Here is a 55861-nt window from a genome sequence, read left to right as displayed (position 1 = left end):
CACAACATGCAAGCCCTGAACGTCACGCTGGAAGAGGCAGCGTCATGGATTCAGCCGTATTCACGGGTGTTTCTTTCTGGCAATGCCGCCACCCCGATCCCCTTTCTGGAAGCCCTTGAGACCCGCACAGACCGCCTGAAGGGGGTGGAATTCTGCGGACTGTTGCAAATGGGCACCGCCCTCAAACCTGAGGCAGGTGCGCCTTTTCACTACCGCAGTTTCTTTCTGGGTCCCCATGACCGCATGGGGCTTGCCAATGGCGTGGTGGATTACGTCCCGATCTTTTTGAGTGAGATTCCCCGGGTGCTGCGCTCCGGTCACCTGCCCCTGGACTGGGCCGTGGTGATGGTCAGTCCACCCGATGCCCATGGGTACATGAGCCTGGGCACAGAAGTGATTGCCAGCAAAGCTGCTGTGGAAAATGCGGCCCGCACCATCGCCCTGGTCAACCCTCACATGCCCCGGGTCCATGGAGACTGCTTCATCCACACCTCCCAGGTCTTTGCACAGGTCGAGGTGGACTGTCCTTTGCAAACCCTGGACGAGATCCCCTTCACAGAAGTGGAAGCCCAGCTTGGAGCCCACATTGCACAGCTCATTGAGGATGGAGACACCCTGCAACTGGGCATTGGCAACATTCCCAACGCTGTCCTGCATGCCCTGAAAGGCAAGAAGGACCTGGGCCTGCACACCGAGATGGTCTCCACAGGCATCCTGAGGGCGGTGCAGGAAGGCATCATCACCGGGGCCCGCAAAACCCTGCACCCAGAAAAGATCATCGGGACCCTGATGCTTGGCACACAGGAACTTTACGATTTTGCCCACGACAACCCACTGCTGGAAATGCACCCGAGCGATTACGTGAACAACCCGATGGTGATTGCCCAGAACCGCCACATGGTCGCCATCAACACCGCCCTGGAGGTGGACCTGACCGGGCAGGTGTGTGCAGATTCCATCGGAACCCGCATGTACTCGGGCTTCGGAGGACAGCTGGATTTCATGCGTGGAGCCAGCATGTCCGAAGGGGGCAAGCCGATCATTGCGGTGACCTCCACGGCCAATGTGAAAAGCACCCCCTGCTCTCGCATCACCCCTCTGCTGAAACCCGGATCGGGCGTGGTGACCACCCGGGGTGATGTGCGCTATGTGGTGACCGAGTACGGCATTGCCGACCTGTACGGACGCACCCTTTCCGAGCGGGCAGAAGCCCTGATCGGGATTGCCCACCCGGCCTTCAGGGAGGAGTTGCATCAGGGGGCCTGGAACCGGGGGCTTTTCCCCAGAGCGATCAACCTTGGGCTGCAGACCCAGCATTGACCTCAGAGGGCAGAGAGCCAGGCCAGGTATTCCTTCAGGCGCACAATGCGGCGGTCCGGACGGCCTGAGCGTGAGAGCTCATGGTTTTCCTCCGGGAACCGCACAAACCGGGTTTCGATGCCCAGGGTTTTCAGGGCTGCGTACCATTGCTGTCCCTGTTCCAGAGGGCACCTGAGGTCCTGTTCGCTGTGCACCACCAGGGTCGGCGTCTTCACCTGGGACACGTATTTGAGGGGGCTGAGGTTCCACAGGTTCCCAGCATCTTCAGTGAAGGGATTGGACCCCAGTTCGTGCTGCCCAAAAAACGCCCCGATGTCCGAGGTTCCAGCAAAGGACACCAGATTGCTCACACAACGGTCCGTGATGGCCCGTTTGAACCGGGAGGTGTGTGAGGTGATCCAGTTGACCATGTATCCACCATAACTCCCTCCGACCACCGCCATGCGGGCCGGGTCCAGTGCGCTGTACTGGGCGAGGGCAGCATCCAGGAAAGCGAGCAGGTCATCCTGGTCCACACTGCCCCAGCATCCCCGGATGGCTCCAGAGTGGCCCTGACCATACCCGACACTGCCTCTGGGATTGCAGTACAGCACCGCATAACCCTGCTGCACAAACACCTGAAACTCGTGCATGAAAGCGTGTCCATAGGCCATGTGCGGCCCGCCGTGAATGCTCAGGACCACAGGAATGCGACCTTCAGTTTGCGTGGGCAGGAGAACCCAGCCTTCCACATTGCCAACACGCAGAGAAATGGGCTCCACAATGGGCCAGTCCACAATCAGGGCACCCTGCTGTGAAACTGGAGTGACCACCCCATCTTCCCAGAGGTACACCTCAGGAAGCTCTGTGGAACACTCCTCAATGAAAGCCACCTTGCCCTGACAGACATGCACAGCACTGATCACGCGGGCATGGTGGTGCAGCAGAGGGGTCACATCTCCCGAGAGCTTCACCGTGAAGAGGCCAGAAGAACCCCCCAGCGTATAGACCGCCAGCAGGGTCTGGGCATCAAGCCACTGGGCACGGGTGGGGTAGGCACCGTGCTGCATGTCTCCCAGCACATAATTCCCCAGGGGATAATCAAAACCCTCATCCAGACGCTTGTGTGTGCCATCCCAGTGGTAATAGTACAGGTGGGCATCGCACCAGCTCTGCTCTTTGCGCGACACCACAAAACCGGAACCATCTGGCTGCACACTCAACTGACCGAGGTCTGCCGTGGCATCCATCACCTGTTCAGGGACGCCATTCAGCTTCTGGCGGTACACGCAGAACCGGGCCTGTGCCGCTTCATCAGCAGAGGGAGAAGAAATGTAGGCGACCCCAGAACTGTCGGGCAACCACTGGTGCTCCATGATGTACACCTCTGAGTGCGTCAGGGCTGACACCTGACCGTCAGAGATGCGCAGCAGGTGAATCTGGTCTGGACGTGCAGAGAAAAGCCCCTCCCCATTGGCGTGGTACTCCCGCAGGGTGGTGGTGTACACGACCTCATGGTCGGTTTTTTCAGGTGCGGTCATGAAAGAGAGGCATTGCCCATCTGGACTCCACTGCACGTTCCAGGGATCGGTCTCCAGGTGGGTGATCTGTCTGGCCTCCCCACCACGCAGGCGCAGAAGATAAATCTGATTCGTACCCGAACGGTTGCTGATGAAGGCCAGCGACTGACCATCCGGTGAAAAACGGGGAGAGGTGTTCTGGTGCTCCCCCTGGGTGAGTTGAGAGAGTTCACCTTCCTCCCAGAGGTAAATCTGGGTGATGTACTTTTTTTGCTGTGGTGTGGCCCGCACAAAGGCCACTTTTGAGCCCCACACCTGTGGATCAGAGACAAAATGCAGATCAAGCAGGGTATCCGGTTTCAACATTCCCTGATTCTCTCATGACATGTGTTTCAGAATGTCAACTTTCTGTCAAACTCGTGTGCCGCCTGTCAGATCAGGTGTCAATCAGATCCTGGGTGTCCTGTACAGTGTTCACATTCTTGAAGTGATGCTGTGGGACCCCCGTAAGGGTGCGGTACAGCAAATGGTGCTCGATCACCTGACGGATGCCATAGCGCTTTTCCTGCAATGCAGCTTTCAGATGGGGCAGTGCACTCACATGGTAGGCCGCAGCCAGCGTTTCCATCTTCCCGTGCTCATTGAGGGGCACAATCACCTGCACATCGGGATTCAGGTGGTGATGCAGGTGGGACCAGTAATGGGCATCCAGGTTGGGCATGTCCACCCCCGTGAAGAACACCCAGCCATTCTTTGCATGCTCCAGCGCAGAAACCAGACCTGAAATGGGACCGATTCCCGGAAAGGGATCAGGATAGGTCTGCCAGCCCTTCAAGGCGTAAGGACCAATGATCAATTTCTGGTTGCAGGCATGGAGGTTGTGTGCTGCAATGTCCAGCAGGGTGTACTGTCCAACCCGATACAGTGCTTTGTCCGAACCAAATCGCCTGGACTTCCCCCCGGCGGTGATTGCTGCAGTGATGTGCATTTTTTCATTCTAGACTGTTTTTTGAAATTGGAGCAAAGGGCACAGAGCGTTCAGCCGTCAGCCGTCAGCCAGAAATCTCAGCAAGTCCATGCTTTGTTCCAACAAAAACCCAACATGGTTGGTGGAAATCCACTTTATTGTTCCAGGCCCAACCTCATCGTCGCTGTTAAAAGCTGACCGCTGATGGCTGATGGCTGACAGCTCTGCTACCATTGACCATTATGTCGAACCTCAGAATCCTCGGGGGAAGTGCCAAGGGCCGCAGCCTGACTGTGCCTGCCACTGCTGTTCCCACCGGAGCCAAAGTCCGCAAAAGCCTTTTTGACATCCTCGCACAGCATTACGAAGAAGGGAGTGCCTTTCTGGACCTGTATGCCGGGAGTGGGGCAGTGGGTCTGGAAGCGGCCAGCAGAGGCTTTCAGGTGACCCTGGTGGACAACAGCAAGGGGGCGGTCTCGGTGATGGACAAAAACGCCCGTGCCCTCAACCTGCGGGTCAAGATCCATCTGGGAGACGCGAAGTATTACCTGAACAGGGTGGGACCCCAGGATGTGGTTTTTGTTGATCCTCCGTATCCGCTGGACATTCCCCAGATTGCACAGGATGTGCTTGAACATGTTCCCCTGAACGACGATGGGGTGGTCATCGTGCAGCATCCAGACAAAACCCGTCTTCCAGAACGTGAGGGGTTCACCCTGGACCGCAGGGAGTACGGCAGCAACGCGCTGTCGTTGTACTGGAAAGAGAATTGAAAGTTGCTACACCATTTCCAGAGGTGTTTATGATGGGGGCAAGATGATCCAGCCTATCAAAGCAGTGTTCCCGGGGTCGTTTGATCCCATCACCAACGGGCACATGGATGTGCTCTCCAGGGCATGCAAGCTCTTTCCAGAAGTGACCCTGGCCGTGTTGCAAAACCCCCGCAAGGTCTCAAAACACCTCTTCACCATTGAGGAGCGTCTGGAGATCCTGCGCAAAGCCACCGAACACCTGCCCAACGTGCGGGTGGAAGCGTTCGGAGGTCTGCTGGTGGATTACATGCGTGAAACAAAAGCCACCGTGATTCTGCGTGGCCTCCGGGCCGTGTCCGATTACGAGTACGAGTTGCAGATTGCCCACCTGAACCGCCAGATGAACCCGGATGTCGAGACCGTCTTCATCATGGCCGCCACCCGCTGGTCTTATGTCAGTTCCAGCATGGTCAAGGAAATCGCTTCTTACGGCTCAAAAGAAATCACCAAGATGGTCCCTCCTGCAAGTGCAGAGGCCCTGTTCAGGAAGTTTGCCGATCTCCAGTGAACCTGACCCCCCGGAAGGCTGCATCCAGAACACCTGCTGTTGTGTGGGTGGCTTTTGTGCTGTTGATGCTGGGGGGATTTTATGCACTGTGGGTCCCTCAACCGGGCAACAAAGACCGCGCTGAAGCTGCCCAGCTGGAAAGTTTTGGCATGAAGGTGTATCAGGCCATCGCTGTTGCTGAGAGCCAGAAGGTGTCCCTCACAGGACTCTCCTCCTGCTTCGATGCCCGTCTGATCAAAGCCGGGGCACCCCCTGCCCTGCCAGATCAGATGAAAAGTTGCACCCTGACGCCCAGAGCTTCTGGTTTTCATCTGGTCGTGACCTCAGGGTCAGGCAGGACATTTGAAGCAGAGTACTGAAGGAAAGCACTGAAACAAAATCAAAAAGAGAGCCCGTTTTGCAGGCTCTCTTTTTTGAGTTGCTTTACCGCCTGGAAAGCTGTTTCTCAATTTCCTGCAACTGTTCCTGGTAGGTCATCTCCCCTTCCAGATGCACCACAGGCACTGTGAACCGGGTGAGCCACTGGCGGTGCAGTCTCAGGCTGCGCATGGTCTCATCTGCAGTGTCGTACTGGCTGGCCCAGATCATGAATTTCTCGTGCGCCTCATGGGCGTGGCCACCAGGTAGCAGGGCTTCTTCCCCATAGCGCTGAATTTCGCGGGCTTTCAGGCGCTGCATCCGCACAGGTCCGGGGAGGGTCACGAAGATCACCAGATCGAACTCGGGGATCAAAACATCGCCCCAGCCCACCAGCGAACCGGAAAGAATCCATTTCTCATGGCTCTGGAATTTGTGTCGGAGCTGCACGAGCCGTTCTGGAACAGGTCGGATGGTGGTGAAGGGCGGGTCGGTCTTTTCCCAGAAGTAATCATCGGTGTCCAGATGGAAGTGCCCGAAGTCTTCTGAGAGGTGGCGTCCCAGGGTGGTGGTGCCCGATCCGGACCCGCCCAGAATGTGAATGTGTTTGAACCGTTCCAGCATGGGCTCAGAATAGCCCGGACCCTTTGGGAATGTCTACCACCAGATCATGCTGCTTCAGGGCGTCTTTGAGGGTCTGGTAATTGAACAGGGCGTGCCCCTTGGTGGTGTTCTGGAAAAACAGGTAAACCGTGTCCACATCTTTGATGGCCGCAATCTGGTCTGCGATGTCCTGGATTTCCTCTTCGTTGTACCTGTAATCATGGCGGTCAGAGGCGCTCTGGCCTTCCCACCAGGTTTCCTTGTTGCGGCCATGCAGACGGATGTACACGGTTTTTGAGCTGGCCTGCACCTGATATGGGGGCAGGCCCTCCATCGGGGGATAATCGGCACTGACCCAGATGAGGCCCAGTTCCTTGAAGGCCTCCAGCACCTCCTCTTTCAGCCAGGAGGCGTGACGGAATTCCACGGCCAGAGGGTGCCCTTCAAAAGCCATCACCAGATGCTGCAGGTACTTGCGGTGCTCGGGGGTGCGCTTGAAGGAATAAGGAAACTGGGCCAGAAAAGGCCCCAGCATTTCTGCTTCGCGGATGGGCTTGGGAGAGAGGATCATCCGCTGCACGTCATCTTCGGTGTAACTGCGCTCATGGGTGAACACCTTGTTCAGTTTCACCGTGAACATGGTCTTGCCGTCGGTCTTGCGCAGCATGCCAGCGAAGGCTTTTTCACCTGGAATGGCGTAAAAAGAGCTGTTGACCTCCACAGCATTGAAGTAACGGCTGTAAATGCCCAGGTAATCCCCCTGTTTGGTGCCCTCAGGGTAAATCAGGCCCAGCCAGTCATCGTTGGTGTACCCGCCCGTGCCAATCAAGAGTTTCAATTCAGTCCTCCTGCCAGACTCCTGTCGGGATGGAATAAATGCCTGCCTGCTGAAGCCTGGACTGTCTGATGTAAATGTATACGATGCAGTCCAGAAGGCTTCCGTCTTCTAAATGAACGGTTAACACATCCCGGCGGTACCCCGGAGGGTCCAGGTGCAGCTCTTCGAGCTCATCCAGAATGGGAAGGGCGGTGTCCATGTCGTGGTACTTCAGAACCACGCCTTCAATCACCCCATCTCCTTCGGTGATGCCAGGGTAAAACTCGGGACTCAGACCGAACATGGTGAACCCCTTCAAGGTGGCCCGACCCACCACATCATGAGGTCCAGCTTTCAGGGCCACAGGGTAGTTGCGGTAACCGGGTTTCAGGGTGCCGTAGACAAAAACATACGCAGGAAGGTCCATCATCAGGGACAGGATAACATGATGGACTTTCCTGCTTTTGGTGGTTTGAGAGAACTGGGGGATTAAGGATTCAGGCCAGCGTCCAGCACGTTGAGCAGGCTTCCATCGTCCTGGCTGAGTTCCCAGAACATGGCGCCTCCAAGCCCCAGTTTACGGATGTATTTCACCTTGTCTTTGATGGTGTCCGGGTCGTCGTAGGCCACGAAGATGCCGTCTTTTTTGCTGTACAGCCAGGTGGTGCGGGTCTGGCGGTCGCGGAACTTGCGGTAGTTGGGGTTCATCTCCAGCTTGAGGACATCGGCGTATTTCAGGACGCCTGCTTCACCCAGGGTGCCCGGCCCGCCTCCAGTGGTTTTCTGGTACAGACCATTGTTTCCAGATTCCACTTCTTTGTAGCTGCGGCCATAGAAGGGGATGCCCACCACGATCTGTCTGGGGTCCACACCCAGATCCAGCACCGTCTGAACGGTGTTGTCCACACTGTTGATGTCGCCAGAGGGCTCTCTGTCCGAAGCATACAGGGAGCTGTGGTGGTTGGTGGTGGCGTCCCAGGACCCGTGATAGTCGTAAGTCATCAGGTTGATGAAGTCCAGCACGTTGGCGAGGTTGGCGGTTTCCATGTGCTCACGCAAAATGGTGGGGCTGGCACTTGCAGCAATGGTGAGCTGGTATTCCTGTCCGGTCTGCAGGGAGGCCCGGTTGAGGGCTTCACGGAAGTCCTCCATCAGAAGGGTGTAGTTCTGTTTGTCGCTGGGGTCCACGATGTTTCCAGCGTTGCCCATCACCACAGGATATTCCCAGTCGATGTCGATGCCATCAAAAACACCCTGCCCATACTGTGGGTCCACCCCGTCGTATTGCCCGTGGATGAACATGTTCACGCAGGAGTCCACGAAGGCTTTGCGGCTTTCCGGGGTGCGGGCGGCGACCGAGAAGTATTTGCTGAAGGTCCATCCACCCACCGAGATCAACACTTTGAGGCTGGGGTGTTTTGCTTTCAGTTGTTTGATTGCAGCAAAGTTGCCCTTGAGGGCTTTGTCTCCTTCGCCCACCACACCAAGGTTGCCGTTCTGCACATCGGCCCAGGGGTCACCCAGCACGCACTTGCCTTCTGCATTCACATTGGCAAAGGCGTAGTTGATGTGGGTGATCTTGTCTGCTGGGATGTCCTGCACAAAGTAATTCTTGCCATACACCCCCCATGAAGGGTAATAGGCCACCACGATGTGTTCGGGTGCCGGAATTTCAGGGGTTTCGGCCTGCTGGGCCTGGGCGAGAGAAACCGTGAGGGCAAGCATGCCAGTGAGCAGCTTTCTTTTCATGAAAATCCTTTCTGCGCGGGTGAAGAGCAGAGACATGGGCGCATTCAGTTGTGATGAAAACATAATACCAATTGAATACCAAAGATGCAAAGTTTAGGACAGGTATAATACCAATTTTCAGGTTACGCCAGAGATGCCAGGGCAACCCCGGGAGCCTTTTTTTCAGGGTTCAACATGATCGGACCGATCTTTACAGGAAAAGCCCTGCATCTCGATCTGTACACCCAAAGACTGCTTTATGGAATCTTGCCCAAAGGACTCGACAGTCCTTTGGGCTGAGGGAAGCGGCTCATGCTTCTTGCCTCCTGCTACGGGCTTATCAGACGGCCTTCTTGCTCTGACTACGCGCTCACGGGGCGGCCCGTTTCGCGCTGAGCGCCGCTTCGTGCTGGTCGCTCGGCTCCTGGCTCTCGGCTTTTTCCGCGTCCCGTCCTCTGGGCAGGTCCCGCACCCCTCTGCGTCCAAAGGCATGGGCGATGTCCCGCTCTGGAAGCCTCAGGGTGGTGGGTCTGCCGTGGGGACACACCCAGGGGTTCTGGCAGCTTTTCAGGCCGTTGATGAGTTCCTGACCGTGGTCTGCACGGATCTGGCCTGCTTTGAGGGAAGGCAGACATGCCAGCCTTGCCAGCACATCCCGCTCTGGATCACTGCCAGAGATGGCAGAATCGATCACCAATTGCACTGCATTCTGGATCGGCAGTTTGCTGAGGGTCTGGGGAATGGAACGGACCCTCACCAGATTCGCTCCAAAAGGCTCCAGATGAAAACCCCACTGCATCAACATGGGGGCCCTTTCCAGCAGGATGCCCAGGGCTTCTGCACCAAGTTGCACCATCTCAGGACTTGGCAATTCCAGCGGTTCGGCTTTGCGGAAGGCCACCTGCAGTTTCTCGTACCAGATGCGCTCGAAGGCGGCGTGGGCATCAATCACCCACAGGTCCCCTTCTGATTCTGCGAGGAAGTACAGTTCCCGGTACACCCCGATCATGCGGAAGTCTGGAAGGCTGTTTTTGTCCTGCAGAGGCTCAGTGACCACTTTTGGCAGAGGCGCAGACTGGGCCAGAGGGTGCTGCAGAAGCGAATCCCTGACGGCTGTTTTCAGGGCCTCCAGGACTTCCGAAAGGTTCTGGAACGCCACCTGGGTTTTGGTGGGGTGGATGTTCACATCCAGCGTTTCCGGAGGGAGGGTCAGGTTGAGGATGCAGGTGGGGGCCTGGTTCGCAGGTAGGAATTCCCCGTAGCCCGAGATAATGGCATTCTCCAGTTCATTTGTTGCCTGAATCGGTCTACCATTCACAGAGAGGTGCATGCGGTCGCGCCTCGGGCGGGTGAGTTCCGGTCTGGAAATCACCCCCTGAACCATGGGGGTTTGAACGTTCATCATGCGGTTGGCACTGAGGGGGCCAAACACAGTGCCAACCGCATGGATGAGATCGCTGCTGACATGCTGAAATTTCAGCTCCCCGTCCAGCACCAATTTGAAACTGACCTGCGGGTGGTGCAGAATGTACCGCCCAACCAGCATGATGATGTCCCGGTATTCACTGGACGGTTGCATCTGGATGCGCAGGCGGGCTGGAAGCTCTTCAAAGAGTTTCATCACGGTGACACGGGTACCTGCCGGGCAGGCCGTTGGAGCCACCCTCACCCGGTCCTGAAAAGCAAACAGTTCTGTCCCTCCCAGCTGGTGTTGCGGGCGGGTGGTGATCTGCAGGTATCCAGCGTAGGCAATGCTCCACAGGGCCTCTCCACGAAAACCCAGCGTGCGGATGGCATGCACGTCCTGCATGTTCTGGATCTTGCTGGTGGCGTGCCTGAGGGGTGCTTTTGCCAGTTCCTCTGCAGGAATGCCTGAACCGTTGTCCTTCACCGAAATGGCGGTGAGGCCCCCTCCAGAGAGTTCAATGTCAATGCGGGTGGCGGAGGCATCCAGGGCATTGTCAATGAGTTCACGCACCACATCGAGGGGTCGGGTGATGACCTCTCCGGCGGCAATGAGGCGCTGGATGTCTACGGGAAGGATCTGAATCATGACAGCTCTCCTGCGTGCAGCATCATCTGGAGGTCATGCAGGGCTTTCAGGGCTTCCAGGGGGGTGAGTCTGCTCACTTCCATTGTACTCAGTCGCCTGAGCACCTCGTGGTATTGCTCTCTTTCTCTGGCCCGGAAGGACCTCAGAAGGCGGTCTGCCCGGTCAGTGACCCCAGCAGGCAACCCGGCGAGTTTTGCCACGCTGACCCCGTAGGATTCGCTGGCTGCACCTTCCATCACCTGGTGGTAGAAAACCAGACCTCCGGCCTCTTCCTGCGCGGCCACATGCAAATTCACCACACCAGGGAGCTTGCTTTCCAGATGGGTCAGCTCGAAATAATGGGTGGCATAGAGGGTGTATGCTCCCAGAGACTGCAGGTGTTCCAGGCTGGACCAGGCAATGGCAAGTCCATCCAGGGTGGAGGTTCCGCGTCCCACCTCATCCAGAATGATCAGGCTTCTGGAGGTGGCCGTGTGCAGGATGCCTGCAAGTTCGGTCATTTCCACCATGAAAGTGCTGCGCCCGCCTGCAAGGTCATCGCTGGCCCCAATGCGGGTGTGAATCGCATCAAAGAGGGGCAGAGAAGCAGACTCTGCAGGCACAAAAGAGCCGATCTGGTGCAGCAGGGCACACAGGGCAACCATGCGGAGGTAGGTGCTTTTCCCTGCCATGTTGGGACCTGTGATCACCAGCAGGTGCCGGGAGGGGTTCATCGCTGCGTCGTTGGGAATGAATTTCTCTCCGAGGTTCTTTTCCACCACAGGATGTCGGGCCTGCACAAGTTGCAGGTCCCGGGAAAGCCTGGGGCGAACCCAGTGGTTTAGCGAGGCCACTTCTGCCAGAGCACAGAGCACATCCAGGTCCGAGAAGGCCGAAGCCAGCAGGGAAAGATGGTCCGCATGGGCTTTCAGTTCGTCCCGCAGGTTCTGGAAGACTTCTGCTTCGAGGGCAATGGCTGCGCTTTCTGCACGGGCAATCTGGCGCTCCCGGTCCCGGATGTCCGGGCGCACAAAACGGGCACGGTCCTTGAGTGTGGCAATCTGGTGGTAGTCGTCAGGAATCTTGCTGAAGTGGGCACTGGTGACTTCCAGGTAGTAGCCAAACACCTGGTTGTAACTGACCTTCAGGTTGCCAATCCCTGTGCGAACCCGTTCGGTCTGCTCCAGGTCTGCCATCCAGGTGCGGCCTGAGAGGGCCTCCTGCCTGAGGTTGTCGAGGTCTGCATTGAAACCGTCCCGGATCAGGCCCCCTTCGGAAAGCTTGATCGGTGGGTCCTCCACCAGTGCAGCACGGATGAGGGACACCGCATCTGGCAGGTCACTGAGCCTGCTTCTGAGATCCTGCAGCAGGCCTGAAAAACCTTTGAGGGCATCGTGCAGTTCGGGCAGAAGTTCCAGGGTGCGGGCCAGTGCAGCGACTTCTCTGGGGGTGGCCCTTCCGGTGCTCACCCGTGCAGAGAGGCGCTCCAGGTCATGGGCACGGTAAAGCTGGCTGCGGATCTTGTTGCGGGCCAGCGGCTGTTTGACCAGATCCTCAACAGCCTGCAAGCGGTCTGAAATCAGCACCTCGTCCAGCAGGGGTTGCCTGAGCCATGCCCTCAGCCTGCGCTTGCCTCCCGAGGTGCGGGTTTCTGAGAGCACATCCAGCAAGGTCAGGCTGCCTGCACTGTTGGGTTTGAAGACCTCCAGCGCATTCAGGGTGCTTTCTGGCAGGTGCATGTGTGCCCCCGGATCAAACCGGGTGAGCCGCGTGACCATGGTCAGGTGCCCTTGCTGGGCAAAAGTGGCGTACTTCAGGGCCGCCCCACATGCCCGCCTGAGGGCCACCACATCCAGATGATCGGGAATGCGGCCAAACTGACCGCTGAGAGCCTGCTCGCACTCTGCGATTTCAAAGCTGGTCTCGCTGAACATGATCGGAAAACGGGTCTGGAACTCTGCGTAAAGGGCAGGATTGTCTTTCAGTTCAGGGGCAAGCAGCAGTTCTTTGGGCCGATGCTTGGAGAGTTCATCGTACAGGGCTCCCCGCGAGGTCAGCAGGGCACACTTGAATTCTCCGGTGGAGACATCCAGCAGGGCCAGGGCGTACCCGTCTCCTGTGGCCACCGCCCCGAGGTAGTTCTCGTCGATGCTGAGAAGCCTCTCCTCGGTGAGGGTGCCAGGGGTCAAAAGCTGGGTCACATTGCGGTGAACCAGACCACTGCCTGGCTCCTCAAGCTGATCTGCAATGGCCACTTTGACCCCCAGATGCAGCAGTTTCTCCACATGGGGATCAAGGGCCCGGATGGGAATGCCTGCCATGGGGGTCACGAAATCCTTGCTGGTCTTGTGGGTGAGCGTGATCCCCAGCAAGCGGGACAGGCGCTCTGCGTCTTCTCCAAACGCCTCATAGAAGTCTCCGACCTGAAACAGCAGCAGGTACTCCGCGTACAGGTCCCGCAGTTGCACGTACTGTTCCAGCATGGGGGGCAGTGCCCCGTCACCTGTGCCTTTTAAAACCAGTCTTCCCGTCAGGGACATAGATTCACAGTATATCAGGATTTATCATGCTCGCAACAGAATCAGGGAGACCATCTACTTCATGAACAGAACAACCGGAGGCTGTAGCGCCCCTGCATCAGGAACAAGGCTGACCCCATTCACGCACTCTTTTTGCCCTCGGCTCTGGGCTCCTGGCCCTCGGCTTTCCGAAGGTACGAAACCCAACGGAAACCCTTTGCAGCACAGGAGAGAATGCAGGGAAAGACCCTCAAGGAGGAGAAGCATGTCAAGAGTCACCGCCGTGTTCAGAGACAGCACCCAGGCCCAGGCTGCTGTTCAGGAACTGAAAAATCTGGGAATTGGTGAGCAGCACATCCTGCTCAGCCACCACAGCGACAGTGCGGCCCAGACCGAATCCTCACAGGACGTGCAGGCCGCAGGTCCCACTGAGGACGGTACGGTCAACACCGACACCCTCAATGATGTTGCCGTGCAAAGTGCCAACCGGGACCTGTTCTACATCCCTCCCAACAACACCATGGCTCCGGCAGGCATGGGCACCCTGGGCACCCCGATGATCGTTCCGGTGAATGACGCTGCCGACAACCTGATTGCCACCCAGCACATGAACACCGGAAATGCTGTCACACATGACCCCGCACGTGAAACCCGCTTTTACGACGATGCCCTGCGTGACGGCAAGATCCTGATCTCGGTGAACACAGAAGACAGTGTGCAGGAAGAGCATGCCAGAGACGTGCTGGCAAGGCACGATGGTGAGTTCTACACCCGCTGAAACCCAGGCACCGAGAAGAGGGAAGACCTGAGCTTCCCTCTTTATCCTGGAGCCATGAACAGCTCTATTTTTCATGCAAAAGACATCCACAGAACCGTATTGTTTCAGGTCAAAGTGCGCCTGCCCACAGCAGAGGTCTTCACCCATGATCCTGCCCGGCCTCCCACCCCGACCACCTGTCTGGAAGTCCAGCCAGATCTGGAATTTGAGATGCACAAGATGCAGCACCTGCTGCTGTACGTGCTGGGAGGCACCAACAGCTGATCAGCGGTTCTGGTTCAGGCGCTGTTCCAGAATGCTCTTGAGGGTCAGCATCTCGGTGTGCTGCAGGTGGTTCATGTCGTTCAGGATCTCCTGCAGCAGGCCGCTTCCTTTCAGGCCCACCTCCGAGGACTGGATGATCACGGTGCCCTGACCGGTGAAGTTGATCTGTTTCTCTTCCCCACTGGTGCTGAGGCCCATCATGCTGGCACCGAGGCTCAGGGCATTGCGCACGTAGGCGTAATCGTGGTGAAAAGAGGGGGTGGGGCAATCTGCCCAGCCCAGCAGGGCGTCCGGGTCCACACGCACGGGAGGTTCCATGAAGTGGACCATGCCATTGCTGGAGGCCAGCATTTTCCCGGTTCCCAGCAAGGTCACGTACCCTGGCGTCACGCATTCCTCGCAGGTCAAGGTGGGTTCATAGGCGAGCAGGTTGGCGGCCTTGATGGTCATGTTGGCATTTTCCAGATCGTAGCTGTTGATGTGGTTGCCATTGTCGCCCACGACCAGTTTCCCTCTGCCAGTCACCACGATGTAGTCTCCACCATAAGCCGGGGCGTTGAAGGAGTTGGCCACAATCATGTCAATGATGTTTGATCCGAGGGCCTCGAAACGCAGATTGCCGTAGTAGGCGATCATTTTTCCCTTGCGAACGATGTAATCTTTGACCACATCCACGCTGAAGGCGTAGGGGTTGATGTTGTCATTCACGGGCAGGGTGTTCACATTCAGGATGGTCATGCTTTCCCTTTACCTTTCATCTGCCTGCACGTAAACAGTGCCCTGGCCGGTGAATTTAAACTGGAAACTCTCTCCGGAGCTCTGGCCCACAAAGGTCTTCCAGCTGACATCGGTGTGAATCTGGGTGGTCAGGTGCCCTTTGTGCCCCACGTAAGCCTGAGGGTCCACGAAGACAGGGCGGCTGGCGTCCACCTGCAGTTCGATCAGGTCTCCCGAAGACAGGATCACCACGTCTCCGTACCCATCAAGGGTGGTGGTGAAAAGACCCTGTCCGGCCATGGCACCTCTCACCATGCCACCCACGCCGCCCTGGTTGCCCAGAAATTCGGTTCCTGCACGGATCTGGTGGTCAAAGGCCAGCACGTAGTCGCTCTCGACGTACAGACGTTCACCTCCCAGAGGAATGATGTTCACCAGCAGGCCGTGATATCCGTACAGCACAGAGCCTCTGCCGTGGGCTTTCATCAGTTGCAATCCCTCGTTTGTGACCTGCCGCATGGCTGCGGTCTGGATGCTCCCTCCGGCCAGAAAGGCCCCCTGGAACTGCACGTCTCCGGTGTAGGCCAGCATCGAGCCCTTCTTGGCATACAGTTCTTCTGATCCGTTCAGGTCTGCCTGAACCAGTGTTTCGTTGATGCGGGTGTACCTCGTCATGCTCACCTCTCTGCGGGCTGAATGTACACCACGCCCTGCCCTGAGAATTTCAACTGGAAGGTCTCCCCGGAGTCCTGACCGACAAAAGTTTTCCAGTTCACGTCGAAAATGAAGTCCTGCTGCAGGTTGCCCTTGTAGGCAATAAAGGCGTCAGGGTCCACACAGAGGGGCATCTGGGGGGTGACCTCCAGTGCAATGATGGGACCTTCTGAAAGCAGGGTCACGGTGCCCTGTCCTTCCACGGTGGTGGTGAAAAGGCCCTGCCCCGAAGTCATGCCCCGGAGCCCTCTGAAAACCACATCGGTGCGCACACTCTGGTCGTAGGCCAGCAAACTGCTGCTTTCCACAAAGAGTTTTTCACCCATCAGGGGAATGACGTTCACCTCTTTGGCTTCACGTGCAAAGTAAACCGTCCCACTCCCCTGGCAGACCATCAGGGGGATGCCCTCTCCGGTGGCGGCACGCTTCAGGGCTTTGAAGATGCCCCCTCCACCCAGGGAGGATTTCTCAAACTTGAAGTTCCCCTCGTAGGCCACCATCGATCCCGCCAGGGCAAAAATCTTTTCGTTGGACATCTGGACCTGCAGCATCCGTTTGTTCTTGTTCTCGAATCTTGGCACACCTTCTCCTTGTCCTGTGGTTTACAGCTCTCTGAGGATTGCCCGTGCAGGGGCACCGTCGGCGTCCACCAGATTGAGGGGCAGACAGATCAGCTCATACTTTTTGAATTCCACACCATTCAGGTTGACCCCCTCCAGGATCACGATGTTGTTGCGCAGGCAGGCCTGGTGGGCAGGCAGGTCTTTGGAGGTCAGGGGGTCCACACTCGGTGCATCTGTGATGAGCATCTTCACTCCATGATGCCCCAGGTGGTCAATGAGTTCCGGACTGAAAGCACTGAAATCTGTGGGAAAAGTGCTCCACTCCTCTGGCTCGCCTGTGAAGAAGGCCACCCGTTCAGGCAACTGCCCGATGCCCTCAAGCAGGGTCACAGGAAGAAGCCTGTGGCCTCTGGCATCGATCACCAGGCATTCACCGATCAGGGTGGTGAGGGGGATTTCTCCGAGTTTCAGGCCCTGATCGCTGTAATGGTAAGGGGCATCCAGATGGGTCCCGAGGTGGGTGGTGGTGGAGAACATGCCCACGTTCACCGTGTCTCCATGCTGGATCTGCATGGTGGGTTGAAAGGCAAAAGGGGTGTCTCCCGGCCAGGTCGGGAAACCGTGCACGAGTTTGCGGGTCAGGTCAATCATTCGTTCTCATCATAAGGGCTGGCCTTCAGGCGGGTCATGTCCACCGAGGTGATCTTCCAGTTCTGGTCTTTTTGCAGGGTCAGGGTCATGCCATAACGCTTGCCAAAAACCCCGTAATCTCCAGCATCCTCAGGGATGGTGCCGTAATCCAGGGTCACATAGATCTGGGCTTCCTGGGGGGTGTCCCTGAGGAATTGCAGGGTGTACCAGTCGAATTCTCCGACCTGCTCTGGCTCGATCCCCAGCAGAGGGGTCCAGGCTTTGCCCTGCTGGCGCATCAGGTTTGCCCGGTCCATCAGGGCTGCGAGTTGCGCGGGGGTGCGTTTGGTGGTCTTGTCGAAGATCTTCTCATTGACCTCACTGAGGTTGTGCAGGTCCTGAATGGCTTTCAGGGCGGTGTCCAGTGCGTCATTCTTCACAGGCACCAGGGTGTTTTTGCTCATCCGGTAGGCCTGCAGTTTCTGCGAGCCGCTGCGGCTGTTGCGGACCACCACATCAAACAGGCCGTTGCTGCGCTTCACGGCCACATCCAGGTTGAAACCCTCGTCGTAGAGGTCTTTTGCCACCCTGGGCAGGGTGAGGCCCGTGGGGGTCACCTTGAAGCCAGAGGATGTTTTGTCAATCAGCACCACCCCGAGCTGTCCTGCTTTCACGTAAGGGTTTTTTGCGCTTCCTTGCAGAACCGAAAGCACCTGCTTGCTGCCAGGGGTGGTGAAACTGCCCACAGCGGTGATGTAGGTGTTGTCTTCAGGGCGCACTCCGGCCATCACGGGATAGTCGTTGTAACCCAGTGTGCTCAGGTATTCGCGGATGTCTGGCAGATAACCTGTGATCCAGTTGCGCAAGTCTGCTGGGGCATTCCTGAGGGTGCTGTCGATCTGGCTGTCCTTGCCAAGCAACAACAGTTCAGAGACTTTTGCCAGTGCAGAGTAGGAATCCTCCACCTTCTTGACATCCGAAAACCAGCTGCTGATCAGGGCCGGGAATGCCCGGGTGTTAACCACGTAATGGCCATTCACGTAAGAGTAGACCTCTGGGAGGGCCACACTCTCTGCGAAACTCATCCCAAAGCCATAGGCAAAACGCCAGTCTGCAGTGACCAGCTCAAAAGGACCTTTGCCATCCAGCTGTCTGGGGTCCAGTGCATCGGTGTGCGCAGTGTCTGCCTGCAGCAGCAATCTGGGAGGGGTGGTCAGGGAATACACCTTGTGGCTGAAGCAGCAGTGGGCTCCCCCAGAGAACAGCAAGAGGTCCACTTCTGGAATCCCGTCACCGGTGACATCCTTGCACCATTTGGTTTCCACCATCCAGTCCTCGGTGGAATACACCACCCCTTTCGGGCCTTTGAGGGTGATTCTTTCCTGCTGGTATTCTGCACTGGTGACAGGTTCGGTGGTGACCGTGTAATTTCCGCATTTCTGGGTGGTGGGCTTCTTGTCCGTCTGGGCCTGTCCCGTGCCCATCAGGCCCACAGTGAGCAGGGCTGCAGTGAGGGTCAAAATTCCTTGATTCATTTTTCCTCCGGTGGATCGGAAACCACAGCTCAGAAACACGACAGCACGTGTCCTGGCATCTGGGTGTGTTCCGGGTGTCCTCAACCTATCACTCTCTGTCATACGGCCCATGTGATCAAGTCGTTCCAGGGCCAGAAACCAAGGATTCATGAAGATTGACATTTGCATCCAACAAAAAAGAGCGGTTTTCACCGCTCTTGCAAAGGAAACAAAGATCAGGATTTTGAGCTGTGCCCATCGAGAGCATTCAGGGCCACCACACCTGCCACAATCAACAGGATGGCACCCAGTTTTGCTGCGCTGAGGGGCTCTTTCATGAAAAGCACCCCCAGCAGCACAATCAGGGCCGTTCCCAGACCGGAAGCCACAGCGTATGCGGTCCCAACTGGAATGACCTTCAGGCTCAGGGAAAGAAAATAAAAACCCAGTCCATACCCGAGCAGCACAATCAGGGTGGGGACCAGTCTGGTGAATCCTTCAGATGATTTCAGGGCTGCGGTGGCAATCACATCTGCAAGGATCGATAACATCAAAAATGGCATGGTTTCACCCGGGGCATTGCCCCTTTTGTCTGCGCCTTCTGCCTTTCAACTGGAAACTGAATTTCAAAGCAATAAAACATCACTGTCAGGACCAGGGTCCTCACATGGATAAAAAGGCAGTCAAGCGCAAGGAGATCTTCAAGTCAATGGCTTCATGACAGAAGCCGATCTGACACGCCTTGTGACCTGGATTTGTCTGTCTTGTTTTGTTTGCGACTGCCCCTGCATTCAAGGTCTGGCAGCCATTGTTTGCCCGTCTCACCTTCCTCTGTTGACCTCACAGAATCCATGAGAGGTCGCTAGAGTCGAGTACACCCCTGGGCGGGGAATTGGGTACCTGCCCTGATTCAGATTATACACGCTCCTCTTCAGAGGAAAATGAGCAAAAAAACCCAAATTGGTCCTAAAATACGAAGGAAACCCCATGACTGATTCACACAAACCCCTGCTGAAAGTGATGACCGATTACCACTGCTGGCCCCTGTGGATTTCAACCCCACAGGATTATTTCAATGTAGAGCCGCAAGACTTGAACCTTCCCCCAGAGCTCTCTCAGGCCCTCATCGACTGGGCCACAGATTTCGATGACATCCTGAACATGGATGATCCTGCATCTTCGGCTTTTCCCAGCCCAGAAGCAGAAGAAGCTTTTGTGGTCCTGGGAATGGAACTTGCCAGGCAGGTCAAAGCCCTGCTCTCAGAGCGCTATGAGGTGATGTACTTTGACCTCCTCAAACGGCGTCTGGTGGAGGTCCCATAAAAGACCCCCACCAGACGTTTCTGTTCATGAATTTCAGTCCAGCTGAACAATTTCTTCGTGGTAAAGGCCAAGTTCCTGCAGTTTCTGAATCACCTTGCGCCTGTTTTTCAGGGTGAGGGCCTCCACAAAATCGGGATTGCGGGTCATGGTGACCAGATACCAGAAGTCTCCCCACACCTCCAGACCCATCTCGCGTTTCATGAGCAGGCTGAACCTGTTCCACGCGGGCAGGGAGAGGTCTTCGAGGGGAGCGATGTAGTGGGAGTACCCATCGAACACCTCAGCTGAACGAACGGTGCGCTGGTACTGCCGGAGTTCTGAAGAGGACAGTTTGCTCAGGGCTCCTGCACCGCAAAAATGGGCAGGCATGCCAGAGTAAGTGTCCCGACAGCGGATGGGACGGTCTCCGTACAGGGTGCATCCGCCACTGGTTTTGTCCAGCAGCGGACAGAAGCCCACAAACTTGCGGTGGTTTTCTGCGTACTCGTCGCTGTTTTTGCTCTTGTGGGCATTCACCCAGACCTTGTTGGCATGCCGCTGGATTTTTGTGAACTGCTCATCGGTCAGGCTTTCAGAGATGGTGAGGGCCTCGGCCCAGCTGATGCGGATCGGCATGTCGCAGCACTTGAAGCAGCCTGCCTGACAGTAGATGCGCCCGCCTTCTGCGGTGTACTGCTCAATCCAGTTGCTGGCCTGCTCGTCGTATTTGCGGTAGGCTTTGCGAACTTCTTTGGTGATGGTTTTGTGGTTCACAGCGTCCTCGTCAAGCGCACAGCAGACAGGCATGCAAGTCCTGTCTGCTGGTGCTTTTCTCCATTTAACCAGATCTGTTCTCTTCTGACCCTTACAGACCAGGACAGAGCACTCAGAATTTGAAGATCAGGGTGCTCTGCACGATCTGCAGAATTTCCGTGTGGATTTCCTCGGGCGTGCGGGTGGCGTCCACAACATAAAAACGTTCAGGTTCAGCAGCAGCAAGGTTCAGAAACCCCTCTCTGACCCGCTCATGAAACTGCAGGTCCGCCTGCTCCAGACGGTCAAACTGCCCTCTGGCTGCAGCCCTTTCCAGACCCACTTTGGGAGGCAGGTCCATCAGGAACGTCAGGTGGGGCCTCAGTCCTCCGGTGGCTTCCCAGGTGACATCCTGCAGGAAACGCAGGTCCAGACCTCTTCCATACCCCTGATAGGCCAGGCTGGAGTCAAAATACCGGTCACACAGGACCACATGGCCTTCTTGCAGGGCAGGCCGGATCACTTCCCGGACCAGCTGGGAACGGCTGGCACTGTACAGCAGAAATTCCGTCAGGGGCTCGATCTGCAGGCTCACATCTTCCAGAACAATCTGGCGGATCTTGTTCCCGGTGGTGGTCCCACCCGGTTCACGGGTCAGGACCAGGCTGTGCCCGGCACTTTCGAGGACAGCCGAGAGCATGCGAATCTGGGTGCTTTTCCCTCCCCCCTCGGGACCTTCAAACGTGATGAACATTCAGAGCCCTGTGGGCAGGTGAATGAACTGCCAGGGAAGCCCGAAGGTGTCTTCCAGTTTGGCTGCCAGGGCACGCACCCCGAAGGTTTCGGTTTCATAATGCCCCGCGTAGATGACATTCACTCCGTACTCGAAGGCATCATGGAAATTCTGGTGTTTGGGCTCCCCTGTCACAAAAGTGTCCAGACCCATTTCAGCAGCCAGATGAATGCTGTCTGAAGCAGAACCCGAAATGACCCCCACCTTCTTGACGATGCCACTTCCTCCACCGTGCACCAGGCAGATTTCACCGGTGGTCTTCTGGATGCGGTCAGAGAAGTCCTGCAGTTCCAGCTCAAAAGGGAGTTCCCCCCAGAAACCAATGCTTTTGCCCGCCCAGTCCCCAAAAGGCTGCAGGTCTCGCAGGTTGAGGGCCCGGGCCAGCATCACGTTGTTGCCGACCTCAGGGTGGGCATCCAGTGGAATGTGCATGGCGTAAATGCTGAGTTCGCCCTCCAGAGCCTTCTGGATGCGCTTTTTCATGGGGCCGGTCACCATCACGGGTTTTCCCCAGAACAGACCATGGTGGGTGATCAGGATGTCCGCACCCGCGTCCACTGCTTCTTCGATGGTCCTCAGGGAGGCGTCCACGGCGACAGCGACGCGGGTCACTTCGTCTTTGCCTTCAACCTGAAGGCCATTGTTGCTGACATCCCGGTAATCGGAAATGCGCAGGTAATTGTTGAGCCATTTGACAAGTTCGTCTCGGTGCATAGCACGATCAGTTTACAGCCTGAGCCCGGGGCAATGGGGAAAAAGGTCATGTTCTGGTCCAGATCCCCCTGCCCACCCCAAAACTCACTTCTTGTTCTGCACCGCCAGAGCAATGTACCCTTCAACGAGTTTCACGATCACCGGGTTGTGGGTGTGCACGCCGTGGGGCTCACGGTCTCCGCCGAAGTGGGCCACAATTGCGGCTTCACCATCACGGGCGACCAGGAAGGCACGCTGTCCGTTCTTGGCGATGCTGGGGAGTTCGCTGACTTCTGCACGGACCACCTGCACCCCTCTCGAGGTCTGGTTTTCCAGGGCGTCCAGCAGGGGTTCATTTCCAGCCAGGTGGACGCTCTTCTTGGCATTTTCAACAAGGTTCTCGGCGAGGGATTTGATGGCGACTTCACCAATGAGGGGGTACACGGCTTCTGGAGCAGGATCAGGGGCAAGGCGGGCAAGGGAACGTTCAAGGTTTTCAATGCGCTCATTGAAGGAGCGCCTCGAGCGGTCCATGAATTCTCTGGCACTCAGGGGACTGTATTCCAGAGGGTTCTGCTGAACACGGGTGGCAAGTCCACGGGCCTCCAGTCGCTCTAAAGTTTCGTAAATCTTGGGTCGGGGAATCTGGGCCTGTCTGGCAATGCGGGCAGGGGCGGCGCGACCGAGTGCAAGAAGGGCAGTGTAGGCTTTGGATTCATATTCGGTGAGACCCAGAGCTTGCAGGTGGATGGAGGCATTCATATGGCTCCAGTGTACTACTCAGCAAGTAACATGGCTAGCTCTTGACAGGCTGAACTTCTGGTTGAACACGAACCAAAAAGGAGGAGGGGAATCCCCTCCTCCTTCATCCGTTTGCTGTTTTACTGCTGGTTGAGAACTTCCAGACCCTTCTTGAGGATGGTGTCTCCAGTCAGGTCCACCCGGCTTCCAGCAGGAGGCTGGCGGCGCTCCCCCACCTGAGTGTAGGTGAATTTGCCCTCTTTGTCGGCAGTCAGTTCCACTTCTTTGCCGCCAATGGTCATTTTGATCTTCTCACCAGGGGCGGCTCCAGTGCCTTCCAGGGTCACAACTTTGGGGAAACGGGAGTCTTCCACGGTGATGTCAGGGGTGATCCCCACCTTGTGGATGCTGCGGCCATCGGGGGTCAGCCACTCATTGGCCACCAGGGCCAGCTTGCCACCATCGGGCAGGTTGTTGATGACATCCTGGGCCACACCCTTACCAAAAGTCTTCTCTCCAATGACCCTGGCGCGGTCATTGTCCTGCAAGGCACCCGCCACAATCTCAGAAGCAGAGGCGCTGTTGCGGTTCACCAGCACCACCATCTTGCCGGTGTAGTCGGTCTTGGCGGCCTTGGCGACCCCATAGCAGGTGCTGTCAAAAGCACTGCCAGGAATGCTCTCCTTGCCTGTACGGTCTTTGAGGGACACAATGTTGCCCTTGTTCAGGAAGGCATCTGCAACGTAAATCCCACCACACAGCAGCCCTCCACCGTTGTCCCGCAGGTCAAGAATGAGTTTGTCCACCTTTTTGTCACTCATGGTCTTGAGGGCCTGGTCCACCTGGGAAAAAATCTGCTTGTTGTAGAAGGTGCGAACCTGCACGTAACCCACATTTCCAGGCAGAATCTCTGTATAGACGGCATAATCGGTGATCTTCTTGCGAGCAATGTCAAAGTTGAGGGTTGCACCCGCACGCTCGATTTCCAGCTTGACGCTGGTGTTTTCCTCACCACGAATTTTTTGCACCACTTTGGTGAGGGTCAGTTTGGTGACATCCTCTCCATTCACCTTGAGGACCCTGTCACCAATCTGCAATCCTGCCTGCTGGGCGGGCATACCCTGCATCAGTTCAGAGATGGTGGCTCCACTGCCATCAGGATTGGAGGGGGTCAGGGTTGCACCAATGCCAAAGAATTGGCCTTCAAGTTCCTGCTGGTCGTACACATTGTCTTCTGGGGGAGTGTAATAGGTGAACTGGTCTTCCAGTGATCCAATCAGGCCCGAAATGGCCCCTTCCCACAGTTTTTTCTCTTCAACAGGGGTCAGGTACTCGCTCTTGATGGCATTGTAGATGTCCCGGAAAGTCTGTTCCTGGACCGTGGCATTCGAAGAAGAAGAAGTGGTCTGGTAGGACCGCAGTTGAGCATAGCCGATGGCCAGCGTGGAGGTCAGTCCCAGCAGAACCAGGGCAACTTTGCCGTTGAGTTTCATGGACCGAGTTTACCTCAGGCAGGTGAAAAAGAAGTGTGGACTTTTCCCTTTTGGCATAGCAAATTTAAACCCTGAATGGGCCCTCACAAAGGTCATCTGGAGGGCCAGAAATGTAGACCCTTTCATGAGATCTCACGCCCCCATGTGCAGGTTTCCAGTATGCTTACTATGAATGTCTACTTTGGTACAAAGAGCCCACGCTCTGTCAAATCCGTCTTGCTCTGTTCTTGACATTTTTGCTGCCCGGGACAGGGTTCTTGGTAGGTCCGCATGATTCAACTCAACCACGTCAGTCTGGAATATCCGGTCACCCGCACCCTGGCCCTCGACGACATCAACCTGCACATCCGCAAGGGAGAGTTTGTTTACCTGATCGGGCGCAGTGGAGCGGGCAAAAGCAGCGTCATGAACCTGATCCTCAAGCGCATCAGTCCCACCCGAGGGCAGGTCCTGATCAATGATGAACCCCTCTCCAAATACCGGGGAGGCAAAGCTTCGATTCACCGCAGACGCATCGGAATGATCTTTCAGGACAACATGCTGCTTCCCCATTTCACGGTCGAAGACAACATTGCTCTGGCTTTGCGTGTGACAGGGGTGCCCCAGAAAGACTGGCACCAGCGCATCACCAACGCCCTGAAGATGGTCAGCATGGAACACAAGCGCAGTGCGCTCCCCCTGCAGCTCTCTCTGGGAGAACAGCAACGTGCAGCCATTGCCCGGGCCATCGTGACCAGTCCACCGATCATCCTGGCGGATGAGCCCACTGGAAACCTCGACCCTGAAATCAGTGTGGAGATCATGAAACTGCTGCAACAGATCTGTGTGCGCGGGGCCACCGTGGTGGTCGCCACCCACGCCAAGGAACTTGTGGAAAACTTCCGTCACCGCACCATCACACTGCGCAAAGGAAAAATCGTGCGGGATGACCCCTACGGAGGTTACGCCCTATGATGTACCACCTGCGGCAGATGTGGGTGGCTGTGCGGGGCACCCTGACCGCCACCTTTGCCACCCTGAGCACCATGACCATCACCCTGGCTGTGCTGGGATCGGTGATTCTGCTCACCCTCAACCTGGAACGCAACCTGGTCAAACTGGAATCCGAGGTGGAAATTGGGGTGTTCATTCAGGAGGGCTCCACCCTGGAATCCGTGGCCCTGGCCATCCAGACCCAGTACGGCTCACTGATCAAAGACGCCAAACTGGTCACCAAGGACCAGGCCATGCAGGAAATGACCGAACTGTACCCCTCCTTCGATGAGGCCGAAGACCTGGTGGAAAACCCTCTCCCTGACACCCTCAGGCTGAAACTGAAAGACCCCCAGGACACCAAGCGTGTGGCCGAAGCCATCAAAACCCTGAATGGGGTCGAGTCGGTGGAGTACGGTCAGGGCACCATCGACCAGAGCATCAACCTGATCCGCACCCTCAGAACCGGGGGATGGACCCTGGTGGGGGTGCTGGTGCTCAGTTCCTTCTTCAACATCCTGAATGCGGTCAGGGTGGCCATGTATGCCAGACGTGAAGAAATCAACGTGATGCGACTGCTGGGGGCCACCCGCAGGTTCATTCGGGCCCCTTACCTGATGGAAGGCATCCTGCTGGGGCTGCTCTCCAGCGCAGTGGCTTGCATGATTCTGGTGCCCAGTTACGTTTCCCTGGTGGGCAACCTGCAGAACTCGGTGCCTTTCCTGTCCCTGGTGACCGAGCCCCTGGTGGTGCTGCAATCCCTGGCGGGCCTGTTTTTGTTCGGACTGGTGATCGGGTCTGCAGGAAGCTGGTTTGCCTCCAATCACTACCTGAGAGAACTGGAATGAAGAAAAGAGCGATTCTCTTGACTGCCTTGCTGGTGACTGCGGCCTCTGCCCAGACCACCCGGCAGTTGCAGAGTCTGGAAGAACAGCTGAAACAGGCCCGCATTGTGCGGGAACAGCAACAGAAACGCCTGGATGACCTGCGCATCAACCTGCAAGCCCTGAGCATTCAGGAACAGGCTGCACTCGGCACGCTGGGTGAAGTGAACAGCCGGCTGCAGCAACTGGAAAAAGAACGGCTTGCTGTAGAGCGCGACATCGATTTCAAAAAAGCCCAGATTGCCAACCTGGACAGCCAGATCGACATCACCGATGCCCGCAACAACCGCCTGACCACCCAGGTGCAGAACCTGATGCGCACGCTGTACCGCGAAAAAAGCAACCTGTACATTGAACTGCTGGGCCGCGAAAAAAATTTTTACGATGTGCTGATCCGCAGGCACTATCTGGACATCCTCAGCAAGCAGGACCTGACGGTCATTGAGGAGTTGCGCAACACCAAGAAGCAGCTTGCCACCCAGAAGGCTGAGCTGGCCAAACTGACCACGGACCTGAACAGCCTGCAACGCCAGTTGCTCGACAAGCTGGAAGCGGTCAAAGACGAGAAGTCCAGACAGCAGCAGGCCATCAATTCACTGAAAAAAACCAAAGCCGGGCAGCAGGCCCTGGTGTACCAGACCAGTCAGGCTGCGGTACAAACCCAGCAGGACATCGCCAACATCTTCAACAACATCCTGGCCGAGCGTGCCCGCATTGAAGCCGAGCGTAAACGCCGAGAGGAAGAAGAACGCAAACGCCGAGAGGCCGAGCAACGCAGGCTCGCCGAACAGAAGGCCAGACTGGAACAGCAACGCAGGCTCGCCGAGGAAAAGGCCAGACTGGAGCAGCAGAAAAAACTCGCTGAGCAGAAAGCCAGGCTGGAGCAGCAGAAAAAACTCGCTGACTTCAAAGCCGAGCAGGAACGCATCAAGAAAGAACAGGCGGCCATCAAAGCCAGGGAAGACCAGTTGAAACAACAGGCTGCCGTCAGTGCCAGAAACAATGCACCTTTGCCCAGCAGTGTGGGAACCCTCTCCTTCCCCATCAAGGGAGGCCGTGTGGTGGTCCCTTACGGCAATGGCCAACTGTCCACCAGCATCGCGGGCAACCAGGCCAATGCTCCAGTCACTGCTGCTGCCGAGGGCCGGGTCATCAGCATCACCGTGAACCCCAACCTGGGCACCATGATCATGCTTGCCCACAACGACGCAAACACCATGTACACCATCTATACCGGTCTGCAAAGCCCAACGGTGGGCCTGGACCAGCGCGTCTCCCGGGGGCAGGTCATCGGGTACACCGGAGGAAGCCCTGTTCTGGACCCGAACACCTTTGACTTCTGGGTGGCAGTGCGCAGTGGCGGTCAGACCTCTTACATTTCTCCAGGCTTCTGAGGAAGAATGCAGGAGGTTGCTCCTTCATTGTTGAGGCCACAGAAGAGACTGCCTTTGGGTTTCCTATTGTCACAACCCGCCCTCTTTGCTACACTTGTACGTGCTGCGTTTGCTAAGGTTGGCTGCTGGAGCAAACGCTACAAAAAGCCCAACCCTCACCCGCGTCCAAAAGAGGAAAAGAACATGGTTAAAATTCGTCTGTCTCGCTATGGTTCCAAGCACAACCCCCACTACCGCATCGTCGTTGCCGACGCCCGTCGTCCCCGTGATGGTGGTTACATTGAGAACCTGGGTCACTATGACCCCCGCAAAACCAGCGAGAACTTCCTCGTTGTGAACGTCGAAAGCGCCCGCGAGTGGCTCAAGAAGGGTGCTCAACCCACCCTGACCGCAAAGCGCCTGCTGAAAGCTTCTGGCGTCTACAACCAGTAAGAGAAACCAAAAGAGAAGACCCGGGCATGCCCGGGTCTTCTCTTTTGGTGCAGGTTTCCTGATAGAATTGCATATCATGCGAGACCTTGCAGAAGTCGTGAAATACCTCGCGCAGAGCGTTGTGGACCACCCTGAAAGTGTGGTCGTGAAAACCAAGCGCGGACCCGAAACCACCTACTACATTCACGTTCATGACGGCGAAGAAGGCCGCATCATCGGCAAGAATGGACGGGTCATTCAGGCCATCCGCACCATTGCACGCGGGCTGAACACCAACCGCAACCGCGTGCAGGTGGACCTCAGCAGCAAAAAGTAAAACACACAATCCTCTTTAGGATTCAGATTCCCCTTTGTATCAAGGGGAATTTCTTTTGCCAATGATCTATGCAGACAGCAGCCCTGAAAGGACCTTTCAAATAGACTCCAGAAGAACCCCAATTCGTCTTTTCACCAAAGGAGCACATCATGGACCGCAACCTGCTCGGCAACAACGTGATCACCCAGATCGGCATCCTGGTGCATGACATTGAAACGGTGTCTCAGACATACGCTGACTTTTTCGGTGTGGAGAAGCCCGCCTGGTTCTGGACCGACACCGTGGAAAAAGCCCAGACCGAGTACCGGGGCAACCGTTCTGAAGCCCGTGCAAAACTGGCTTTCTTTGACATGGGCTCCCTGCAACTGGAACTGATTGAACCGGACGAGCATCCCAGCACCTGGAGGGAATCGCTCGACCAGAACGGTGAAGGGGTGCATCACCTTGCCTTTGTGATTGAAGGCATGAAAGAGAAAGTGGCCCTGCTGGAGCAAAACGGCATGCCTCTGTTGCAGAAGGGGGAGTATACGGGTGGACGTTACGCTTACATCGACACCCTGAAACCCCTGAAGGTGATTCTGGAGCTGCTGGAGAACGACAAAAAATAACCCTTGAACTTCCCGGAGCCTGAAGTTCAGGCTCCTTTTCGTTTATGCAACCTGCCATGAAACGAGACCTTGCTGTCTACAATCAGGCATGTCTTTGATCATCCGACCCATTGAAGAAAAGGAATTGCCCCTCTATTCTGCTTTGCTGCTTGATGCTGTTCTGTGGTTGCAGAACAGAGGCACGCCCCTGTGGAGCCCAGAACAGATCACACCGGATGCCCTCTTGAAGATGTACCGGTTGGAGGAGTTTTATCTGGCTTTCATGAAAGACCAGCCTGTCGCCGGAATGGTGCTTCAGGAATCTGATTTTCTGTGGCACGGTGTGGCAGAGGGTGACGCCCTGTACCTGCACAAGCTTGCAGTCAGCAGAACCCGTGCAGGCCAGAGGCTGGGACGGACCATGATCGACTTTGCCCGGGAGGAGGCAGCCCGCAGAGGAAAACCACTGCTCAGGCTGGACACTTCTGCGAAACATCCTCGACTCTGCAAGTACTACGAGGATTATGGGTTCGAGTTTGTGGCCTACCGCCACCTCGAAGAGTACGGTTTCCACATCCATTACTACCAGTTGCCCGTGGACCTCACAGTCGAGCAATGCTGACTGCGGAAATCCTCTTTCTGAATGTATAATTTATTCGCATGGAATTGACCCGCATTGCCACAGTTCAGGACGCCTTCGGGATTCAGGGTGCAGTGAAGCTGTACACCATTGGAGACACCGGGCGTTACCTGAAACTGAACCGTCTGCACGTCGAGGGTGTTGGCACCCTGAAAATCAAGAAACTGGATGTCTTTGATGTTGGCATGGTGGTGGAACTGGTGGGCATCAACAGCCGTTCCCTGGCCGAACGCCTGAAAGGCAAACAGGTGTTTGCCTTTGATGAGGACCTTCCCCCGCTTGAGGAAGGGGTGTACTACTACCATGACCTGATTGGCCTTCCGGTGCGTTCTCCGGAAGGCGCAGACCTGGGCAAGGTGATTCAGGTGCTTGATCACGGCCACCAGGACACCCTGGAGGTCCGCAAGGGCCTGAAAAAGTACCTGGTGCCTCTGCAGGCCCCTTACGTGGAGGTCAAAATTGGAGAGTGCATCGTGCTGGATGCGCCGGAGGGCCTCCTTGAAATTTAGTGTGGTGACCCTCTTCCCTGAACTTGTTCTGCCTTTCACCCGGGAGGCCATTCTGGGCAAAGCCCAGGAGAAGGGCCTCTTGCAGTTTGATGTGGTGAACCTGCGGGAGCACGCCCAGAACAAACACAACAAGGTGGATGACACCCCTTATGGGGGCGGAGCAGGCATGGTGATCCGGGTGGATGTGGTGGACCGCTGCCTGCAGAACCTCTCCCCTGCCAGTGAGGTCATCATGCTTACCCCTGCAGGTCAACCTTTCAACCAGAAGATGGCCGAGGAACTGGCACAAAAAGAGCATCTGGTGGTGCTCTGTGGCCGTTATGAGGGCTTTGATGCCCGGGTGGAAACCCTGGTGACCCGTGAAATCTCACTGGGCGATTTTGTGATGATGGGGGGCGAAGCTGCCGCTGCATGCCTGATGGAGGCCATTGGCAGACTGGTCCCGGGCGTGATCGGAGACCAGGAGTCCCACGAGCAGGATTCTTTTTCGAGTGGCCTGCTGGATTATCCCGAGTACACCCGCCCTGAAAGCTGGCAAGGGCTGGAGGTTCCAGAAGTTCTGCGTTCTGGAAACCATGCAAAATTGCTTCGCTGGCGTAGGGACCAGGCCCTCGAGCGCACCCTCAAACGAAGACCGGACCTTCTGGGACAGCAGGTTCTGGATGTGGATGACACCATCGCCCTGTGGCGTCTTGGGGTGCCTCTGGAACAGCTCGAAAAATGGGGTGCTCCTGCTGCGCAGGCCCAGAAAAAAATCAGACGCAAGGGACTGGTGCAGAACAGACCTCTGGAAGCTGCAGAAAGTAGCCGTCTTCACACCTGATGTTTTCCCTCTGTAACGGGCAATAAAGTCTTCTCTTTCCTTCTTGCGTAGTTTGGAGTCATATGCAGATCGGGCTGTTTCCTCTTCCAAACCTTGTTCTGCTGCCTGGCACTGTGGTGCCACTGTATGTCTTTGAACCCCGTTACAGGGAACTCCTCAAAAGGGTCCTGAAGCGCAAGGAGCCTTTTGGCATGGTGCGCATCAAAACAGAGGTGGAGTCTTACCACCCCGACCTGAGGGTGAGCCGGATCGGTACCCTGGCCCACATCCTGAAAGTGGAGCACCACCCGGATGGAACATCTTCCGTCCTGATCACAGGTGGAGAACGTTTTGAGGTGGACCACTTTGACACCTCAAAACACAATTACCTCAGTGCAGATGTTCACCTGAAGCCTCTCACACCTTCCTGTGATGACGTGGTTCAGGAACTGTCCAATCTTGCCTGGAGTGCCTTTCTGCGGTCCATGCCTGCAGACATCCACCGGATTCTGGAACACAGTGCCCCCCTTGATCCCACGGAGCGGGTGTCTTTCATGGCCACCAACCTGAAGCTTTCGGTGTTGAACATGCAGGCCTTACTGGAAGCTGAAACACTGGTTCACAGGCTGGAGTTGCTGCTTGAGCAGGTGGCTGCCGTGGAACACATTCTGAATTGAGATGAAAGGCTGAATTCCCGGTAACATAAAAACACATGGAATGGTTTTACGCACTCACAGCAAATCTCTGGCCCATCATCAGCGTGTTGCAAATTGCCTTTATCGTGCATGCCCTGATCACCCGCAGGCAGATCTTCTGGTTTTTTCTGCTGCTTTTTGTTCCAGTGATCAGCGTGATTTTGTACCTCTTCATGGAAGTCCTGCCCGATGCCAGACGTTCCAGGGTCAGCATCAAACCCGTTCTGGACAGTTTCAAGAGTGCAGATGCCAGAATCAGGGAAAGACAGGAAGCCCTGGATGAGATCAACACCCCTGAAAACCGCCGTGCGCTGGCCCAGGCGTACCTGCAGGCAGGGCGCATGGCGGAGGCCGAGCAGACGCTGGAACCGTTGCTGACCGGAATCTACAGGGATGATCCTCTGTTTCAGTATGAGGTGGCCCAGATCAAGTTCCTGAATGGCAAGCCTGATGAAGCCAGAGGCATCCTGCAGAAACTCCTTTTGCAGGCACCCCATGAACTCAAAGGCAAAGCCCGCATCCTGATGGCCCTGACCCTGGAAAAACTTGGTGATGCAGAGGGTGCGAGACAGCAGCATCTGGAAGCCATTCAGGTGTTCTCGGGCGAGGAAGCCCGCTACCGTTATGCGGAATTTCTGGTGACCCAGGGCGAGAAGGAAGAGGCGGGCAGGCAACTGGACCTGCTTTTGAAGTCTGTGCGCAAGGCTTCTCCCACCTACCGCAGGCAGGAACGGGAATGGGAAACCCAGGCCCAGAAATTGAAACAAACTCTTCAGGCCTGATTACGTTTTTAGCGTAATTTACAGGCCACAGATTCTGTCACACGCTTACAGACACTGCCCCGAGCAAAAGAGATATAAATCTGTCTGATATGGCCCAGTACGGGTCACCAGCTCAGAGACAGCCACCCCACAGGCGTCCCTCCGACGTTTATGTTTTTTGCGTAAATTGCTCTGGTTTGTGTTATAATTGAAAGACATTTGGAGTGGCCACGGACCCCATGCGCTGTCAGAAGTCCGTGGTTTTGCTGACTCCTGTTTGTGTGTGGAAAGTTCGCTGTCCAGGCACCTGCCTGCTCCGAACATTTCCCAGAAAGGGTCCCAGGGTGTCTCAAGTCCAACCCATTGATATCACCAAAGAAGTCAAGAGCAACTTCATCAACTACGCCATGTCCGTGATTGTGGACCGTGCGCTTCCCGATGTGCGTGACGGTCTGAAACCCGTGCAGCGCCGCATCCTGTACGCCATGATCCAGATGGGCCTCACCAGCACCCACAAACCCTCCAAGAGTGCAGGGGTGGTCGGTGAAGTGATGGGGAAATACCACCCCCACGGCGACAGTGCCATTTACGATGCCATGGTGCGTCTGGCCCAGAACTGGAACCTGCGCTACCCCCTGATCCAGGGACAGGGAAACTTCGGTTCGCTGGACGGCGACCCACCTGCCGCCATGCGTTACACCGAGGCACGCCTCACCAAAATTGCTGAGGAAGTGCTGCAGGACCTCGAAAAAAACACCATCGACTACCGTCCCAACTACGATGAGACCACCGAGGAACCCACCGTTCTCCCCTCCGCAGTGCCCAACCTGCTGATCAACGGGGCCACCGGCATTGCTGTGGGCATGGCCACCAACATTCCTCCACACAACCTCACCGAGATCTGCAACGGCCTGCTGGAGCTCATCGACAATCCAGAAATGACCCTGGATGACCTGATGAAGATCATTCCCGGACCCGACTTCCCCACCGGAGGTCGCATCGGGCGCAGTGGCATCCGTGAAGCCTACGCCAGCGGACACGCCTCCCTGCGCGTGCGCGGCAAGGTGCGTTTCGAGGAGAAGAACGGACGAAACAGCATCATCATCACCGAGATTCCCTATCAGGTGAACAAGTCCAATCTGGTGTCCACCATCTCTGCGATGTACCGTCAGGGCAAAATCCCCGACATCTCTGCCCTGCGTGACGAGTCCGACCGCCGTGAACCTGTGCGAATCGTGATCGACCTGAAGCGCGGGACCATCCCCGAGTTGGTCCTCAACCAGCTTTACAAGTACACCCAGCTTCAGACCACCTTCACCGTGATCAACCTGGCGATTGTGAACAAGGAACCCAAGGTGCTCCCTTTAAAAGACACCATGCAACTGTTCCTCAACCACCGCCGCGAAGTGGTCACCCGCCGCACCCAGTACGAACTGGAAAAAGCCCAGGCCCGTGCCCACATCCTGGAAGGCCTGCTGATTGCCCTCGATCACCTCGATGAAGTGATCAAGCTGATCCGTGGAAGCCAGACCGGCGCAGAGGCCAAAGACGGCCTGATGACCCGTTTCGGCCTGTCCGAGCCCCAGGCCCAGGCCATTCTGGACATGCGTCTGCAGCGTCTGGTCGGACTGGAACGTGCCCGCCTGCAAGCCGAATATGACGAACTGATGCAAGAAATTGCTCGCCTGCAGGCCATCCTGGGGAACGAAACCCTGCTCTGGAAGGTCATCAAACAGGAAATCAAGGACATTCGCGACCGCTATGGTGACGAGCGCCGCAGCCAGATCACCATTCTGGACGACGACATCTCCAAAGAAGACCTGATTGCCGTCGAGGACATGGTGATCACCATGACCCGAGCAGGCTACATCAAGCGCACCACCCTGGAAGCCTACCGCGCCCAGGCCCGTGGAGGCCGTGGACTCAGTGGTGGCAAACTCCGCGAGGAGGACGTCAACACCCAGATCTTCGTGGGCTCCACCCACGATTACCTGTTGTTCTTCACCGACCAGGGCCGCGTGTTCAGAGAGAAGATTTACGATCTCCCTGAAACCGGACGGGATGCCAAGGGTGTTCACACCCGCAACATCATGCCCCTGAAAGACGGCGAGAACGTACAGAGTGTGCTTGCCATAAAGGATCTGGAACAGGACGGGTACTTCGTCTTCGCCACCTCCAAGGGCATGATCAAGAAAACCGCCATCCGGGAGTACAGCAACATCAACGCTGCCGGTCTGATCGCCATCAACCTGATGGACGGGGACAACCTCGTCGAGGTGGGTGTGGTTCAGGACAAGAGCCAGATCGTGCTCGCCACCAAAGAAGGCCAGAGCATCCGCTTCACCGAAGGGGACGTGCGCGACACCGGTCGTGCCACCCAGGGCGTGATTGGCATCCGCCTGCGTGAAGACGACCAGGTGGTCAGCATGGCCCTGGTGTCCGACGAAGAGCAGGAACTGCTGGCCGTCAGCGAACTGGGTCTGGCCAAGCGCACCCCCATCAGCGACTACCCCCTGCAGAACCGTGGCGGTCAGGGCGTCATCACCCTGAAAGTCACCGACAAGACCGGAGCCCTCGTGACCCTCACCTGCGTCTCTGGTGACGAGGAACTGATGGTCCTCAGTGAAAACGGCATCGTGATCCGCACCCGCGTGGAAGAGATCAGCGTGTTCGGGCGCAACTCCCAGGGCGTGAAGGTCATGCGCATCGGAGATGGGGACAAAGTGATCAGTGCCCACCCGATCCGCAACGAAGAAACAGTCTAATTCCACCACCCAGGGCGCAGCGTACTGCGCTCCTGCAGAATCCCTTCCACCAATGGAAGGGATTTTTTGATGGCTTTCTCATTCATGAGAACCCTGAAAAGACGATCAGGAACCAAAAGGGCATTTCTTCAGGAAACCCAGCCGCAAATGCCAGATAATACCTTATGACCCTTGAGGAATACCTGAAAAAGCACAATTACACCATCGAAATCATTGAAGCTGGACGCGACCAGGGTTACCTTGTGCATTTCAGAGAGAAACGGGAGGACCGCCCGGACCTCATTCACAACGATGTCCCCACCCAGCCGCAGCCCACCCCTGAACTGGCCCTCCAGCAACTCCGGGAGCACATTGAAGGCCTGCATGGAGATTCACGGTCCCTCAGTGCCCCTCCCATGGTGTGGACCTATGCACACGGGAAGAAAGCTGTCGGATGGGCACTGGAATCTGGTCATTACGAGTACTTCGCTCGCAATCAGGAGGAAGCCGAGCTGTATTCGGACCTGATTGCCCGCGCAGCACGGGACCTCTCCTTGCTGGTCAAAATCCAGTTCAACGCTGAAAAGTCCCGCATTGAGATGGAACTTCGCGGCATTGGCAAAATGAGTGCCTCCACCGTGGTGGTGGACTTTGAGCCTGGAAGTGTTGAGGCCGTTTACACGGTAGACTGAAATCCAACCCATTCATTTTCCTGGAGGCCCATGCCCATCTTCATTCTCACTGGTACCCCTGGCACTGGAAAAAGCTCGGTCGCAAAATCCCTGATGCAGCACTATGCCACCGGGCTGCATCTGCCTGTGGACGACTTCCGGGAATTTGTGGTCTCCGGGGCTGCCCATCCTGTGCCAGAGTGGACTGCTGAAACAGGCAGACAATTCATGCTGGCAAGACAGGCCGTGGGCAAGGTGGCCACCATTTATCATCTGGTCGGGTTTGCTGTGGCCATTGACGATGTCCTTTCTCCAACCGAGGCTTCGGTTTTTGACCTGCACGTCCCACCCTACAAAGTCCTGTTGAGGGCAGATCTGGACGTGGTGCTGGAGAGGAACCGCACCCGCAGCAACAAGCACTTCGACACCCAGATTCTGGAACAGGTGATCACCAGTCTCCACCAGTCTCAGGATGTGGAGGCCTACCGTCATTATGGCTGGCATGTCATCGACACCACCCACATGAGTGTCTACGACACGGTGAACGCCATCCGTGAAGTGACCCACGCGTGAAGTACACTGGGACCAGCATGGATGAGGCCTTCAAAAAAGCAGTGGTTCAGGTGGTCCTGGGCATCCCTTACGGCCAGACCATGAGTTACGGTGGGGTGGCCCTGGAAGCAGGCTATCCTGGTTATGCCAGACATGTGGGGAACCTGCTGGCAGGCCTTTCTGAAGACGACGCCTTTGAAGTGCCCTGGCACCGCGTCATCAACAGGTCCAGGGGCATCAGCACCTACAGGCGTGGCATCGGAGACCTGCAGCGCAAACTGCTGGTTGCTGAAGGGGTCACGTTCAAAGGGGAGAAAATCGCAAAAGAGCACTTTCTGGGCTGAACATTTGAGCCACAAAAAACTGAGCCCTGCTTCTTGAGCGGCAGCAAAGGGTTTCTGTGAACTGTTCACTGTAGACTCTAACCTTTGCAATCATCGCTTCATGGCAACCAGAAAGCGTTCCTGCCCGGTGAGGTCCTGATAGACCTCTGAAACCGCCCAGGATTTTCTGTCCAGCTCAGCTTCCAGGATTCTGACGTTGCGTGGATCGAGTTCCAGTGCCAGAATGCCACCAGACTTGAGGTGCAAAACCGATTCCCGCACAATGCGTCGGGCCAGACCCAGACCATCACTGCCCGAGTACAGCGCAATGTTGGATTCATACTTCAGTTCTGGCATCTCGCTCGCTTCATCTTCTTCCGGAAGGTAAGGGGGGTTGGAGACGACGATCTCAAAGAAACCATCCAGACCTGCAAAAAGATCGCCCTGCGCCACCTGAAGCTGGAGGTCCAGTGCTTTTGCATTCTCACGGGCGAGTTGAACACAGACCGGGTTGATGTCTGTGGCGGTCACATCTGCAAAGGGGATTTCATGCAGGAGGGCCAGAGCGATGGCCCCTGTCCCGGTCCCGATGTCCAGGACGCGGGGACGCATTTTCATGTTGCGCTCAAGCACCAGGGAGACCAGGGTTTCGGTTTCAGGTCTGGGAATCAGGACCCCTTCGCGGACTTTCAGGCGCAGGCCATAAAAATAGGTGTAGCCGAGGAGCAGTTGCAGGGGTTCACGGTTGGCCCTGCGCTGCATGTAGTCCTGCAGGCGGTTCCACTCCTCATGCTCCAGGAACACATGGCGGTCCATGAGCTGACGCACCCGGGAGAGGCCCGTGACGTGCTCCAGAAGAAATTCGGCGTCCACGTGCGGAGAGGGAATCCCCGCCACCGTGAACACCTCGACCATGTGTTTGAGGGCCTGACCCACCGTGAAAGACATTTATGGATGACAATCCTTGGAGGTCAGGCAGGTTTGACGATGATGTGGCGGTCCTTGCCCTCACCCACAGATTCGGTGGTGACGCCGCTCATCTCCTTGAGGGTCATGTGAATGATGCGGCGGTCCGAGGCAGGAATGGGGTCCATCTCGAAAGGCTCACCAGTCTTCATGACCTGCTGGGCGATGCGCTCTGCGAGCTGCACCAGCTTGTCTTCGTGCCTGCGCCTGAAGCCTGCAGCATCGAGGTGCAACCTCAGGTCGTTGCGGCCTGCCTCTTTGGCAAGCAGGGTGTAGCACATCACTTCGAGGGCGGCCAGAACGCGTCCATCCCGTCCGATCATCTTGGCGGCGTGTACCCCGGTGATGTCGGCGTAAATCACGTTTTCCTGCATGCGGACTTTCACGGTGAGACCAGGATCGACGCGCTCACACAGGCCCTTCAGGAAATGTTCCACCACTTCCTGCGGGTTGACGTTGTATTCGATCGGAGAGCTGGGGCTCTGGTAGGCTGTGTCCAGGTCAATCGGGCTTTCATCTGCGCTGTCGCTGATCCCGAGACCGGCCAGGTAGTCGTCAAGGTTGGTCTTCTTTTCCATCTGGTCCTTAGTTTACTGCAGTTTGGCCTGTAGGTGCAGCAGAAAGCCGTCAGCCATCAACAACAACACAGGGAGGCTTTCACCTCAGCCAGAAAAAACAGGGTGTTGCCGTCCAGTTCGGCTGTAGCCTCTGGAATGCTTCTGAGACAAAAACAAAACCCCGGCAAGCCGGGGCTGGAAACCTTTGTTGTTTTAAGATTTGTTTTAAGCTTTGGAGACTTTCTTCATCTCCATGTGGCGCTCCACCTGCCTGTTGATCAGGATCTGCTGTCCCAGACCGAGCAGGGTGAACAGGGTGTAGTACAGGGTCACACCGGAGGGGAACTGCAGGGCCAGGAAGATGAAGATCGCGAACATGAAGAGCTGCTGGCGGAACATCTCGGGGTTCTTGCGGGTGGACACCCAGGTCTGCAGGAACATGGCTCCGATGTACAGGATCACCATGATGTAGTAAGGGTCGGGCAGGGCGAGGTCAGGGAGCCACAGGAATCCGGTGGTGAATTCGAAACGGCTGAACACCTGCCACAGCACGATCAGGATGGGCATGGGGAGGAACATCGGGAGGCATCCTCCGAAGGGGTTCACCCCGTGCTCCTGGTAGAGCTGCATGGTGGCCTGACCACGTTTCTGGGCGTCATCGGCGTACTTTTTGTTGATCTCGGTGACCAGGGGCTGGATGGCCTGCATTTCGGCCATGCTCTTGTACTGGGCCTGCATCAGGGGCCACATGGCCAGTCGGATGATGATGGTCAAGAGAATGATCGCCAGACCCCAGTTGCCCACCAGGTTGTACATCCAGGTCAGGAAGTTCGAGGTGTAGATCCCCAGGTTCCCCAGCACGAACGAAGGATCAAACAGACCAGGCAAACCCAGGTAGCCCTCAAGGTGCAAACGGATGGCTTCGTTGAAACCGCCATACACCCTGAGGTTGGTTTCACCATTCAGGTTGGTGAGGGCCACTTTGGTGGGGTTCAGCAGTCCGTCTGCTGTGGTTTCTCCGGTGGGCACCACCACCAGCGCAGGCTGTGTGGAGGCCTTGCCACCTTGCAGACTGACATAATTGACATTCTTGACTTCACCAGTGGAAACCAGGGTGGCATCGTTCTTGCCAATGCCTTTGATGTTGGGCTGGGCGATGTTCTGCAGACCTTCGAAGCTCAGTTGATAATTGCTGGCACCTTCCACATTGATTTTGGCATCAATGGTGTACTTGCGGGCATGAATGGTGAAGGTCTTGGTGACAGTCGCGTCGCCCTGGGTGTACTTGAAGACGGCGGTCAGGGTGTCGGTGGATTCACCCTTGACCTCAACGCCCGGCCTGGGGTTCAGAACGGCGTCTTCAGCAGTGACGGTTCCTTCGAGGGGAATGGCGAAAGCCTTGCCCCAGATCTTGTCTTTGCCGTTCTGGTTGCGCACCTGCAGCAGGTTGGGGGCATTGTTCAGGCGGCTGGCGTTCACCACCCCATTTTTCTCAGTGATGGTGCTGGTTCCCTTGACGGGCTTCACGAACCAGCCAACCACTTCACCTTGCTGGTTGAAAGCAATGTCAAAGAGGTTGGTGGTGGCAATGACATCGGGAGATTTATCTCCGTTGACGTCCACATTGCGAATCCAGTGCGGATTGATGTTCGCGAATGCGGACCCTGCAAACATCAGGATGGGCAACAGTACTGCGAGTTTCTTCATTCTTGTTTCCTTTTTGACACTTTCGGCATTGGCACGGGGTCATGCCCTCCAGGGTGGAAGGGATGACACCTCAGGATACGTCTGAGCCCGAGCCAGCTTCCCTTCATGACCCCGTGAAGCTCGATGGCTTCCAGGGTGTACTGGGAACAGGTCGGGTGAAAACGGCAGCTCGGAGCCCCTTTCAAGGGGGACAGCTTCCGCTGGTAGAACCGGATCATGGACACTGCTGTTTGCACAGCTTTACTTGGCAAAAGCCACCTCCAGCGCACGTTTGAGGGTCTCAAAGTCGACCGTCAGGACCTCGGGATTCACCATCACGATGGCCTTGCAGGGGGGAATCGAGCCCAGACGCAACGCTTCTCTGATACGACGTCTCGCCCGGTTTCGTTCCACGGCCTTGCCGAGTGCTTTCTTGGACGTGACAATCCCCACCACCGGACGGGGGTCGTACTTCTGTCCGTGGCGGGGTTTGTAGGGCACTTTGCGCAACGTAAAATAGGGGGTGCGGATGGCAGGTCCTTTTCGGACCTTGCGAAACTCCGCATCCCCCTTCAGGGCGACAAAGCGCTTTATTGATTTTGGGCTCTGCCCTGCATCCACAACGCCAATTCTACGCCTGATTCCTTAGAAATCAGACAGTAAGACGGTGACGGCCTTTGGCGCGACGGCGGGACAGCACACGACGACCGGAAGTGGTTTTCATACGTGCACGGAAGCCGTGGGTTTTGGCACGTTTGCTGCGGTTGGGTTGGTAGGTACGCTTCATGAGTCCTCCTTGACATCCCTGATTTCTCAGGGAAGACGGTTTTGATAACCTGTGACGTTGCCTTTAAAAAGCAACAAGCTTTACAAGTGTATCATGACACCTTGAATGGGTCTAGCCCTGTTTGAAGCCATCAGCGGTCAGCAGTCGGCCAGCAGGAAAAGACCCTCTGGCAGGCGAGATCCTCATCCTGCCGAGTGCTGATCTGCGCACAGAAGTGCCTTCCCCTCTTCAGCATGGCTGGCCTGGCAGTGGGTTGAAGGCCTTGCTGGCCTGTCTGATGGGTGGGCCCTGCCAGAAATCCGAAAGCGCTTTCAAAGTTCTGGCATAGATCAGCCTCTCAACAAATCCGTCAAAAGCATTTACACTGTAATCATGTCGTTTCAAGCAGAAGCCATCATCCGCAAAGCCCTGCGCAGCAAAGCAGACCGCCAGATGTTCGAGGCGAGGTACCAGCGCTACGCCCCTGACCTTCTGGCCTCCATCGAAAGCGTTTACGGTCATCAGGCCCTGCGTCTGTTGCAGGAACTGCTGCCCATCATGCTGGATTTTTACAAGGAGCGCCCTGAGGACCTGAAGCAGCTCGATCTGGAACGCATGCTCAAACCGGACTGGTTTCAGGAAGAGAACATGCTTGCCTACGTATGTTACACCGAACGTTTCGCCGAAAACCTGAAGGGAATTCACAGCAAGCTGGATTATCTGGGCGAACTGGGCGTCAGTTACCTGCACCTGATGCCCATGCTGCAACCCAGACCTGCCCCCAACGACGGCGGTTATGCCGTTCAGGACTACCTGAAGATCCGGGAGGATCTGGGGACAGAAACCGATCTGGAACAGCTCACCACCGCCCTCAGGCAGCGAAAAATCAGCCTGTGCATGGATCTGGTGCTCAACCACGTTGCAGAAGAACACGACTGGGCCGTCAAAGCCAGAGAAGGCAACGAGATCCACCGCAACTATTTCCTCACCTATGAGGACCGCACCCTGCCCGACCAGTACGAGCGTACACTGCTGGAAATCTTTCCGGATTTCGCACCTGGGAACTTCACCTGGAATGAACAGATGCAGCGCTGGGTCTGGACCACCTTCAACAGCTGGCAATGGGACCTCAACTGGGCCAACAGCGATGTCTTCCTGGAGTTCGTGAAGATCATCCTGTACTGGGCCAACAAAGGGGTGGATGTGTTCCGTCTGGACGCCATTGCCTTCATCTGGAAGCGCATGGGCACCGACTGCCAGAACCTGCCGGAAGTGCACGACATCACCCAGGCCCTGCGTGCTGTGGTTCGCATTGTGGCCCCTGCAGTGCTCTTCAAAGCAGAAGCCATCGTTGCACCTGACAAACTGATCCATTACCTGGGCAGAGGACAGCACTATGGTAAGGTTTCGGATCTGGCCTACCACAACAGCCTGATGGTGCAGATCTGGTCCAGCCTTGCCTCCAGAAACGCCTTTCTGATGCAGAAAGCCCTGCAGAACTTCCCGGAGAAACCCACCTCTGCAAGCTGGGCCACCTATGTGCGCTGCCACGATGACATCGGCTGGGCCGTTTCAGATGAGGATGCCGCCCAGGCCGGACTGCACGGAGAGGGCCACCGCCGCTTTCTCAGTGACTTCTACTCTGGAAACTTCCCGGGTTCCCATGCGAGAGGTCTGGTCTTCCAGGAAAACAGGCGCACTGGAGACCGCAGGATCTCGGGCAGCATGGCCAGCCTGAACGGTCTGGAAATTGCGCTGGAAGAAAAAAACGAGCACCTGCAGCACCTGTCCATTGAACGGAGCCTGCTTTCTTATGCTCTGGTTCTCGGGTATGGGGGCATCCCCCTGCTCTACATGGGCGATGAGCTGGCCCTGCTGAACGATTACACCTTCACCCAGAGCAGTGAACATGCGATGGACAACCGCTGGGTGCACCGCCCTTGCATGGACTGGGCTGTTGCAGAAAAACGCCATGACCCCTCAACCTCTCATGGCCAGATGTTTCTGGGCCTCAAGCACCTGATTGAAACCCGCAAGATGCTGCCGCAGCTTCACGCCGGACAGTCCACCTGGGTCCTGAACAGCGAAATTCCTGCAGTGCTGGTGCTGGAAAGGCCACACCCGATGGGCCACATGATCCAGTTCTACAACTTCAGCGAACACCACATGCAATATCCCATCCACATCCTGCACGAGCGAGGATACCACCAGCCCCTCGACCACATCTCAGGGACCCACCTGGATTTGCACCTCGGGTACATTCCGCTTCCCCCGTATGCGAGGCTCTGGATCACCAATCAGGGCTGAACCCAAAACAAAGAGAGGGACACAGTGGTGTCCCTCTCTTTGTTTTGATGTGCCCTGGGTTTTCCTGCTCACTGCAGGTCAATCGTCATGGGGCCCGAAGTGGGCATGTCAAGCTGGAAGGGGGCTGTGCGCAGACCGGGAACCTCCACTTTCAGCACGTATTCCCCTTTGACCGAGGGAAAGCGAACAGGACCAGGAACCAGACCCAGCGTGTCTCCTGCTTTGTAACTGCTGCCTTCTGGCACTTTCACAGCAATCAGTTTGGCCTGGGCGTTGTAAGGCTGGCTCTTGCGGGTGAGGCTGAAGTCCACCACACAGCAGGTGGTGGGACTGTTGGCTTCCGGAATGGCCTGTTGCTGTCTGGCAGCGTACCACCAGCCCAGACCTGCTCCAGCAAGGAGCAGCACTGCAATCCCGATGGTTGCAAGATACCGCATGATGCCAGAAGTGTTCTGGTTCTGTGCAGGATGGGCTGTCGCAGGGGACTGAACCTGCCTCCAGGACTCATCATCATCCCACCCAATGCGAACCACCACTGGAGGGGCCTGGGGTTCCTGGGGGGCGTCGTCGAGTTTGATTTCGGTTTCTTCAAACTCCACTTCCTCTGGCTCGGGCTCAGCAGGGGTGGTTTTGACGGTTTGCAGCACACTCTGGGTGGGGGTTTTGGGCCTGTTCTGCAGGTCGCGCAGCAGGTGAGCCGCACTGATGAAGTGGTTTTGCATCAGGCGTTCAAGCTGGTTGCGCATGACCGTGTTGAGTTCCGAAGACGACTGTCCACCCATCAGGTGCATGACCAGTTTGGCCAGGTTGCGGATGTCGGTTTTCTCGCTGCCCGGAGTCAGGCCTGCGCCCACGAAGAGCACATCCTTGCCATTGAGCAGGCAGTGGTGGGCAGTCAGGCGACCAAAGGTCTTTCCTGCTTCGTGCAGGCCCTGAAGCATTTGCAGACCAGCCTCCCAGATGTCTTCCAGCAGTTCTCTGGGAAGGGTTTTGGGAAGGGTTCTGAAGGTGAGGGGAAGCCCAGCGGTCAGGTAATGGTCTCTGCCTTCTGTGCCTGAATCCAGAAAAGGCAACAGGTGGGGGGCAGACAGTTCACTGAAAGGCAGGGCGTGTTCACTGAGGTACAGCAGGACCGGCATACCGGTGATGGTGTCCGTACCCAGGTAGGTTCGGATGTCGCCCTCCTCCAGCAGGAGTTCAGGCAGGTAAGGACCACACGCGGGAATCACGGGCTGATTATAGCGCCTTTTATGAAGAAAGGCATGACAGACAATTGAACAGAAGATGGGCTGTCAAAGCGGATGCACGTCCCGTGTAAGCTTTGTACAAGACACCCATGTTTACACTGAGATGAAACCGCTCGTTTTCTTTTTCTTTGTGCAACATGCTTGACCGCATCCCTGCAGGCTCCCAACGGAAGGCCTGCAACACGACGTGCCCTGTGGAGTGACCATGCATCCTCTGGATGGACTGATTGAACATGAAAAACTGGTCTGGGCCAGCAGTGCACTCCTGGCCGCTCTGGGATGGAAAGAAACCCTTTTGCTGCCCAGGTGTGTCCTCTCCTCCACTGTGACCCTGCAAAACATCCAGGAACCTGCAGATGTCTCCCTCTGCTTCGATGAAGGCATCTGCGTGGAAGGACAGCTGATTCCCCTGCACCATCCTGACCTGTATGGCTTTGCTCTGGTCAGGCATCCGGAATCGCGGAGCAAGGACACCTGGATGGAAATGGCCCACACAGATGCGCTCACAGGTCTGGGAAACCGTCGCGCCTTTGAAGGGGTCCTGGCCAGATTCATGCAACAGCAAATGCCTTTTGCCCTGGTGATGATGGACCTCAACCGCCTGAAACACATCAATGACACCCGGGGCCATGAAGCCGGAGACCACTTCATCCGTGAGGTGGGCAGGCAACTCGAGCAGCACCTGAGGTCCTCGGATCTGGCTTTCCGCATTGGTGGAGACGAATTTGCAGTGTTGCTGCATGGACTGGAATCCTCCCAGGTGCACGTGGTGCTGTCCCGGATGCAGAAAGTGCGTCTGGCTGTGGAAGAAAGTACCCTTGGGATGGGCAGCTTCAGTGCAGGTGTGGCCTTTCACCCTCAGGAATCCCAGGGAGACCAGAAACTGCTGGTGCAGCTTGCCGATGAACGCATGTACCAGAGCAAGAGCCAGCAGAAAAACCAGCTTCCAGGAAACGTCACTTCCATCAACCGCCGGGCGGTGTTTGACAGCATGAGCACCACCCTGGGCCTGCTGCATTCCAGACAAAAACCAGATCAGGCCTACTGGCAGATGATGCTGGAACTGGCCGTCCAGATGGTCCCCAGTGCCCAGGCAGGCAGCATGGACCTCTGGCAAGGCGAGGAGTTCATGCGCATCGCCCAGGTGGGTTACGACGACAGCCTTCTGGGTGTCAGTTATTCCAGAGAACACCAGCTGGAATGGTACCGCAATCCCGAAGCCAGCTGGAGGTCAGGACAACCCCGCATTCTGCGAGGAAACCACCTGATTGCCTCGGTGTCCATTGAGACCACTGGCTGGGATGGAGATGGAATCCCTGTGTTCAACCAGGACAGCCGTGTGGGTGAAATCCGCTGCAACATCAATGCCCCGATTGTGTTTGATGGAGTGGTCTATGGCCACCTGAATCTGGACAATTTCGTCAGTGAGCACGCCTTTCAGGAAGACAGCCGACTTGCAGCCGCAGAAGTAATGAAGCATTACGCCACCGTTTGCCAGGTGCTGGGTCTCCCTGGCTGTGGAAGAGAGCCATCAGCGGTCAGCGGTCAGACCTCAGCACCCTGAAGCTTTTGCTGTGGATTGGTCCAGAGAAAGAAGCCATCCAGAAACACAACGCAGTGGTTTCAACTTCTCCCCAACTCGAGGGTTTCTGGCCTGCAATTCTCATCTTTTGCTGACTGCTGAGGGCTGAAAGCTGACCGCTTCTCAATAGAGAAAAAAGCACAAATGACGTCTTTGACGGCATCCCACCACCATATTTCAGCTGATCTTAAGTATTGTGACTCCCATCCTTGAGCAAAATGGCCTAGTGGTGCTACCCTGCTTGCTATGCCTGTGGTCACTGAAGACATCGTGTTAAAAGCCCTGAGCCTCGTGAATGACCCCGAGCTGCATCAGGATCTGGTTTCGCTGGGAATGGTGGAACGGGTGGTGGTGACGGGAACGCAAGTTCACGCCAAGATCAACCTGACCACGCCCGCCTGCCCCTTGAAAGGGGTGATCGAGGCGGACGTTCGCCGCGCCATCGAAGCCGTCGGTGCCAGCAGTGTCACTGTCGAATTCGGCGCCACCGTGCGCGCCAGCAACAAGCCTGCCCTGCCTGGAATTCAGCATGTGATCCTGGTGGGAAGCGGCAAGGGAGGCGTGGGCAAATCCAGCGTCTCCACCAACCTTGCCATAGCCCTGGCCCAGAGCGGAGCACGGGTCGGTCTGATGGACGCCGACATTTACGGTCCGAGCATTGCCCACATGCTGGGCAACACCGAAGACCGCATCAAGGCCAACCAGAACAAGCAGATGCTGCCTCTGGAGCGCTTTGGCGTGAAGTTCCTGTCCATGGCCAACCTGGTTCCTGCAGGTCAGGCACTGGTGTGGCGTGGTCCCATGCTGCACGGAGCGATCCAGCAGTTCCTCAAAGAAGCCCTGTGGGGAGAACTCGACTACCTGATCATCGACCTGCCTCCAGGGACGGGCGATGTGCAGCTCTCCCTGGCCCAGTCCGTGAGCATCACCGGAGCCGTGATTGTGACCACCCCTCAGGATGTGGCCCTGATTGACGCCGCCCGTGCCATGGACATGTTCAAGAAGAGCAGCATCCCGATTCTGGGCGTCGTGGAAAACATGAGCTACTTTGTGGCTCCCGACACCGGCACCCGTTACGACATTTTCGGACACGGGGGCGGCAAGCGCAAAGCCGAACAGATGTCCCTCCACTTCCTGGGTGAAGTTCCCCTCGACATGCCGCTCCGTGAAGCCTCCGACCAGGGCACCCCTGTGGTGATCTCCCACCCTGAAAGTTCTTCCGCGCAGTCCCTCGTCAAGATCAGCCAGAATCTGGCAGGCCGCATCAGCGTGCAGAGCCTGCAATCTCTGCCCATGCTTTAACCCCTATGCTACCGAACCCTGACCACACCAAACGAAAAATTCTTTCGCACCTCAAGGAGAGCTGCGGGGGCACCACCCAGGACCTCGCAGCCTCGCTGGGGGTCACGGTTCCGGCCATCCGCAAGCACCTGCTGGACCTTGAGGAAGAAGGGTACATCACCCAGCAACTGGAAAAACGCTGTGGCAAAGGGCGTCCGCAGTACGTGTACCACCTCACCCACAAGGGCGAGGAAGCCTTTCCCAAGAATTACTCGGGGCTGTGCCTGGACCTGCTCGGGCACCTGGAGGAACTGCATGGCCAGCAGATGGTGTTTCAGCTGTTCACCGCCCGCGAGGAATCCCTGTACCGGCAACTGGCTCCTCAGCTTGAACACTTAAGTCTGGACGAAAAAGTACGGAAGTTGTCAGAGTTGCTGTGCGAAGCTGGATATCAGGCAACGTTGACCGAAGACGGTGAATGGTTGCTCGAACAACGCAACTGCCCGAGTATCGCTGTGGCGAGGCGCTACAAGGCAATTTGCCAGTGTGAGATGAGCCTCTACGAAAGACTTCTTGGTGTGCCCATCACCCGCATCAGTCAGATTGCTTCCGGTGCAGGGGCTTGCCGATATAAAATAACGAAGGCTTGAGTCCTATGACCTTATACGGCGTTTTGGTTTGGCCCCACCCCGAGTTGATGCGTTTCATTCGGGCGTTTCAGCGAGATCATCAGTTGGCAGGATACGGAGTGCCCCACATCAACTTGCGTTCTCCGTTTTTCTGGCAGGGCAGCGAAGAGGAATTGAAAGAGAAGTTTCATGACCTCAGCCGCAACCTCTCCCCACTGACCCTCAGCTCCTGCGGGTGGAAAAGGTTCCCGAATGTGCTTTACGTCTCGCTGGAGAGCACCCCGAGTTTCCGGGAAGCCCACCAGATGTGCAGGACCCTTGGCGGAGAACCGTTCAAACCCGTGGATGGCGCAGATTACCTGCCCCACATCACGGTCGGACTTGGCATCGTTCCCTGGGAAGAAGAGTCTGTGTGGCAACTGGCCCAGCAGACTTACATTCCCCACCTCACCTGGAGTTGTTCTGAACTGATCCTCACCAAGGACGTGTGTGGTGAATTCACCATTGTGGACTCCGCTCCCCTGCATGCAGGGGTTCTGGTGGACCACTGAGGGGTTCACCCCAGAGCTTCACTGGTTGATCATGTGTACGGCAGTTCGCGCGAGGGCAGCAAAAATGTCCTCGCGCAACTTTTGATCGGGCACGGTGTCCTTGAGGGCTTGCTCCATGCAGGCAAGCCACGCCCTGGCCTCCCCTTCTCCGATGGGAAATTTCAGGTGGCGCATCCTGAGCCTGGGGTGTCCGTATTTCTCCATATATAAAGGTGGACCCCCGAAAAAGCCACTCATGAAGGCAAACTGCTTTTCACGGGTCTCGGTGAGGTCCTCAGGAAAGATTTCCCTGAGCAAGGGATGCTGATGCACCAGATCGTAAAAGCGGTGGATCAGCCTGCCCAGACCTTCTTTTGTGAGACGGTCATAAATGGTGGCTTCTTCCATGGGTCTCAGATCCACGTGTTACAACTCCTCCACGTGCACGTTGAATGCCAGTCTTCTGGAACGGCCCTTGGGCAGGTCCAGATCGAAGACAGGCATGAAGACACTGGACTGGTAGAGGGGGCGTTTGCGGTCACAGACCACCGGATAGTGCCAGATCGTGGCTTCTCTGCCCTCAAATTCGAAGACCACCCGGATGCCCAGCCATTCGTCCACGATGCCTGCATGGGTGACTTCACGGTGTTCCTGGGTGGACCCGAGGCTGCCCACTTTGCGGCCATTGATGTAAAAGTATCGGTCCGGGGAATCTCCGGCCAGCAACCCGAAATTCCATTTGCTGCCAAAGCGGGTGATGATGTCCCAGTCCCCATGGTTGGTGATGCGGTACTCCAGTTCGATCTGGTGTTCCTTGGGCAGGATCTTCAGGCTCTTTTTGAGTTCCACCGGAACTGGAATCCCTGCAGGACCCCGCACAATGCCCATGCGGCTTAACGTCACCCGATTGCGGTATTTCCCCGCATCAAAGAGGCCCGTGGAGAAATCTCCGAGTTCCAGATACTGGCCGCTGGCAAAGGACCTGAGGCTGACCTCTCCCCCGAAGAAATGCTCCACCAGGGTTCTGGGGTGCGTTCTGGGATGGTCGCTGTAGGAGTCCACCAGGTTGACGGCTTTTTCCCGATAATCCCACTCCTGCAGGCTTCCACCCTCGGTGGGTGAGAAGTGCAGGTTCATGGTGTGGCTCTCTGCAATCAGTTCCTGAATGCCGTCTCCGTTGGTGTCCCGGTAATCGATTTCCAGCCAGCTGTATTTTCTGGGCTCGATTTCGTTTTCGGCGCGGATCAGGTTGCGGTACGCCTCGAAGCGCACAAAGTTGTATTCGGCGCTGGTGGGCCAGTAGGCGTCCCCCGTCTGGCCCCGCCAGAGGTGCTCATAAGCCTGCTGTGAGGCCCTGGGGGTCATGTCCAGTTTCAGGCTGGTGTAACGCATGCGCTTGTGCAGGTTGTTGATGCCCGCATATTTGGCCATCGCCTGACGAAAGTAGCCATCCGGGGCAGCAAAGGAGCTGCTGGGCACGTAAACCAGACCACTGCAGGGTTGTTTGAGCTCCTCAGAGAGGTGCACCAGCTGGATGTCCCTGTTCTGTTCCAGTGCCGTAAAGAAATTCTGCAACCAGCCTTCGATGTAGCAACGCTGGTAGGTGTCGCCAATCAGACCGAGGCTTTCTCCATCCTCACCCAGGACCACCAGTTGTTTCTGCGCCCGGATGTTCTCAATCAGGGTGGCAGGCTGCGCGTAAGGCATCTGGTTGTGAAGCTGATGCTGCATCACGAAAACCCGCACGTTGTGCCCATCGTGCTCGGTCAGGTAATACGTCGCAGGAAGGGCCTGCTCTGGGATCTGGGTGTCGTCCAGCAAGGTGAATTCCACCCCACACTCAGAGAGGGTTTCAGGGAGGTCGGTGTCCCAGGCGCACTCGGCAAGCCAGACCCCTTTGCTGCGGAAACCCAGGTGCTGGGCCATCCAGTCCCTCTGGGCAGCAATCTGCGCCATGCGGTCCCTTTTGGGAATGAGGGGAAGCAGCGGTTCATGCATGCCCCCACCGAGCAGTTCCACCTGGCCCCGTTCCACGAGTTGCTTTAAAAGCTGCAGGGTGGTTGGGTGGTTTTTCTGAATCCACTGCAGCAGGGTGCCGGAATAGTGCAGGTTGATTTTGATTCTGGGGTGTTCCTGTAACACCTTCAAGAAGGGAAGGTACGCCGTCTGATGCGCTTTCTCCAGCAGATCTGGCAGGTTCCCGTTGGGTTGATGGTTGTGCAGTACAAGGGCTAAACGGCTCACAAGATCACTCCCCAAATTTTGCTTTTATAGATTATAACGTACCTTTTGAAATTCAAAGCCACAGCTGCAAAATTTTCCCTGTGCAGAGAAAGAAGGCTGTCAGGCAGCCAGTGGCCTCGAAAAGGGATTGATCCATAAAATTTGCAATTTTTGACTCAAAATCATGCATTTTGTGATCTGAAAAGGAATTCAGATGCAGCAGAATCCTTCAATTCTCTGAAAACAGCAACCCCTGGGCCACCGGAGCAAAGGTTTTGCGGTGTTCCGGGGTCACCCCATGCTTCTGCAATGCCTGAACATGCTCCTGGGTCCCGTAACCCTTGTGTCCTGCAAAACCGTACTCCGGGTGCTTTTCGTGCAGTTCAATCATGTACTGGTCCCTGGCCGTCTTGGCCAGCAAACTCGCTGCAGCCACCGTGTATGAATTTGCATCTGCTTTTGGAACGGCCAGCAGGGGCAATCCTGTTTTCACCTTCAGATAATCCGTGATCACCGCTTCTGGCTGCAGCTCCTGAATGATCTCCTCGCTGGCCCGGATCACCACTTTCAGGATGCCAGTGGAATCAATGTCAGCAGCAGGCACCAGTTTGATGGCATAGCGCACAGCGTAGGATTTCACATGCTCAGCGAGTTCCACCCTGCGTTCAAACTTCAGGGTCTTGGAGTCCCGGTAAGGCAACACCACCCGCTCTGCAGGAAGAATCGCACCGGCCACAGCCACGGGTCCAGCAAGGGCCCCTCTGCCTGCCTCATCAATGCCCAGGATCAGTTTGAAGTCACCGATCTGGGTTTCCAAAGACCAGGAGGGGGTCACCTGAGGTCCCTTTTTTCAAATCCTTCAATTCCACAGTCCACAGTCACCATAACGAGTACACTATAGTGCTGATGTATTCTGACCTCAAAATTGCCAAACTTCCCCCCAAACTGCCCGAAAGGGGCATCCTCACCAAACCGGGGGTGCGGGGGTATCCAGGGCTGGACGATGCCCAGGCGCTCCTGCTGGGCGTGCTGTTGAATCCTCCTGTGGATCTGGGAGAGCACATTCTGGACCTGACAGCACAGAATGGCGCGGTGGCCCTGTACCTGACCGAACCTCAAATCACGCTGGCAGAGCGTTCCAGGGCGGCTCTGGAGGTGCTGCAGCGCCAGTTTATGGATGATCCCAGGGTGACGGTTCAGGCGGCTTTGCCTCTGGAAATGACGGGGGAATTCGACACTGTGCTGGCTGTGTTGCCTGCAGACAAGGGCAATGAAGCTGTCCGGGAATATTTGCAGGCCGCTTTTGCCCGCACAAAGCCCGGGGGCCTCTGCCTGATTGCCGGAGACAAGGACAAAGGCTTTGAGCGCTACTTCAAGTGGTTCAAGGCTGCTTTCGGTGAAGGTGAGGTGCTTGAGCGGCACAAGGGCATGCGTGTTGCAGGCTTCATCAAGGAGAACGCAGAGGCCCAGATCGAAGCTGCCAGAACCCACCAGTACACCTTTGAAGGTCTGCAGATCACTTCTTTACCCGGAGTGTTCAGTGCAGGCAAAGTGGACGATGCAAGCCAGCTTCTTCTCTCACACCTCCCCTCTCCTGCAGGAAAACAGGTGCTGGACATCGGGGCAGGTGCAGGGGTGCTGGGTCTCCGTTGTGCACAGCTGGGTGCAGAAGTGACCCTGCTGGAAGAGGACCTTGCTGCTGTGCGCAGCATTGAGATCAACGCCCGGGATGCTGGTCTGAAGGTGACAGCCCTGCACAGCGATGTGGGAAGTGCCCTTCCAGAACAGGCCCAGTTCGATCTGGTCGTCATGAACCCACCTTTCCATGTGGGGACAGATGTGATTCTTGAAGTGGCAGAGGAGTTCATCCGGGTGGCCTACCAGCACGTGAGGGCCGGAGGGGAAGTCTGGGTGGTGGCCAACCAGTTCCTGCCGTATGAACCCCTGATGCAGAAGCATGGAAAGGTTCAGCTGGTCATCAAGAACAAGAGCTATAAAGTGCTGCGGGGCATTCGGGAACGAAACTGAAACACGCCTCGTAAAGGGTTAGACGTGAAGCAAATTTGTGAAGTCTCCCAGACTTCTCCCATAAAATTTGCTACACTTCTATGATGCGGTATTCTTGCCGTGAGGGAGTGATACATGACTGAAAAACGCACACGCTCCAAGAAGACCAGCGAGACCATTGAAGCACCACAAGAAAGCACTCCTGTGTCGCAGAGCGCCGCGAAAGTGCGGACCCGCAAAAAAGCCACGGTAGAAGAAGCTCCAAAAACCAAGGGACGTCGCGCGGCCATCGAGCCTGACGACACCCCCAGGGTCGAGAAACCCTACGTGCAGCATCAGGCCATTCAGGACCTCGTGCGGGTGGGCAAGACCATGGGGATGCTCTCCACCGAAGAAATTGCCACGGCCCTCAGTGCAGCCCTGGAAGGCAGCGGCACCTCCGAAGCCGACCTGCTTGAAGAAGTCGAAGACCTGCAAAATTACATCCAGCGTCAGGGCATTGAGATCAGTGACCTCGCCGATGACGATGAAGAAGTTCTGGGTTTTGACGACGATGAGGAAGACGAAGAAGAAGAAGATGAGTTCTTCGACGACATTCCCAAAACCGTTTCCAACGACCCGGTGCGCCAGTATCTGCATGAAATTGGTCGCGTTCCCCTGCTGACCCTCGACGAGGAAATCGACCTTGCCCGCCGCATTGAAGAAGGTGAAGAGGCCCGCAAGCGCATCGAAGCCGGAGAGCACAGCGAGGACGAGCGCAAGCAGCGTCGTTTGCAGCGTCTGGTGGAAGACGGACAGTATGCCCGCCAGCAACTGATCGAGGCCAACTTGCGTCTGGTGGTGTCCATCGCCAAGAAGTACACCGGACGTGGCCTGGGCTTCCTGGACCTGATCCAGGAGGGCAACCAGGGCCTGATCCGTGCCGTGGAGAAGTTCGAGTACAAGCGCCGCTACAAGTTCTCGACCTACGCGACCTGGTGGATTCGTCAGGCCATCAACCGGGCCATTGCCGACCAGGCCCGCACCATCCGCATTCCGGTGCACATGGTGGAGACCATCAACAAGCTGACCCGCACCGCCCGTCAGCTTCAGCAGGAACTGTCCCGCGAACCCAGCTATGAGGAAATCGCCGAAGCCATGGGCCCTGGCTGGGACGCCGCCAAGGTGGAGGAAGTGCAGAAGGTCTCCCAGGAGCCTGTGTCGCTCGAAACCCCCATCGGGGACGAGAAGGACAGCTTCTACGGGGACTTCATCCCCGACGAGAACCTGGACAGCCCTGTGGAGAACGCTGCCAAGACCCTGCTCAGCGAGGAACTTGAAAAAGCCCTCTCCAAGCTGACCGAGCGTGAAGCCATGGTGCTGAAACTCCGCAAGGGCCTGGTGGATGGACGCGAGCACACCCTGGAAGAGGTGGGCCAGTACTTCAACGTCACCCGTGAACGCATCCGCCAGATCGAGAACAAGGCGCTGCGCAAACTGAAGTACCACGAATCCAGAACCCGCAAACTGCGCGACTTCCTGGATTAAATCCTGCTGCTTCATCAAGAAACAGCCCCAGATCTGGGGCTGTTTTTGTTGCACCTTGACTTACACTTTTTCCTGAATGCTCTTTCTGGGTTTCAGCATGCGGATGCCCACCGGAATCAGCGGGATCAGGAAGGCCAGGAAGACCATCACCAGGATGTACTTCTCAACTTCTTTTTCGGTGAGGCCCGTGAGGGGCAGCACATAGTAGGCCAGCAGCGGAAGGCTGACGGTCCACAGGGCGGCACTGGCAATGTTCAACAGCATGAACATGCCGTAATTCATGCGAACCATGCCAGCGATGGTGGGCACAATGGCGCGCACGCCGGGCACAAAGCGGGAAAGCATGATTGCCATGGCCCCGTATTTGTTGTAGAAATGCTCGGCTTTCGCAATGTTCTCAGGGTTGAACAGGCGGCTGTTCTGGTTGCTGAACACGGCCCGTCCGTATTTCGCCCCCACCCAGTATCCCACAGCATTTCCGAGCACCGCCCCAATGAAGGCAGACAGAATGGCAGGTCCGAGCGCCAGTTTTCCTGTGTAGGCAATGGCCCCCACGGCGAGCAGCAGGGTGTCTCCGGGAAGGAAGAAAAAGATCAGGAAGCCGGTTTCCAGCAGCAGTGTGGCACCAATACCGATGTAACCAAACTTCAGAATGAGGTCTTGCAGGTGTTCCAACAAAGTGAGTTCTCCTTTGGTCCAGCCCGGCCTGCGGTCAGGTGGGCTGAATCGTTACCCTTCACAGGGTAATCGGTTTTGATGTAATACGACTGAGAGGCCAGGACAGTTGCACCGAATCCAGAAGTCATCTGCACAGGACATCAGGGCATTGTAAGATCAGGGAACAAAGGACACTTCATGACTGACCCTCCTCTTCTTTCTGCACTCCAGCTTGTCGGCCTGTGGATCTATCCCATCAAATCCTGTGCCGGAATCCAGGTGATTTCTGCAAGGGTCACTCCAGATGCAGGTCTGGATGGGGACCGCGAATGGATCATCATCAACAGTGAGAACCAGCAGGTCTGGATGGGAGAAATCCACCAGATGGCCCTGATCCAGCCTGGGTTTGATGGAGATGATCTGGTGTTGCGGTCTCCAGGGTGCAGTGACCTGAGGGTATCCCGGCAAATTTCACAAAACCCCTGTGAAGTGAACATCTGGAATGACATTGAGAAAGTCAATGAAACTTTCTCGGGGTTTGATGCCGGAGAGCATGCCAGCAGGTGGCTGACCTCAACCCTGGGAAGACCGCTCAGACTGGTTCGCCTGGGGAAAGAGGGGCAGACAAGAAAGGCCCTGATGCCTCTGCATGTGGTTTCACTGGCCTCTTTGCGTGCCCTCAACCAGCGTCTTTCTGAAGAGGGACATCCACCGGTGGAACTCGAACGTTTCCGCCCGAACCTGGTGATCGACCATGAAGAACTTGCACCCTTTGTCGAGGAACAGGTCTCCAGACTCAGGTGGGAAAATGGCCTGGAGCTGGAAATGATCGGGGCCTGCATCCGCTGCATCATGCCCAACGTCAGCCCGAAAGATGCCACTGCAGGACGTGAACCCCTGGCAGCTGTCACCCGTCTGAGCAGGGAAAGAGCACAAAAAAACCCCATCTTCGGGGTTTATGGCAAAGCACAGGCTGAAGGGGTGTTGACTGTGGGGCAATTTGGAACAGCTTTCTGACGCTCAGTTGGCGTTGTCGCTCTGCCGGAGGGCCTCATCAAGGGTGGTCCAGGGCAGGGAGGCACACTTGACCCGGGCGTGAATCTTGCTGATGCCCTGCAAAGCCCCGAGGTCCCCGAGTTCAGGATGGGCTGTTCCGCTGCGCAGCATGTTTTTGAAGTAACTGGACAGGTCCTGCACTTCACTGATGCTCTTGCCTTTGATGGCCTCGGTCATCAGGCTTGCAGTGGCTTGAGAGATGGCGCAACCATGCCCTTTGAAGCGGGCCTCCCGGATGATGCCGTTCTCCACGGTCAGGTCCAGCGTGATCTCATCTCCGCAGGAGGTGTTCTTGCCTTCCTGGCGGTGGGTGTGGGGCTCAAGTTCACCGTAGTTTCTGGGCTTTTTGTAATGCTCCAGAATGATCTGTTTGTAAAGGTCTTCCAGCAGGCTCATGTCACTCCTTGAAGAAAAGGGCAATGTTCTGCATCGCCTCAATGA

Annotated in this window: 62 protein-coding genes (1 of these 62 running past the window's edge); 30 read left to right on the top strand and 32 right to left on the bottom strand. The window is 56.5% G+C overall.

Annotated elements, in window-relative coordinates:
* Window positions 1-1320: acetyl-CoA hydrolase/transferase family protein (locus tag DC3_RS18950; protein WP_307724747.1), on the top strand; the 1320-nt coding region annotated here is incomplete at its 5' end.
* A gap of 2 nt (window positions 1321-1322) precedes the next feature.
* Here DC3_RS18950 and DC3_RS18945 read toward each other — a convergent pair.
* The gene (locus tag DC3_RS18945; RefSeq protein WP_146887098.1) at window positions 1323-3185 is read right to left on the bottom strand and encodes a S9 family peptidase; all 1863 of its coding nucleotides are present in this window, start codon (window positions 3183-3185) and stop codon (window positions 1323-1325) included.
* A gap of 70 nt (window positions 3186-3255) precedes the next feature.
* Complete coding sequence (gene mobA, locus DC3_RS18940; RefSeq protein ID WP_146887096.1) at window positions 3256-3807, bottom strand: molybdenum cofactor guanylyltransferase; 552 nt, start codon at window positions 3805-3807, stop codon at window positions 3256-3258.
* Window positions 3808-4028: 221 nt separating this feature from the next.
* On the opposite strand from mobA, the gene DC3_RS18935 reads away from it, so the two are divergent.
* From DC3_RS18935 to DC3_RS18925, 3 genes are read left to right on the top strand one after another with little or no spacing between them, the layout of a single operon-like run.
* Complete coding sequence (locus tag DC3_RS18935) at window positions 4029-4559, top strand: RsmD family RNA methyltransferase (RefSeq protein ID WP_146887094.1); 531 nt, start codon at window positions 4029-4031, stop codon at window positions 4557-4559.
* Between the two features lie 55 nt (window positions 4560-4614).
* A complete protein-coding gene (gene coaD, locus DC3_RS18930) occupies window positions 4615-5106 on the top strand; it encodes a pantetheine-phosphate adenylyltransferase (RefSeq protein ID WP_146887111.1) in 492 nt (163 codons plus the stop codon).
* Complete coding sequence (locus DC3_RS18925) at window positions 5103-5465, top strand: hypothetical protein (protein WP_146887092.1); 363 nt, start codon at window positions 5103-5105, stop codon at window positions 5463-5465. The genes coaD and DC3_RS18925 overlap by 4 nt, the downstream gene beginning before the upstream one ends.
* A 64-nt stretch (window positions 5466-5529) precedes the next feature.
* Here DC3_RS18925 and DC3_RS18920 read toward each other — a convergent pair whose 3' ends face one another.
* The 6 genes from DC3_RS18920 to mutS form a co-directional block, all read right to left on the bottom strand.
* Window positions 5530-6087, bottom strand: coding sequence for an AAA family ATPase (locus DC3_RS18920; protein WP_146887090.1), 558 nt, complete (start codon window positions 6085-6087; stop codon window positions 5530-5532).
* A 4-nt stretch (window positions 6088-6091) separates the two neighbouring features.
* A complete protein-coding gene (locus DC3_RS18915; RefSeq protein WP_146887088.1) occupies window positions 6092-6904 on the bottom strand; it encodes a DUF72 domain-containing protein in 813 nt (270 codons plus the stop codon).
* Window position 6905: 1 nt separating this feature from the next.
* Window positions 6906-7313: a gamma-glutamylcyclotransferase family protein gene (locus DC3_RS18910; RefSeq protein ID WP_146887086.1), complete on the bottom strand. Its 408-nt coding sequence runs from the start codon at window positions 7311-7313 to the stop codon at window positions 6906-6908.
* Window positions 7314-7372: 59 nt separating this feature from the next.
* The gene (locus tag DC3_RS18905; RefSeq protein WP_186816123.1) at window positions 7373-8632 is read right to left on the bottom strand and encodes a glycoside hydrolase family 18 protein; all 1260 of its coding nucleotides are present in this window, start codon (window positions 8630-8632) and stop codon (window positions 7373-7375) included.
* Window positions 8633-8981: 349 nt separating this feature from the next.
* Window positions 8982-10664, bottom strand: coding sequence for a DNA mismatch repair endonuclease MutL (mutL, locus tag DC3_RS18900; protein ID WP_146887082.1), 1683 nt, complete (start codon window positions 10662-10664; stop codon window positions 8982-8984).
* Complete coding sequence (gene mutS, locus DC3_RS18895) at window positions 10661-13183, bottom strand: DNA mismatch repair protein MutS (RefSeq protein ID WP_246130739.1); 2523 nt, start codon at window positions 13181-13183, stop codon at window positions 10661-10663. Before mutS ends, mutL begins: the two co-directional genes overlap by 4 nt.
* Before the next feature lie 244 nt (window positions 13184-13427).
* Here mutS and DC3_RS18890 point away from each other — a divergent pair, with 244 nt between their 5' ends.
* On the top strand, window positions 13428-13940 hold the full coding sequence (locus tag DC3_RS18890) for a hypothetical protein (RefSeq protein WP_146887081.1): 513 nt from the start codon (window positions 13428-13430) through the stop codon (window positions 13938-13940).
* A 54-nt stretch (window positions 13941-13994) separates the two neighbouring features.
* The gene (locus tag DC3_RS18885; protein ID WP_146887079.1) at window positions 13995-14204 is read left to right on the top strand and encodes a hypothetical protein; all 210 of its coding nucleotides are present in this window, start codon (window positions 13995-13997) and stop codon (window positions 14202-14204) included.
* Here DC3_RS18885 and DC3_RS18880 read toward each other — a convergent pair whose 3' ends face one another.
* The 6 genes from DC3_RS18880 to DC3_RS18855 form a co-directional block, all read right to left on the bottom strand.
* Entirely contained in the window at window positions 14205-14942 is a 738-nt protein-coding gene (locus DC3_RS18880) for an AIM24 family protein (RefSeq protein ID WP_146887077.1), read from the bottom strand.
* 9 nt (window positions 14943-14951) lie between these two features.
* Window positions 14952-15596: an AIM24 family protein gene (locus DC3_RS18875; protein ID WP_146887075.1), complete on the bottom strand. Its 645-nt coding sequence runs from the start codon at window positions 15594-15596 to the stop codon at window positions 14952-14954.
* A gap of 2 nt (window positions 15597-15598) precedes the next feature.
* Window positions 15599-16216: an AIM24 family protein gene (locus DC3_RS18870; protein ID WP_222594795.1), complete on the bottom strand. Its 618-nt coding sequence runs from the start codon at window positions 16214-16216 to the stop codon at window positions 15599-15601.
* A 21-nt stretch (window positions 16217-16237) separates the two neighbouring features.
* On the bottom strand, window positions 16238-16849 hold the full coding sequence (locus tag DC3_RS18865; protein WP_146887074.1) for a cyclase family protein: 612 nt from the start codon (window positions 16847-16849) through the stop codon (window positions 16238-16240).
* Window positions 16846-18363: a hypothetical protein gene (locus tag DC3_RS18860; protein ID WP_146887072.1), complete on the bottom strand. Its 1518-nt coding sequence runs from the start codon at window positions 18361-18363 to the stop codon at window positions 16846-16848. Before DC3_RS18860 ends, DC3_RS18865 begins: the two co-directional genes overlap by 4 nt.
* A 215-nt stretch (window positions 18364-18578) precedes the next feature.
* Window positions 18579-18905 carry a DMT family transporter gene (locus DC3_RS18855; protein ID WP_146887070.1) on the bottom strand — a complete coding sequence of 109 codons (327 nt, stop codon included), beginning with the start codon at window positions 18903-18905 and terminating at the stop codon, window positions 18579-18581.
* 424 nt (window positions 18906-19329) lie between these two features.
* Here DC3_RS18855 and DC3_RS18850 point away from each other — a divergent pair, with 424 nt between their 5' ends.
* A complete protein-coding gene (locus DC3_RS18850; protein WP_146887068.1) occupies window positions 19330-19665 on the top strand; it encodes an immunity protein CdiI family protein in 336 nt (111 codons plus the stop codon).
* Window positions 19666-19698: 33 nt separating this feature from the next.
* On the opposite strand, the gene DC3_RS18845 is transcribed toward DC3_RS18850, so the two are convergent.
* The 5 genes from DC3_RS18845 to DC3_RS18830 form a co-directional block, all read right to left on the bottom strand.
* Window positions 19699-20451 (bottom strand): YkgJ family cysteine cluster protein, encoded by a 753-nt coding sequence (locus DC3_RS18845; RefSeq protein ID WP_146887067.1) that lies wholly within the window; start codon window positions 20449-20451, stop codon window positions 19699-19701.
* Window positions 20452-20530: 79 nt separating this feature from the next.
* Window positions 20531-21151, bottom strand: a complete 621-nt coding sequence (tmk, locus tag DC3_RS29250) for a dTMP kinase (RefSeq protein WP_186816121.1) — start codon at window positions 21149-21151, stop codon at window positions 20531-20533.
* Window positions 21152-21904 (bottom strand): Nif3-like dinuclear metal center hexameric protein, encoded by a 753-nt coding sequence (locus DC3_RS29245; protein WP_186816120.1) that lies wholly within the window; start codon window positions 21902-21904, stop codon window positions 21152-21154.
* 84 nt (window positions 21905-21988) lie between these two features.
* Complete coding sequence (locus tag DC3_RS18835) at window positions 21989-22645, bottom strand: TrmB family transcriptional regulator (RefSeq protein WP_146887065.1); 657 nt, start codon at window positions 22643-22645, stop codon at window positions 21989-21991.
* Between the two features lie 119 nt (window positions 22646-22764).
* Window positions 22765-24117, bottom strand: a complete 1353-nt coding sequence (locus tag DC3_RS18830) for a S41 family peptidase (RefSeq protein WP_186816119.1) — start codon at window positions 24115-24117, stop codon at window positions 22765-22767.
* Between the two features lie 270 nt (window positions 24118-24387).
* Here DC3_RS18830 and ftsE point away from each other — a divergent pair, with 270 nt between their 5' ends.
* The 15 genes from ftsE to DC3_RS18755 all read left to right on the top strand — a co-directional run bounded on the left by ftsE (window position 24388) and on the right by DC3_RS18755 (window position 36420).
* Window positions 24388-25071: a cell division ATP-binding protein FtsE gene (gene ftsE, locus DC3_RS18825; RefSeq protein ID WP_146887063.1), complete on the top strand. Its 684-nt coding sequence runs from the start codon at window positions 24388-24390 to the stop codon at window positions 25069-25071.
* Complete coding sequence (locus DC3_RS18820; protein WP_146887061.1) at window positions 25068-25937, top strand: cell division protein FtsX; 870 nt, start codon at window positions 25068-25070, stop codon at window positions 25935-25937. Before ftsE ends, DC3_RS18820 begins: the two co-directional genes overlap by 4 nt.
* Complete coding sequence (locus DC3_RS18815) at window positions 25934-27367, top strand: M23 family metallopeptidase (protein WP_146887059.1); 1434 nt, start codon at window positions 25934-25936, stop codon at window positions 27365-27367. Before DC3_RS18820 ends, DC3_RS18815 begins: the two co-directional genes overlap by 4 nt.
* Window positions 27368-27550: 183 nt before the next feature.
* Complete coding sequence (gene rpsP / locus DC3_RS18810) at window positions 27551-27799, top strand: 30S ribosomal protein S16 (protein WP_146887057.1); 249 nt, start codon at window positions 27551-27553, stop codon at window positions 27797-27799.
* Between the two features lie 76 nt (window positions 27800-27875).
* Entirely contained in the window at window positions 27876-28115 is a 240-nt protein-coding gene (locus DC3_RS18805; protein ID WP_146887055.1) for a KH domain-containing protein, read from the top strand.
* A gap of 149 nt (window positions 28116-28264) precedes the next feature.
* Window positions 28265-28723 carry a VOC family protein gene (locus DC3_RS18800; protein ID WP_146887053.1) on the top strand — a complete coding sequence of 153 codons (459 nt, stop codon included), beginning with the start codon at window positions 28265-28267 and terminating at the stop codon, window positions 28721-28723.
* An 88-nt stretch (window positions 28724-28811) separates the two neighbouring features.
* On the top strand, window positions 28812-29324 hold the full coding sequence (locus DC3_RS18795) for a GNAT family N-acetyltransferase (RefSeq protein ID WP_146887051.1): 513 nt from the start codon (window positions 28812-28814) through the stop codon (window positions 29322-29324).
* Between the two features lie 38 nt (window positions 29325-29362).
* Window positions 29363-29851 (top strand): ribosome maturation factor RimM, encoded by a 489-nt coding sequence (gene rimM, locus DC3_RS18790; RefSeq protein ID WP_146887050.1) that lies wholly within the window; start codon window positions 29363-29365, stop codon window positions 29849-29851.
* On the top strand, window positions 29823-30674 hold the full coding sequence (trmD, locus tag DC3_RS18785) for a tRNA (guanosine(37)-N1)-methyltransferase TrmD (RefSeq protein ID WP_146887048.1): 852 nt from the start codon (window positions 29823-29825) through the stop codon (window positions 30672-30674). The genes rimM and trmD overlap by 29 nt, the downstream gene beginning before the upstream one ends.
* 62 nt (window positions 30675-30736) lie before the next feature.
* Window positions 30737-31330 carry an LON peptidase substrate-binding domain-containing protein gene (locus tag DC3_RS18780; protein WP_146887046.1) on the top strand — a complete coding sequence of 198 codons (594 nt, stop codon included), beginning with the start codon at window positions 30737-30739 and terminating at the stop codon, window positions 31328-31330.
* Between the two features lie 35 nt (window positions 31331-31365).
* Window positions 31366-32130: a tetratricopeptide repeat protein gene (locus DC3_RS18775; protein WP_146887044.1), complete on the top strand. Its 765-nt coding sequence runs from the start codon at window positions 31366-31368 to the stop codon at window positions 32128-32130.
* Between the two features lie 323 nt (window positions 32131-32453).
* A complete protein-coding gene (gene gyrA / locus DC3_RS18770; RefSeq protein ID WP_146887042.1) occupies window positions 32454-34874 on the top strand; it encodes a DNA gyrase subunit A in 2421 nt (806 codons plus the stop codon).
* 164 nt (window positions 34875-35038) lie between these two features.
* Window positions 35039-35545, top strand: a complete 507-nt coding sequence (locus tag DC3_RS18765) for a hypothetical protein (protein WP_146887040.1) — start codon at window positions 35039-35041, stop codon at window positions 35543-35545.
* Between the two features lie 30 nt (window positions 35546-35575).
* Window positions 35576-36097 (top strand): ATP-binding protein, encoded by a 522-nt coding sequence (locus DC3_RS18760; protein WP_146887038.1) that lies wholly within the window; start codon window positions 35576-35578, stop codon window positions 36095-36097.
* Between the two features lie 17 nt (window positions 36098-36114).
* On the top strand, window positions 36115-36420 hold the full coding sequence (locus tag DC3_RS18755; RefSeq protein WP_146887036.1) for an MGMT family protein: 306 nt from the start codon (window positions 36115-36117) through the stop codon (window positions 36418-36420).
* A 90-nt stretch (window positions 36421-36510) separates the two neighbouring features.
* On the opposite strand, the gene prmC is transcribed toward DC3_RS18755, so the two are convergent.
* The 6 genes from prmC to rpmH all read right to left on the bottom strand — a co-directional run bounded on the left by prmC (window position 36511) and on the right by rpmH (window position 40395).
* Window positions 36511-37347: a peptide chain release factor N(5)-glutamine methyltransferase gene (prmC, locus tag DC3_RS18750; protein ID WP_146887034.1), complete on the bottom strand. Its 837-nt coding sequence runs from the start codon at window positions 37345-37347 to the stop codon at window positions 36511-36513.
* Between the two features lie 23 nt (window positions 37348-37370).
* Window positions 37371-37943 (bottom strand): Jag family protein, encoded by a 573-nt coding sequence (locus DC3_RS18745; RefSeq protein ID WP_146887032.1) that lies wholly within the window; start codon window positions 37941-37943, stop codon window positions 37371-37373.
* A gap of 204 nt (window positions 37944-38147) precedes the next feature.
* On the bottom strand, window positions 38148-39629 hold the full coding sequence (gene yidC, locus DC3_RS18740) for a membrane protein insertase YidC (protein WP_146887030.1): 1482 nt from the start codon (window positions 39627-39629) through the stop codon (window positions 38148-38150).
* Window positions 39626-39853 (bottom strand): membrane protein insertion efficiency factor YidD, encoded by a 228-nt coding sequence (yidD, locus tag DC3_RS18735; protein WP_503826127.1) that lies wholly within the window; start codon window positions 39851-39853, stop codon window positions 39626-39628. Before yidD ends, yidC begins: the two co-directional genes overlap by 4 nt.
* 16 nt (window positions 39854-39869) lie before the next feature.
* Window positions 39870-40229, bottom strand: a complete 360-nt coding sequence (rnpA, locus tag DC3_RS18730; RefSeq protein WP_186816118.1) for a ribonuclease P protein component — start codon at window positions 40227-40229, stop codon at window positions 39870-39872.
* A gap of 31 nt (window positions 40230-40260) precedes the next feature.
* On the bottom strand, window positions 40261-40395 hold the full coding sequence (gene rpmH / locus DC3_RS18725) for a 50S ribosomal protein L34 (RefSeq protein ID WP_146887026.1): 135 nt from the start codon (window positions 40393-40395) through the stop codon (window positions 40261-40263).
* A 372-nt stretch (window positions 40396-40767) separates the two neighbouring features.
* Between rpmH and DC3_RS18720 the strand changes: the two genes are divergently transcribed.
* Window positions 40768-42681 carry an alpha-amylase family protein gene (locus tag DC3_RS18720; RefSeq protein WP_146887024.1) on the top strand — a complete coding sequence of 638 codons (1914 nt, stop codon included), beginning with the start codon at window positions 40768-40770 and terminating at the stop codon, window positions 42679-42681.
* 68 nt (window positions 42682-42749) lie between these two features.
* Here the strand turns inward: DC3_RS18720 and DC3_RS18715 are convergent, their stop codons facing one another.
* Window positions 42750-43910 carry a hypothetical protein gene (locus DC3_RS18715; protein WP_146887022.1) on the bottom strand — a complete coding sequence of 387 codons (1161 nt, stop codon included), beginning with the start codon at window positions 43908-43910 and terminating at the stop codon, window positions 42750-42752.
* Between the two features lie 223 nt (window positions 43911-44133).
* On the opposite strand from DC3_RS18715, the gene DC3_RS18710 reads away from it, so the two are divergent.
* The 4 genes from DC3_RS18710 (at window position 44134) to DC3_RS18695 (ending at window position 47971) form a co-directional block, all read left to right on the top strand.
* The gene (locus DC3_RS18710; RefSeq protein WP_146887020.1) at window positions 44134-45492 is read left to right on the top strand and encodes a GGDEF domain-containing protein; all 1359 of its coding nucleotides are present in this window, start codon (window positions 44134-44136) and stop codon (window positions 45490-45492) included.
* 264 nt (window positions 45493-45756) lie between these two features.
* Window positions 45757-46812, top strand: coding sequence for an Mrp/NBP35 family ATP-binding protein (locus DC3_RS18705; RefSeq protein ID WP_146887018.1), 1056 nt, complete (start codon window positions 45757-45759; stop codon window positions 46810-46812).
* Window positions 46813-46817: 5 nt separating this feature from the next.
* Entirely contained in the window at window positions 46818-47441 is a 624-nt protein-coding gene (locus DC3_RS18700; protein ID WP_146887016.1) for a helix-turn-helix transcriptional regulator, read from the top strand.
* A gap of 5 nt (window positions 47442-47446) precedes the next feature.
* Entirely contained in the window at window positions 47447-47971 is a 525-nt protein-coding gene (locus tag DC3_RS18695) for a 2'-5' RNA ligase family protein (RefSeq protein WP_146887014.1), read from the top strand.
* A gap of 18 nt (window positions 47972-47989) precedes the next feature.
* Here DC3_RS18695 and DC3_RS18690 read toward each other — a convergent pair whose 3' ends face one another.
* From DC3_RS18690 to rnhB, 3 genes are all read right to left on the bottom strand, one after another.
* On the bottom strand, window positions 47990-48373 hold the full coding sequence (locus tag DC3_RS18690) for a globin domain-containing protein (protein ID WP_246130737.1): 384 nt from the start codon (window positions 48371-48373) through the stop codon (window positions 47990-47992).
* 3 nt (window positions 48374-48376) lie between these two features.
* A complete protein-coding gene (locus DC3_RS18685) occupies window positions 48377-50194 on the bottom strand; it encodes an alpha-amylase/4-alpha-glucanotransferase domain-containing protein (RefSeq protein WP_186816116.1) in 1818 nt (605 codons plus the stop codon).
* 208 nt (window positions 50195-50402) lie between these two features.
* Window positions 50403-50990, bottom strand: a complete 588-nt coding sequence (gene rnhB / locus DC3_RS18680; protein ID WP_246130736.1) for a ribonuclease HII — start codon at window positions 50988-50990, stop codon at window positions 50403-50405.
* 89 nt (window positions 50991-51079) lie between these two features.
* Here rnhB and DC3_RS18675 point away from each other — a divergent pair, with 89 nt between their 5' ends.
* Together DC3_RS18675 and rpoD are read left to right on the top strand one after the other, a co-directional pair.
* A complete protein-coding gene (locus tag DC3_RS18675; RefSeq protein ID WP_146887008.1) occupies window positions 51080-52201 on the top strand; it encodes a class I SAM-dependent methyltransferase in 1122 nt (373 codons plus the stop codon).
* Window positions 52202-52315: 114 nt separating this feature from the next.
* Window positions 52316-53707, top strand: coding sequence for an RNA polymerase sigma factor RpoD (gene rpoD / locus DC3_RS18670; protein ID WP_146887006.1), 1392 nt, complete (start codon window positions 52316-52318; stop codon window positions 53705-53707).
* 60 nt (window positions 53708-53767) lie between these two features.
* Here the strand turns inward: rpoD and DC3_RS18665 are convergent, their stop codons facing one another.
* The gene (locus tag DC3_RS18665; protein WP_186816115.1) at window positions 53768-54382 is read right to left on the bottom strand and encodes a DedA family protein; all 615 of its coding nucleotides are present in this window, start codon (window positions 54380-54382) and stop codon (window positions 53768-53770) included.
* Between the two features lie 180 nt (window positions 54383-54562).
* On the opposite strand from DC3_RS18665, the gene DC3_RS18660 reads away from it, so the two are divergent.
* Window positions 54563-55381, top strand: a complete 819-nt coding sequence (locus DC3_RS18660) for an MOSC domain-containing protein (protein WP_146887002.1) — start codon at window positions 54563-54565, stop codon at window positions 55379-55381.
* A 3-nt stretch (window positions 55382-55384) separates the two neighbouring features.
* Here DC3_RS18660 and sufU read toward each other — a convergent pair whose 3' ends face one another.
* Complete coding sequence (gene sufU, locus DC3_RS18655; protein WP_146886999.1) at window positions 55385-55816, bottom strand: Fe-S cluster assembly sulfur transfer protein SufU; 432 nt, start codon at window positions 55814-55816, stop codon at window positions 55385-55387.
* A gap of 1 nt (window position 55817) precedes the next feature.
* Window positions 55818-55861 carry the end of a cysteine desulfurase gene (locus DC3_RS18650; RefSeq protein ID WP_146886997.1) on the bottom strand. 1186 nt of this gene lie beyond the right edge of the window, so only the last 44 of its 1230 coding nucleotides appear in the window; its start codon lies off the right edge, out of view; its stop codon occupies window positions 55818-55820.

Origin of the sequence: Deinococcus cellulosilyticus NBRC 106333 = KACC 11606 (genome assembly GCF_007990775.1) — a bacterium.
Lineage (GTDB): Bacteria > Deinococcota > Deinococci > Deinococcales > Deinococcaceae > Deinococcus_C > Deinococcus_C cellulosilyticus.
The sequence above is the reverse complement of the archived record's forward strand: the minus strand, read 5'-3'. Positions and strand labels throughout refer to the sequence as shown.

Bases quoted from the DNA above. Each gene is read 5' to 3' on its own strand.
- DC3_RS18945 (WP_146887098.1), bottom strand. From the start codon at position 3,185: ATGTTGAAACCGGATACCCTGCTTGATCTGCATTTTGTCTCTGATCCA.
- mobA (WP_146887096.1), bottom strand. From the start codon at position 3,807: ATGCACATCACTGCAGCAATCACCGCCGGGGGGAAGTCCAGGCGATTT.
- DC3_RS18935 (WP_146887094.1), top strand. From the start codon at position 4,029: ATGTCGAACCTCAGAATCCTCGGGGGAAGTGCCAAGGGCCGCAGCCTG.
- DC3_RS18920 (WP_146887090.1), bottom strand. From the start codon at position 6,087: ATGCTGGAACGGTTCAAACACATTCACATTCTGGGCGGGTCCGGATCG.
- DC3_RS18910 (WP_146887086.1), bottom strand. From the start codon at position 7,313: ATGATGGACCTTCCTGCGTATGTTTTTGTCTACGGCACCCTGAAACCC.
- DC3_RS18905 (WP_186816123.1), bottom strand. From the start codon at position 8,632: ATGAAAAGAAAGCTGCTCACTGGCATGCTTGCCCTCACGGTTTCTCTC.
- mutL (WP_146887082.1), bottom strand. From the start codon at position 10,664: ATGATTCAGATCCTTCCCGTAGACATCCAGCGCCTCATTGCCGCCGGA.
- mutS (WP_246130739.1), bottom strand. From the start codon at position 13,183: ATGTCCCTGACGGGAAGACTGGTTTTAAAAGGCACAGGTGACGGGGCA.
- DC3_RS18890 (WP_146887081.1), top strand. From the start codon at position 13,428: ATGTCAAGAGTCACCGCCGTGTTCAGAGACAGCACCCAGGCCCAGGCT.
- DC3_RS18885 (WP_146887079.1), top strand. From the start codon at position 13,995: ATGAACAGCTCTATTTTTCATGCAAAAGACATCCACAGAACCGTATTG.
- DC3_RS18880 (WP_146887077.1), bottom strand. From the start codon at position 14,942: ATGACCATCCTGAATGTGAACACCCTGCCCGTGAATGACAACATCAAC.
- DC3_RS18875 (WP_146887075.1), bottom strand. From the start codon at position 15,596: ATGACGAGGTACACCCGCATCAACGAAACACTGGTTCAGGCAGACCTG.
- DC3_RS18865 (WP_146887074.1), bottom strand. From the start codon at position 16,849: ATGATTGACCTGACCCGCAAACTCGTGCACGGTTTCCCGACCTGGCCG.
- DC3_RS18860 (WP_146887072.1), bottom strand. From the start codon at position 18,363: ATGAATCAAGGAATTTTGACCCTCACTGCAGCCCTGCTCACTGTGGGC.
- DC3_RS18855 (WP_146887070.1), bottom strand. From the start codon at position 18,905: ATGCCATTTTTGATGTTATCGATCCTTGCAGATGTGATTGCCACCGCA.
- DC3_RS18850 (WP_146887068.1), top strand. From the start codon at position 19,330: ATGACTGATTCACACAAACCCCTGCTGAAAGTGATGACCGATTACCAC.
- DC3_RS18845 (WP_146887067.1), bottom strand. From the start codon at position 20,451: ATGCCTGTCTGCTGTGCGCTTGACGAGGACGCTGTGAACCACAAAACC.
- tmk (WP_186816121.1), bottom strand. From the start codon at position 21,151: ATGTTCATCACGTTTGAAGGTCCCGAGGGGGGAGGGAAAAGCACCCAG.
- DC3_RS29245 (WP_186816120.1), bottom strand. From the start codon at position 21,904: ATGCACCGAGACGAACTTGTCAAATGGCTCAACAATTACCTGCGCATT.
- DC3_RS18835 (WP_146887065.1), bottom strand. From the start codon at position 22,645: ATGAATGCCTCCATCCACCTGCAAGCTCTGGGTCTCACCGAATATGAA.
- DC3_RS18830 (WP_186816119.1), bottom strand. From the start codon at position 24,117: ATGAAACTCAACGGCAAAGTTGCCCTGGTTCTGCTGGGACTGACCTCC.
- ftsE (WP_146887063.1), top strand. From the start codon at position 24,388: ATGATTCAACTCAACCACGTCAGTCTGGAATATCCGGTCACCCGCACC.
- DC3_RS18820 (WP_146887061.1), top strand. From the start codon at position 25,068: ATGATGTACCACCTGCGGCAGATGTGGGTGGCTGTGCGGGGCACCCTG.
- DC3_RS18815 (WP_146887059.1), top strand. From the start codon at position 25,934: ATGAAGAAAAGAGCGATTCTCTTGACTGCCTTGCTGGTGACTGCGGCC.
- rpsP (WP_146887057.1), top strand. From the start codon at position 27,551: ATGGTTAAAATTCGTCTGTCTCGCTATGGTTCCAAGCACAACCCCCAC.
- DC3_RS18805 (WP_146887055.1), top strand. From the start codon at position 27,876: ATGCGAGACCTTGCAGAAGTCGTGAAATACCTCGCGCAGAGCGTTGTG.
- DC3_RS18800 (WP_146887053.1), top strand. From the start codon at position 28,265: ATGGACCGCAACCTGCTCGGCAACAACGTGATCACCCAGATCGGCATC.
- DC3_RS18795 (WP_146887051.1), top strand. From the start codon at position 28,812: ATGTCTTTGATCATCCGACCCATTGAAGAAAAGGAATTGCCCCTCTAT.
- rimM (WP_146887050.1), top strand. From the start codon at position 29,363: ATGGAATTGACCCGCATTGCCACAGTTCAGGACGCCTTCGGGATTCAG.
- trmD (WP_146887048.1), top strand. From the start codon at position 29,823: ATGCGCCGGAGGGCCTCCTTGAAATTTAGTGTGGTGACCCTCTTCCCT.
- DC3_RS18780 (WP_146887046.1), top strand. From the start codon at position 30,737: ATGCAGATCGGGCTGTTTCCTCTTCCAAACCTTGTTCTGCTGCCTGGC.
- DC3_RS18775 (WP_146887044.1), top strand. From the start codon at position 31,366: ATGGAATGGTTTTACGCACTCACAGCAAATCTCTGGCCCATCATCAGC.
- DC3_RS18765 (WP_146887040.1), top strand. From the start codon at position 35,039: ATGACCCTTGAGGAATACCTGAAAAAGCACAATTACACCATCGAAATC.
- DC3_RS18760 (WP_146887038.1), top strand. From the start codon at position 35,576: ATGCCCATCTTCATTCTCACTGGTACCCCTGGCACTGGAAAAAGCTCG.
- DC3_RS18755 (WP_146887036.1), top strand. From the start codon at position 36,115: ATGGATGAGGCCTTCAAAAAAGCAGTGGTTCAGGTGGTCCTGGGCATC.
- prmC (WP_146887034.1), bottom strand. From the start codon at position 37,347: ATGTCTTTCACGGTGGGTCAGGCCCTCAAACACATGGTCGAGGTGTTC.
- DC3_RS18745 (WP_146887032.1), bottom strand. From the start codon at position 37,943: ATGGAAAAGAAGACCAACCTTGACGACTACCTGGCCGGTCTCGGGATC.
- yidC (WP_146887030.1), bottom strand. From the start codon at position 39,629: ATGAAGAAACTCGCAGTACTGTTGCCCATCCTGATGTTTGCAGGGTCC.
- rpmH (WP_146887026.1), bottom strand. From the start codon at position 40,395: ATGAAGCGTACCTACCAACCCAACCGCAGCAAACGTGCCAAAACCCAC.
- DC3_RS18720 (WP_146887024.1), top strand. From the start codon at position 40,768: ATGTCGTTTCAAGCAGAAGCCATCATCCGCAAAGCCCTGCGCAGCAAA.
- DC3_RS18710 (WP_146887020.1), top strand. From the start codon at position 44,134: ATGCATCCTCTGGATGGACTGATTGAACATGAAAAACTGGTCTGGGCC.
- DC3_RS18705 (WP_146887018.1), top strand. From the start codon at position 45,757: ATGCCTGTGGTCACTGAAGACATCGTGTTAAAAGCCCTGAGCCTCGTG.
- DC3_RS18700 (WP_146887016.1), top strand. From the start codon at position 46,818: ATGCTACCGAACCCTGACCACACCAAACGAAAAATTCTTTCGCACCTC.
- DC3_RS18695 (WP_146887014.1), top strand. From the start codon at position 47,447: ATGACCTTATACGGCGTTTTGGTTTGGCCCCACCCCGAGTTGATGCGT.
- DC3_RS18675 (WP_146887008.1), top strand. From the start codon at position 51,080: ATGTATTCTGACCTCAAAATTGCCAAACTTCCCCCCAAACTGCCCGAA.
- rpoD (WP_146887006.1), top strand. From the start codon at position 52,316: ATGACTGAAAAACGCACACGCTCCAAGAAGACCAGCGAGACCATTGAA.
- DC3_RS18660 (WP_146887002.1), top strand. From the start codon at position 54,563: ATGACTGACCCTCCTCTTCTTTCTGCACTCCAGCTTGTCGGCCTGTGG.
- sufU (WP_146886999.1), bottom strand. From the start codon at position 55,816: ATGAGCCTGCTGGAAGACCTTTACAAACAGATCATTCTGGAGCATTAC.